General features: G+C 72.6%; 51 protein-coding genes, 1 tRNA gene and 3 pseudogenes (2 of these 55 running past the window's edge). 26 read left to right on the top strand and 29 right to left on the bottom strand.

Translation table 11 applies throughout. From position 1 onward, the window contains the following. Window positions 1-969, bottom strand: partial view of an LLM class F420-dependent oxidoreductase gene (locus D9753_RS28530; RefSeq protein ID WP_121789617.1) — the 5' portion only. Its footprint begins 87 nt before the window's first position; only the first 969 of its 1,056 coding nucleotides appear in the window; its start codon is at window positions 967-969; its stop codon lies beyond the left edge, outside the window. Window positions 970-1,238: 269 nt separating this feature from the next. On the opposite strand from D9753_RS28530, the gene D9753_RS28525 reads away from it, so the two are divergent. Further along, window positions 1,239-2,222: an aldo/keto reductase gene (locus tag D9753_RS28525; protein WP_121789616.1), complete on the top strand. Its 984-nt coding sequence runs from the start codon at window positions 1,239-1,241 to the stop codon at window positions 2,220-2,222. A gap of 515 nt (window positions 2,223-2,737) precedes the next feature. Next, window positions 2,738-4,816: a helix-hairpin-helix domain-containing protein gene (locus D9753_RS28520; RefSeq protein ID WP_394346761.1), complete on the top strand. Its 2,079-nt coding sequence runs from the start codon at window positions 2,738-2,740 to the stop codon at window positions 4,814-4,816. Between the two features lie 153 nt (window positions 4,817-4,969). Here D9753_RS28520 and D9753_RS28515 read toward each other — a convergent pair whose 3' ends face one another. Then, the gene (locus D9753_RS28515; protein WP_121789614.1) at window positions 4,970-5,677 is read right to left on the bottom strand and encodes a hypothetical protein; all 708 of its coding nucleotides are present in this window, start codon (window positions 5,675-5,677) and stop codon (window positions 4,970-4,972) included. A gap of 47 nt (window positions 5,678-5,724) precedes the next feature. On the opposite strand from D9753_RS28515, the gene D9753_RS28510 reads away from it, so the two are divergent. Further along, window positions 5,725-5,913 (top strand): DUF5703 family protein, encoded by a 189-nt coding sequence (locus D9753_RS28510; RefSeq protein WP_014671721.1) that lies wholly within the window; start codon window positions 5,725-5,727, stop codon window positions 5,911-5,913. Between the two features lie 113 nt (window positions 5,914-6,026). Here D9753_RS28510 and D9753_RS28505 read toward each other — a convergent pair whose 3' ends face one another. The 3 genes from D9753_RS28505 to D9753_RS28495 form a co-directional block, all read right to left on the bottom strand. Continuing rightward, on the bottom strand, window positions 6,027-6,785 hold the full coding sequence (locus D9753_RS28505; RefSeq protein ID WP_121789613.1) for a chaplin: 759 nt from the start codon (window positions 6,783-6,785) through the stop codon (window positions 6,027-6,029). A gap of 163 nt (window positions 6,786-6,948) precedes the next feature. Continuing rightward, window positions 6,949-7,182 carry a chaplin ChpH gene (gene chpH / locus D9753_RS28500; protein WP_121789612.1) on the bottom strand — a complete coding sequence of 78 codons (234 nt, stop codon included), beginning with the start codon at window positions 7,180-7,182 and terminating at the stop codon, window positions 6,949-6,951. A 227-nt stretch (window positions 7,183-7,409) separates the two neighbouring features. After that, on the bottom strand, window positions 7,410-8,735 hold the full coding sequence (locus D9753_RS28495; RefSeq protein WP_121789611.1) for a M20/M25/M40 family metallo-hydrolase: 1,326 nt from the start codon (window positions 8,733-8,735) through the stop codon (window positions 7,410-7,412). Window positions 8,736-8,960: 225 nt separating this feature from the next. Here D9753_RS28495 and D9753_RS28490 point away from each other — a divergent pair. Further along, window positions 8,961-9,048 (top strand) — tRNA-Leu (locus tag D9753_RS28490). Window positions 9,049-9,136: 88 nt separating this feature from the next. Here the strand turns inward: D9753_RS28490 and D9753_RS28480 are convergent. Further along, the gene (locus tag D9753_RS28480) at window positions 9,137-10,372 is read right to left on the bottom strand and encodes a tyrosine-type recombinase/integrase (RefSeq protein ID WP_163010813.1); all 1,236 of its coding nucleotides are present in this window, start codon (window positions 10,370-10,372) and stop codon (window positions 9,137-9,139) included. Window positions 10,373-10,826: 454 nt separating this feature from the next. Continuing rightward, the gene (locus D9753_RS28475; RefSeq protein ID WP_121789609.1) at window positions 10,827-11,987 is read right to left on the bottom strand and encodes a helix-turn-helix domain-containing protein; all 1,161 of its coding nucleotides are present in this window, start codon (window positions 11,985-11,987) and stop codon (window positions 10,827-10,829) included. A 150-nt stretch (window positions 11,988-12,137) separates the two neighbouring features. Between D9753_RS28475 and D9753_RS36720 the strand changes: the two genes are divergently transcribed. From D9753_RS36720 to D9753_RS28465, 3 genes are all read left to right on the top strand, one after another. Then, on the top strand, window positions 12,138-12,389 hold the full coding sequence (locus tag D9753_RS36720; protein WP_163010812.1) for a hypothetical protein: 252 nt from the start codon (window positions 12,138-12,140) through the stop codon (window positions 12,387-12,389). 290 nt (window positions 12,390-12,679) lie between these two features. Continuing rightward, the gene (locus D9753_RS28470) at window positions 12,680-13,135 is read left to right on the top strand and encodes an NUDIX domain-containing protein (protein ID WP_121789608.1); all 456 of its coding nucleotides are present in this window, start codon (window positions 12,680-12,682) and stop codon (window positions 13,133-13,135) included. Between the two features lie 41 nt (window positions 13,136-13,176). Further along, window positions 13,177-14,121: a hypothetical protein gene (locus D9753_RS28465; RefSeq protein ID WP_121789607.1), complete on the top strand. Its 945-nt coding sequence runs from the start codon at window positions 13,177-13,179 to the stop codon at window positions 14,119-14,121. A gap of 308 nt (window positions 14,122-14,429) precedes the next feature. On the opposite strand, the gene D9753_RS28460 is transcribed toward D9753_RS28465, so the two are convergent. Further along, the gene (locus D9753_RS28460) at window positions 14,430-14,744 is read right to left on the bottom strand and encodes a dsRBD fold-containing protein (RefSeq protein ID WP_121789606.1); all 315 of its coding nucleotides are present in this window, start codon (window positions 14,742-14,744) and stop codon (window positions 14,430-14,432) included. 111 nt (window positions 14,745-14,855) lie between these two features. On the opposite strand from D9753_RS28460, the gene D9753_RS28455 reads away from it, so the two are divergent. After that, complete coding sequence (locus tag D9753_RS28455; RefSeq protein WP_121791335.1) at window positions 14,856-15,233, top strand: YchJ family protein; 378 nt, start codon at window positions 14,856-14,858, stop codon at window positions 15,231-15,233. 77 nt (window positions 15,234-15,310) lie between these two features. On the opposite strand, the gene D9753_RS28450 is transcribed toward D9753_RS28455, so the two are convergent. After that, window positions 15,311-16,012, bottom strand: coding sequence for a FadR/GntR family transcriptional regulator (locus D9753_RS28450; RefSeq protein WP_121789605.1), 702 nt, complete (start codon window positions 16,010-16,012; stop codon window positions 15,311-15,313). Between the two features lie 140 nt (window positions 16,013-16,152). Between D9753_RS28450 and D9753_RS28445 the strand changes: the two genes are divergently transcribed. Continuing rightward, entirely contained in the window at window positions 16,153-16,671 is a 519-nt protein-coding gene (locus tag D9753_RS28445; protein WP_121789604.1) for a gluconokinase, read from the top strand. Window positions 16,672-16,721: 50 nt separating this feature from the next. After that, window positions 16,722-18,119: a GntP family permease gene (locus tag D9753_RS28440; protein WP_121789603.1), complete on the top strand. Its 1,398-nt coding sequence runs from the start codon at window positions 16,722-16,724 to the stop codon at window positions 18,117-18,119. A 43-nt stretch (window positions 18,120-18,162) separates the two neighbouring features. On the opposite strand, the gene D9753_RS28435 is transcribed toward D9753_RS28440, so the two are convergent. The 3 genes from D9753_RS28435 to D9753_RS28425 all read right to left on the bottom strand — a co-directional run bounded on the left by D9753_RS28435 (window position 18,163) and on the right by D9753_RS28425 (window position 20,676). Then, on the bottom strand, window positions 18,163-18,789 hold the full coding sequence (locus D9753_RS28435; RefSeq protein WP_121789602.1) for a cytochrome b/b6 domain-containing protein: 627 nt from the start codon (window positions 18,787-18,789) through the stop codon (window positions 18,163-18,165). Further along, complete coding sequence (locus D9753_RS28430; RefSeq protein ID WP_205614285.1) at window positions 18,773-19,510, bottom strand: molybdopterin-dependent oxidoreductase; 738 nt, start codon at window positions 19,508-19,510, stop codon at window positions 18,773-18,775. The genes D9753_RS28435 and D9753_RS28430 overlap by 17 nt, the downstream gene beginning before the upstream one ends. Before the next feature lie 152 nt (window positions 19,511-19,662). Then, on the bottom strand, window positions 19,663-20,676 hold the full coding sequence (locus D9753_RS28425; protein WP_121789601.1) for a hypothetical protein: 1,014 nt from the start codon (window positions 20,674-20,676) through the stop codon (window positions 19,663-19,665). A gap of 369 nt (window positions 20,677-21,045) precedes the next feature. Here D9753_RS28425 and D9753_RS28420 point away from each other — a divergent pair, with 369 nt between their 5' ends. From D9753_RS28420 to D9753_RS28380, 9 genes and pseudogenes are all read left to right on the top strand, one after another. Continuing rightward, window positions 21,046-21,942, top strand: a complete 897-nt coding sequence (locus D9753_RS28420) for a DMT family transporter (protein WP_121789600.1) — start codon at window positions 21,046-21,048, stop codon at window positions 21,940-21,942. A 26-nt stretch (window positions 21,943-21,968) separates the two neighbouring features. Further along, a complete protein-coding gene (locus D9753_RS28415) occupies window positions 21,969-22,484 on the top strand; it encodes an NUDIX domain-containing protein (RefSeq protein WP_121789599.1) in 516 nt (171 codons plus the stop codon). Between the two features lie 21 nt (window positions 22,485-22,505). Then, entirely contained in the window at window positions 22,506-22,898 is a 393-nt protein-coding gene (locus D9753_RS28410; RefSeq protein WP_121789598.1) for a YidH family protein, read from the top strand. Then, a pseudogene (locus D9753_RS28405) lies at window positions 22,895-23,224 on the top strand (DUF202 domain-containing protein); the annotation flags it as partial. The gene D9753_RS28410 and the pseudogene D9753_RS28405, both read left to right, overlap by 4 nt. Window positions 23,225-23,383: 159 nt before the next feature. Continuing rightward, a complete protein-coding gene (locus tag D9753_RS28400) occupies window positions 23,384-24,406 on the top strand; it encodes a phosphotransferase family protein (RefSeq protein WP_121789596.1) in 1,023 nt (340 codons plus the stop codon). A 5-nt stretch (window positions 24,407-24,411) separates the two neighbouring features. After that, window positions 24,412-25,626, top strand: a complete 1,215-nt coding sequence (locus D9753_RS28395) for an acyl-CoA dehydrogenase family protein (RefSeq protein WP_121789595.1) — start codon at window positions 24,412-24,414, stop codon at window positions 25,624-25,626. 358 nt (window positions 25,627-25,984) lie between these two features. Next, entirely contained in the window at window positions 25,985-27,655 is a 1,671-nt protein-coding gene (locus D9753_RS28390) for a PucR family transcriptional regulator (RefSeq protein ID WP_163010811.1), read from the top strand. Window positions 27,656-27,882: 227 nt separating this feature from the next. Further along, complete coding sequence (locus D9753_RS28385) at window positions 27,883-29,244, top strand: type III PLP-dependent enzyme domain-containing protein (protein WP_121789593.1); 1,362 nt, start codon at window positions 27,883-27,885, stop codon at window positions 29,242-29,244. Window positions 29,245-29,255: 11 nt separating this feature from the next. Further along, window positions 29,256-29,483 carry a hypothetical protein gene (locus D9753_RS28380; RefSeq protein WP_121789592.1) on the top strand — a complete coding sequence of 76 codons (228 nt, stop codon included), beginning with the start codon at window positions 29,256-29,258 and terminating at the stop codon, window positions 29,481-29,483. A 38-nt stretch (window positions 29,484-29,521) separates the two neighbouring features. Here D9753_RS28380 and D9753_RS28375 read toward each other — a convergent pair whose 3' ends face one another. From D9753_RS28375 to D9753_RS28365, 3 genes are read right to left on the bottom strand one after another with little or no spacing between them, the layout of a single operon-like run. Beyond that, complete coding sequence (locus D9753_RS28375) at window positions 29,522-30,115, bottom strand: TetR/AcrR family transcriptional regulator (RefSeq protein WP_121789591.1); 594 nt, start codon at window positions 30,113-30,115, stop codon at window positions 29,522-29,524. Window positions 30,116-30,142: 27 nt separating this feature from the next. After that, entirely contained in the window at window positions 30,143-31,804 is a 1,662-nt protein-coding gene (locus D9753_RS28370) for a class I adenylate-forming enzyme family protein (protein ID WP_121791333.1), read from the bottom strand. Further along, entirely contained in the window at window positions 31,801-32,574 is a 774-nt protein-coding gene (locus D9753_RS28365; RefSeq protein WP_121789590.1) for an SDR family oxidoreductase, read from the bottom strand. Before D9753_RS28365 ends, D9753_RS28370 begins: the two co-directional genes overlap by 4 nt. A 164-nt stretch (window positions 32,575-32,738) precedes the next feature. Here D9753_RS28365 and D9753_RS28360 point away from each other — a divergent pair, with 164 nt between their 5' ends. Next, window positions 32,739-34,061, top strand: coding sequence for an exo-beta-N-acetylmuramidase NamZ family protein (locus tag D9753_RS28360; protein ID WP_121789589.1), 1,323 nt, complete (start codon window positions 32,739-32,741; stop codon window positions 34,059-34,061). 82 nt (window positions 34,062-34,143) lie between these two features. Further along, a complete protein-coding gene (locus tag D9753_RS28355; RefSeq protein ID WP_205614284.1) occupies window positions 34,144-35,436 on the top strand; it encodes a serine-threonine protein kinase in 1,293 nt (430 codons plus the stop codon). An 18-nt stretch (window positions 35,437-35,454) separates the two neighbouring features. Here the strand turns inward: D9753_RS28355 and D9753_RS28350 are convergent, their stop codons facing one another. After that, window positions 35,455-38,244 (bottom strand): penicillin acylase family protein, encoded by a 2,790-nt coding sequence (locus tag D9753_RS28350; protein ID WP_121789587.1) that lies wholly within the window; start codon window positions 38,242-38,244, stop codon window positions 35,455-35,457. Window positions 38,245-38,452: 208 nt separating this feature from the next. Here D9753_RS28350 and D9753_RS28340 point away from each other — a divergent pair, with 208 nt between their 5' ends. Then, a complete protein-coding gene (locus D9753_RS28340) occupies window positions 38,453-39,055 on the top strand; it encodes a hypothetical protein (RefSeq protein WP_121789585.1) in 603 nt (200 codons plus the stop codon). A 435-nt stretch (window positions 39,056-39,490) separates the two neighbouring features. Here D9753_RS28340 and soxR read toward each other — a convergent pair whose 3' ends face one another. Continuing rightward, entirely contained in the window at window positions 39,491-39,949 is a 459-nt protein-coding gene (gene soxR / locus D9753_RS28335; protein WP_121789584.1) for a redox-sensitive transcriptional activator SoxR, read from the bottom strand. A 105-nt stretch (window positions 39,950-40,054) separates the two neighbouring features. On the opposite strand from soxR, the gene D9753_RS28330 reads away from it, so the two are divergent. Continuing rightward, window positions 40,055-40,516 carry a MaoC family dehydratase gene (locus tag D9753_RS28330; protein ID WP_121789583.1) on the top strand — a complete coding sequence of 154 codons (462 nt, stop codon included), beginning with the start codon at window positions 40,055-40,057 and terminating at the stop codon, window positions 40,514-40,516. Window positions 40,517-40,529: 13 nt separating this feature from the next. On the opposite strand, the gene D9753_RS28325 is transcribed toward D9753_RS28330, so the two are convergent. The 3 genes from D9753_RS28325 to D9753_RS28315 all read right to left on the bottom strand — a co-directional run bounded on the left by D9753_RS28325 (window position 40,530) and on the right by D9753_RS28315 (window position 42,754). After that, window positions 40,530-41,153 (bottom strand): TetR/AcrR family transcriptional regulator, encoded by a 624-nt coding sequence (locus tag D9753_RS28325; protein ID WP_121789582.1) that lies wholly within the window; start codon window positions 41,151-41,153, stop codon window positions 40,530-40,532. Between the two features lie 101 nt (window positions 41,154-41,254). Then, window positions 41,255-41,542 (bottom strand): YiaA/YiaB family inner membrane protein, encoded by a 288-nt coding sequence (locus D9753_RS28320; RefSeq protein ID WP_121789581.1) that lies wholly within the window; start codon window positions 41,540-41,542, stop codon window positions 41,255-41,257. A gap of 60 nt (window positions 41,543-41,602) precedes the next feature. Then, window positions 41,603-42,754: an acyl-CoA dehydrogenase family protein gene (locus D9753_RS28315; protein ID WP_121791332.1), complete on the bottom strand. Its 1,152-nt coding sequence runs from the start codon at window positions 42,752-42,754 to the stop codon at window positions 41,603-41,605. Window positions 42,755-42,844: 90 nt separating this feature from the next. Between D9753_RS28315 and D9753_RS28310 the strand changes: the two genes are divergently transcribed. Further along, complete coding sequence (locus D9753_RS28310; protein ID WP_121789580.1) at window positions 42,845-43,489, top strand: TetR/AcrR family transcriptional regulator; 645 nt, start codon at window positions 42,845-42,847, stop codon at window positions 43,487-43,489. 52 nt (window positions 43,490-43,541) lie between these two features. On the opposite strand, the gene D9753_RS28305 is transcribed toward D9753_RS28310, so the two are convergent. The 9 genes and pseudogenes from D9753_RS28305 to D9753_RS28265 all read right to left on the bottom strand — a co-directional run bounded on the left by D9753_RS28305 (window position 43,542) and on the right by D9753_RS28265 (window position 53,801). Continuing rightward, entirely contained in the window at window positions 43,542-44,624 is a 1,083-nt protein-coding gene (locus D9753_RS28305; protein ID WP_121789579.1) for a Zn-dependent alcohol dehydrogenase, read from the bottom strand. A gap of 15 nt (window positions 44,625-44,639) precedes the next feature. Further along, window positions 44,640-46,028: an aldehyde dehydrogenase family protein gene (locus D9753_RS28300; RefSeq protein WP_121789578.1), complete on the bottom strand. Its 1,389-nt coding sequence runs from the start codon at window positions 46,026-46,028 to the stop codon at window positions 44,640-44,642. A 214-nt stretch (window positions 46,029-46,242) separates the two neighbouring features. Further along, window positions 46,243-46,959, bottom strand: coding sequence for a class F sortase (locus D9753_RS28295; protein ID WP_121789577.1), 717 nt, complete (start codon window positions 46,957-46,959; stop codon window positions 46,243-46,245). Further along, entirely contained in the window at window positions 46,946-47,608 is a 663-nt protein-coding gene (locus D9753_RS28290) for a hypothetical protein (RefSeq protein WP_121789576.1), read from the bottom strand. The genes D9753_RS28295 and D9753_RS28290 overlap by 14 nt, the downstream gene beginning before the upstream one ends. 265 nt (window positions 47,609-47,873) lie before the next feature. Then, window positions 47,874-48,503, bottom strand: a pseudogene (locus D9753_RS28285) (MFS transporter); the annotation flags it as partial. Window positions 48,504-48,526: 23 nt separating this feature from the next. Next, a complete protein-coding gene (locus D9753_RS28280; protein WP_121789575.1) occupies window positions 48,527-49,990 on the bottom strand; it encodes a CitMHS family transporter in 1,464 nt (487 codons plus the stop codon). Between the two features lie 124 nt (window positions 49,991-50,114). Then, window positions 50,115-52,348 (bottom strand): annotated as a pseudogene (locus tag D9753_RS28275) (molybdopterin oxidoreductase family protein). A 159-nt stretch (window positions 52,349-52,507) separates the two neighbouring features. Further along, entirely contained in the window at window positions 52,508-53,185 is a 678-nt protein-coding gene (locus D9753_RS28270) for a TetR/AcrR family transcriptional regulator (RefSeq protein ID WP_121789574.1), read from the bottom strand. Window positions 53,186-53,249: 64 nt separating this feature from the next. Beyond that, window positions 53,250-53,801 (bottom strand): hypothetical protein, encoded by a 552-nt coding sequence (locus D9753_RS28265; RefSeq protein WP_240468307.1) that lies wholly within the window; start codon window positions 53,799-53,801, stop codon window positions 53,250-53,252. Window positions 53,802-53,993: 192 nt separating this feature from the next. Between D9753_RS28265 and hmgA the strand changes: the two genes are divergently transcribed. After that, window positions 53,994-55,304 (top strand): homogentisate 1,2-dioxygenase, encoded by a 1,311-nt coding sequence (gene hmgA / locus D9753_RS28260; RefSeq protein WP_121789573.1) that lies wholly within the window; start codon window positions 53,994-53,996, stop codon window positions 55,302-55,304. Window positions 55,305-55,349: 45 nt separating this feature from the next. Next, window positions 55,350-55,935 carry the 5' portion of a GntR family transcriptional regulator gene (locus D9753_RS28255; RefSeq protein ID WP_121789572.1) on the top strand. The gene runs 161 nt beyond the window's last position, so the window shows 586 of its 747 coding nt (coding positions 1-586); its start codon is at window positions 55,350-55,352; its stop codon lies beyond the right edge, outside the window.

Raw genomic sequence — 55,935 nt, 5'->3', positions numbered from 1 at the left:
GCTGAGGGTGGTGACCCCGGCGGCGGCGTAGGCCTTCATCCGGTCGGCGATGCGGTCGACGGAACCGAGCAGCGTGGTGTTGTCGACGAGGTCCTGCGGGACCGCGGCGGCGGCGCCCTGCTTGTCCCCGGACAGGTACTTCCGCTGGATCTCCGCCGCCTCCTTCTCGTATCCCATGCGCTGGGCGAGCTGGTTGTAGAAGTTCTGCTTCGCGCTGCCCATGCCGCCGACGTAGAGCGCGGTGTACGGGCGGAAGGTGTCGGCGAGCCGGGACACGTCCTTGTCGTCGCCGAGGGCGATCGGCAGGGTCGGGCACACGTCGAACCCGTCGAGGGTCAGGCCCGCCTTCTCCCGGCCCGCGCGCAGGTACTTGACGGTGGTCTCCTCCAGGTGCTCGGCGGAGGGGAAGATCAGCAGGGCGCCGTCGGCGATCTCGCCGGTCTGCTCCAGGTTCTTCGGGCCGATCGCGGCGATGTACAGCGGGATGTGCTCGCGCTGCGGGTGCACGGTCAGCTTGATCGGCTTGCCTGGGCCGCCGGGCAGCGGCAGCGTCCAGTGCTCGCCCTCGTACGTCAGCCGCTCGCGGGTCATCGCCCGGCGGACGATCTCCACGTACTCGCGGGTGCGGGCCAGCGGCTTGTCGAACTTGACGCCGTACCAGCCCTCGGAGACCTGGGGACCCGAGACGCCGAGGCCGAGCCGGAACCGGCCGCCCGACAGCGAGTCCAGCGTGGCCGCGGTCATCGCGGTCATCGCGGGCTGGCGGGCCGGGATCTGGAAGATGGCCGAGCCGACGTCGATGCGCTCGGTCTGCGCGGCGACCCAGCTGAGCACCGTCGCCGCGTCGGAGCCGTACGCCTCGGCGGCCCAGCACACGGAGTAGCCCAGCCGGTCGGCCTCCTGCGCGACGGCCAGATTGTCGCCGTCCATTCCGGCACCCCAGTAGCCGAGGTTGATCCCGAGCTGCATGCGCGATTCCCCTTACCGATGAGTAACGTCCCTGTGGCGCAGACCTTAGCGCGGGGCCCGGCGCCGGGGGCAGGGCGTGGCAGGGGACAGGCGGGTGGCCCGCCCGGTGCGCGCACCGGGCGGGGCGTCGGCGGCGGGGCGGCCGGGGCGTCCCGCCGTTGGGCGGCCGGGTCCCCCCACGCCGGGCGCGACCAGGCCGTTCGCGCGGGGCCGAGCACGTTATCCACAGGCAACCCACGGCAGCGGGTGCGGCCAGTAATCTCGCGGACATGGAGCAGAGGCATCTCGGCCGGACCGGCCTTCGCGTGTCCCGGATCGGACTCGGCACCCTCACCTGGGGCCGGGGCACCGACGAGCACGACGCCGCGGCCATGCTGAAGGCGTTCTGGGAGGCCGGCGGCACCCTCGTCGACACGGCGGACGTGTACGGCGACGGGGAGGCGGAGTACCTGCTCGGGCAGCTCATGGAGGGACTGGTCGCGCGCCGTGACCTGGTCATCTCCACCAAGGCGGGCAGCGTCCCCGACCCCGACCGCCGTCACGACGGCTCCCGCGGCCATCTGCTCGCCGCGCTCGACGCCTCCCTGTCCCGCCTGGGCACGGAGTACGTCGACCTGTGGCACGTCCACGCCTACGACCCCGACACCCCGCTGGAGGAGACCCTCCAGGCCCTTGACCTCGCGGTGAGCAGCGGCCGGGCCCGGTACGCCGGGGTGTCCAACTTCTGCGGCTGGCAGTTGGCCAAGGCGGCCACCTGGCAGCTCGCGGCGCCGGGCACGCGCACCCGGCTGGCCAGCACGCAGATGGAGTACTCACTGCTCCAGCGGGGCGTGGAGCGCGAGGTGCTGCCCGCCGCGCTCGACCTCGGCGTCGGCCTGCTGCCTTCCTCCCCGCTCGGCCGGGGCGTGCTGACCGGAAAGTACCGGCACACCACGCCGCAGGACTCGCGCGGTGCCTCCGAGCATCTGGCGCCGTTCGTCGAGCCGTACCTCGACGACACGGCGACCCGCATCGTGGACGCGGTGACGACGGCCGCGGACGGGCTCGCCGTCACCCCGCTCCAGGTGGCCCTCGCCTGGATCCGCGACCGGCCCGGCGTGGCCGCGCCTATCGTCGGCGCGCGCAACGCGCGGCAGCTCGCGGCGGCGTTGTCAGTGGAGACCCTTAGTCTTCCTGACGAGATCTGCCGGGCGCTGGACGATGTGTCGGCGCCCGTGCACCGCTATCCCGATCACGACTGGAGCACGCTGTGAGCACCGAGCCGGAGACCACGGAGAAAGCCGGGCCGGGGACACCGGACACGGGGGCCACCCGGACCGGGAGCACAGGGGACCCCGACAGCACGGGCCACCCGGACGGCCGGGACGGCACGGGGGGCGCCGGGGACGCGGGGGGCCGGGGCGACACCGGGAGCGTCGGAGACGCGGAGGACCAGGACAGCGCGGTGGGCGCCGAGGACGCGGAGGTCCCGGGTGGCGCCGAGGACGCCGAGGGCCGGAACAGCGCGGGCAGCGGGGAGAGCGCCGGGGGCGCGGAGGGACCGGGCGCCGTGGAGGGCCTCGTTGCGGCGGGTCGTGCGCAGGCCGGGGCCGCCGCTGGTTCCGAGGACCCAGCGGGGGGCACGGCGGAGTCCGGTGCTCCGGGCGGCGCGGAGACGGCGGGCAGCGCGGAAACGCCCGCGGAGGCCGGCTCACCGGGCGGCGCGGAAGCCGCGGGCAGGGCAACAGCCTCTGCCGGAGTCGGCGCAGAGGCCGGCACGGACACGCCCATGGCACCCGGAACCGAGAGCGGCGCGGAGGCCGCGACGGGGGCCGGTGTCGGCGGTGTCGAGGGTGCCGGTGTGGGTGGTGTGTCCGAGGCGGCGGCCGAGTTGGCTGCGCAGCGGATCGAGCGGGAGCGGATCGAGCGGCGCAGGGCCAAGAAGGGGGGCCCGGTCGCCGCCGGCGCCAAGCTCAGCGGCAAGGCGGCCGACCTGCTCGCGGCGGTGCGGGCCGTCGAGAGCGGTGAGAAGCCGGTGGCCGCGGTGTTCGCGGAGCCCGCACCGGCGCCGCGCCGCCCCGCACCGGAGCCCGTGCGCAGGCCCCAGCCCACCCCGGCCGTGGTCGCGCCCAGCGCCCCCGCCCCGGAGGCGGTGGAGGCCGTGCGCCGGGTGCTGACCGAGGGCGGCGCGCCCGACGGCCTGGCCCCGCAGGTCGCCGCGGCCATCGGCGAGAACGCCGGCACCACGCTGCGGGAGGACCCCTGGCAACTGCTCCGGGTCGGCGGCGTCCGGCCGGAGCAGGCCGACGGGTTCGCGCGGGCACTGCTCGGCGCCGACTGCGGCCCCGACGACCAGCGGCGCGGCCGCGCGGTGACCGCCTGGCTGCTGGAACAGGCGGCCCTGGCCGGGCACACCGCCCTGGAACTGCCCACGCTCACCGCGGCGCTGGCCCGCCAGGCGGTGCCGGACCCGGACGCGGCGGTGCAGAGCGCGCTCGCCGAGGGCGAGGCCCTGGTGTTCCAGGACGCCCTGGAGGAGACCGGCGTCCCCGAGCCCCAGGACACCGACGAGGAGCAGGAGCGGCCGGTCCGCGTCCTGGTCGGCCTGGAGCGCTACGCACTGGCCGAGGAGAGCCTCGCCGACGGCCTGGCCCGGCTGGTCAGCTCCCCGGCGCCGGAGCCCGGTCAGCCCTGGGGGACGGTCGCCTCCGAGGTCTCCGGCGGTGCGGCCGAGCTGGCCCGCGCGGTCGCCGGGCACGGCCTGGTGCTGCACACCGGTGGGGAGGCGGCCCGCGCCGAACCGGCCGCGCTGCTCGGTGCCGCCCGCGCCGCGGGTCTGCGGGCCTTCGCCGCCTGCCACACGCCCGACGGCCGCCGGCGTCTCGCCGCGCTGCTGGGCGGCGACCCCGCGGAGCGGGGAGTGGGCACGGTCGCCGGTCTGCTGTCCGGCGCCGAGGGGCCCGGCCGGGACGCGGAGGGCGCCCTGGAACTCGACCTGCTCATCGTGCTGGACGCGCCCCAGCTCGATGTGGAGGCCGCCGCGATGCTGGTGGAGTCGCTGCCCGACGGGGCCCGGCTGGTGCTGAGCGGCGACCCGGCGGTGCTGTGGTCGGCCGGTCCGGGCCGGGTCTTCGCGGACCTGCTCGCGGCCCGCGTCTGCCCGCAGACCGTGTCCCGGGTGCCGGACCCGGGTCCGGTCGGGGAGCTGGTCTCCGGCATCGCGGTCGGCGAGCTGAACCAGGTCGCCGCCCCGGGCAAGGAGGTCGTGATCGTGCCGGCACGGGACGCCGGCGAGGCCGTGCACCGGACCGTGCAGCTCGTCGCGGACTCGGTGCCGCGGGCGATCGGCGTGCCGGCCGACCAGACCGTGGTGATCACCCCGGGCCACGGAGGCGCCGCGGGCACCCGCGCCCTGAACTCCGCGCTGAAGGAACGGCTCAATCCCGGCCCCGGCCGGTTCGGCGGCTTCGACCCCGGTGACCGGGTCGCCCACTCCCCCGCGCCGGGCCGTACGGTGCCGGGCGTGGTGGTGAAGGCCGACGCCGACGGGCTGCACCTGTCGTGCGCGGGCGCTCCCGTCGTCGTGGCGCGGGAGCGGGTGGAGAGCGAAGTGCGGCACGGCTGGGCGCTGACCGCGCACCAGGCGGTGGGCGCGCGCTGGCCGGCGGCGGTCGTGGTGCTGCCCGGCGACGCGGCGCAGGCTCTCAGCAGACCGTGGGTGTACACGGCGTTCGGGCGGGCGGACCGGCACCTGTCCGTGGTGCACGGCGTGGACCAGGCACTGCCGAAGGCGGTCGCGGAGATCCCCGCCAGACCGCGCACGACCCGCCTGGGGGCCCTGCTGCGGACGCAGACCCCGACGCCCTGACCGCCCGCCCGCCGGGTCCGGGGCGCGGGCGCGCAGAGACGGCGGTGGGAACCGGTTGCGCCGACGAGGGCCAGCCCACGGCCCAGCCCTCCACGGCGGCGTGAACCGGCGGCGCCGTAGGGAGCCCAGCCCTCCACGGCGCCGCCGCCCCGCTCACTTCCCGGCGTCGAGCGGCTCCAGCTCGTCGCCGTCGTCGTGGTCCTCGGGGCCCTCCTCGACGAAGTCGATGTCGTCGTCCTCGATGTCGGGGGCCTCGTCGTCGAACACCGCGCTCACGTCGAAACGGCACACCACCTGCTGCGGGTCGAAGTGCTCGAACGGCGCCTCCAGCCACTCCCCGGCCTCGGGTGGTTCCTCCGCCGCGGTGACCCACAGCGTGGAGTCGCCCTCCTCCAGGCCGAACTCCTTGTGCCGGGAGGCGATCTCGTCCGGTTCGAACTCGCCGAAGAGGATGCCCAGCGCTCCGGGGACGGAGCGGGCGGCCTCGTCGTCGTTCACACCGTCGTCGTACTCCGCCGCCTCGATCCGCTGGGCCTGGGCGACCAGCCGCTGGGGTTCCGCCACGGTGTAGTCGCGGCGGATCAGCACGCTGATCGCGTTCGGTTCATCGGGTCCGGCGTACGGCGGCAGGGTGTCCTCCGCACCGGGGATCTCGAAGGGCGTGACCTCGTCGAAGCGGTCGTAGAGCAGCTCGTCGTACACCTCGGCGGCAGCGGCCAGCTGGTTGAACGCCTCGGAGACGGCCGGGTCGTCCTCCCCCGACCGGCGTTCGACCGCAGCCAGATGGCGGTCGAGCGCGGTCTTGACCGCCTCGGCGGCGGCGCGTACCTCGGCAGCGGTGGGCTGCGCAGCATCAGACATAGTGCAGACGCTATCCGTACCGGGCACCAGCCCGCACAATAGATGCGATGCCGGAATACGAATTTGTCGACGTGTACGTGCCTCGCGGGGTCTCCCGCAAGGAGGCGACACGTCTGCTGACGGACCATGCCGAGTACGGACACTGGGAGTTGGACCGACTGAGCCTGCTGCGCGACGGCAGCCGCAGGGTGCGGTTGCGCCGGCGGATCATCCGCCAGGTGCGTGCCACGTGGTGACGCGGGACGACTGAACGGAGCGGGCCCCGCCGGCATGGCAGGGCCCGCTCCGTTTTCCCGGGCGGTACCGCCCTGCCGTGGGGCCGTACCGCCTTCAGTACCGGGTGTGTCCGTTACGCCGCGGACCGCGCCTTGCGGTAGAGCAGGGCGCCCGCGATGAGCGCTCCCCCGGTGGCCGGCAGCGTGACGCCGAGCGGCACGCCGTTGCCGGTGTGGGCGAGCTGGGCGGTGGTCAGGGGCCGGCCGGAGCTGCCCGTCCACTGCGCCTGATGCCTCGGGGTCTCCCGGTGGGCGGAGTGACCGGAATCACCAGGGTGACCCGGCTGAACCGGGTGACCGGGACGGCCCGGGTGACCGGGATGGGCCGGCTTCGCGGGCGGGTTGCCGTGCCCGCCGCCCGGCGGCTGCGCGGAGTGCCCGCCGCCGGTGCCGCAGTCGTCGCCCGCCGTGGCGTTGCCGGCCCCGACGACGTCGACGCTGTCGCCGCACACGTTCACCGGGACGTCGACCGGCACCTGCACGGTGTTGCCGGAGCCGACGCCCGGCGAGCCGCCGCTCCCGCCGCCCGCGTGCGAGCCGCCGGAACGGCCGGAGCCGCCGGAGCCGCTGTGGTGGTCCGCCGACGTGCCGCCGTGCTGGGCGCAGGCGTTGCCCGCCGCCGGGTTGAGGAGCCCGACGACGTTCACCGTGTTGCCGCAGATGTTCACCGGCGCGTGCACCGGCGCCTGCACCGTGTTGCCGGACAGTACGCCGGGTGAGCCGGCGGCGGCGCCCGTGGCGGCCGAGTCGGCGTGTGCGTAGCCGCCCGCGGCGGCGATCACACCGGTCGCGGCGGCCATGGTCATCAGGCCTTTGCGCGTGCTCTGTCGCATGCTGGTTTCCCCCCTGCCTTCGATGCTGTGACGGACCGGCCGGGACCGGAACGGCCGGCCGGCCGGAGAGACCGGTCGGCCCCGGAGCGCATGGCGCGCGCTCCGGGGCCGACGGCTCAGGAAAGAGGCCCCCTCGGGGCGGATGTCCCTCGGGGAGCCGGCCTCACTTGTTGACGCAGGCGTTGCCGAAGGCGGGGTTCAGGAGCCCGATCACGTCGATCGTGTTGCCGCACACGTTCACCGGGACGTGCACGGGCACCTGGATGACGTTGCCGGAGACCACACCCGGGGAATTCACGGCGGCACCCTGGGCACCGGCGTCGGCGACAGCAAGGCCCGCGCCCGCGAGAACCAGCCCACCGGTGGCAGCCGCGGCGGCGACGATCTTCTTGATCATTGTTCCTCCTAGTTGACAGTGCGACCCCAAGGTGCGGGATCACATCAGCGGTAACGAGGAGGGACTGATGAAGCTACGAACCTATCGTCGCATTCACCCTCTCAGGCGATCTCGCACGACTGCCCGATTGCGACCTCGTACGGCCGCCCGGCCGCCTGCCCGGTCGCCCGGGTGGCTGCCCGGACGCCTGCCCGGTGGTCGCCGGGTGGCTGCCCGGGTGCGGCGCCTCACGACGCGTCGATGAACCGGTCGAGCACGCGCACGCCGAACTGCAGCCCGTCCACCGGCACCCGCTCGTCCACGCCGTGGAACATACCCGCGAAGTCCAGCTCCGGGGGAAGCTTCAGGGGTGCGAAGCCGAAGCCGCGGATGCCCAGGTCGTCGAAGGACTTGGCGTCGGTGCCGCCGGAGAGCATGTAGGGGATGGCCTTGGCCGTGCGGTCCTCGGCGAGCAGCGCGGACTGCATGGCCTCCACCAGGGCGCCGTCGAAACCGGTCTCGACCGCCTTGTCGGCGTGCACGTCCTCGCGGCGGACGTGCGGCCCGAGCAGCCGGTCGAGGTCGCTCAGGAACTCCTCCTCGTGGCCGGGCAGGAACCGGCCGTCGATGTGCGCGGTGGCCTCGCCCGGGATGACGTTGACCTTGTAGCCGGCGTTGAGCTGGGTGGGGTTGGCGGTGTTGCTCAGGGTCGCGCCGATCAGCTTGGCGATGCCGCCGAGCCTGGCGAGGGTGGACTCCATGTCCTCCGGGTCCAGCTCGGTGCCGAGCGCGTCGCCCAGCTCGTCGAGGAAGGCCCGGGTGGTCTTGGTGACGCGCACCGGGAACTTGTGCCGGCCGACGCGGGCGACGGCCTCGGACAGCTCGGTGATCGCGTTGTCGCGGTGGATCATCGACCCGTGCCCGGCGGTCCCGGCCACGGTCAGCTTCATCCAGTGCATGCCCTTCTCGGCCGTCTGGATCAGATAGAGCCGGCGCTGCTCGTTCACGGTGAAGGAGAAGCCGCCGACCTCGCTGATCGCCTCGGTGACGCCCTCGAACAGCTCGGGGTGGTGGTCGACCAGGTAGCGGGCGCCGTACGTGCCGCCCGCCTCCTCGTCGGCGAGGAAGGCGACCACGATGTCCCGCGGCGGCCGGCGCCCGCTGCGCAGCCGGTCCCGCACGACCGCCAGCGTCATGGCGTCCATGTCCTTCATGTCGACGCCCCCGCGCCCCCACACGCACCCGTCGGCGATCTCGCCGGAGAAGGGGTGGTGGGTCCAGTCGTCGGCGTTGGCCGGTACGACGTCGAGGTGGCCGTGGATCAGCAGCGCGGGCCGGGACGGGTCCTCGCCCTCGATGCGGGCCACCGTGGAGGCGCGGCCGGGGTGTGACTCGTAGATCTTCGGCTCCAGCCCGACCTCGGCGAGCTTCTCCGCGACCCACTCGGCGGCCTTTCGCTCGCCGGGCCCGGAGTGGTCGCCGTAGTTGCTGGTGTCGAACCGGATCAGCTCGCGGCAGAGGTCCACGACCTCGTCCTCACCGGTGACGCCCTTGGCCGTGTCCGTCTCGCTCACGCTGCTTCCTCCCGCTGTCACTGCTGGTGGTTCCTCTCATCCTCTCTCCGGGCGCGCCCCGGGCCCAAGACGGGGCCGGGCCCGTCACACGCCGTTCACGCGGCGGCCGCCCGGGGCTCCGCCGGGGAAGGGGGTGATCGGCCACCCCGGAAAGCCTGGTAATGTTTCCTTCGTCGCCGCGAGGAAAACCCCGTCGAATGGGAGATCTCGTACGACAGACACCTTGTCCGGGTGGCGGAATGGCAGACGCGCTAGCTTGAGGTGCTAGTGCCCTTTATCGGGCGTGGGGGTTCAAGTCCCCCCTCGGACACCAGCTGAGACCCCACTTCACGTGGGGTTTTCTGCTTTCCAGGACTGTGGCGTGACCAACCACGTGACCAACAGCCTGGAGAATCCCCAGGTCAGACCAGGGATGACAGGCCGAGTCGGCCCGCACCGGAGGCGGCCAGTCGGCGGGCCCCGTCCTTACGAGAGTGGCCGTACTTTGCCATGGTGTAGCCCGGCGAGTGGTGCCGGACGTTGGCGGAGACCTCTACCGGGTTCTCTCCGGCCTCCAGATCGTTCGTGACCTTGCTGTGCCTCCAGTCGTGGATACGGAAGTCATCGGGCAGGTGGAGACGGTTCCGCAGCGTGCGCCACCGTGCCGAGACCTTCTCGGGGTCCTGCGGGCCCCCTGCCTCGCCCCGGTAGAGCTTGAACCCATCCCGGGCGAACACAAGGTCATGATCGACCCAGGCAGAGTCGAGCCGTGCCCTTTCGTCGTCCTGGCGCTGCTTCTGCCACTTCAGGACGTTCATCACAGACTGATCCACATAGATGACGGCATTGTCGTCGCCATCCTTGGTCAGCTTCCGCAGCCGGTATGTGTTCCCCTCCTCCACCACGACCCATCCCAGTTCGATGGCCCCTTCATCCCAGCGGATGAGAGACCACTTCATCCCCAGGGCCTCACTGCGTCGGACACCGGTCGCCGCGTAGACCGTCCACAGCGGAGCATCCCGAAGACAGTGATGCGTCAGGCCGCCATCACAGACCCGGTTACCGCGCGGCTCCCAAACCGAGCCCAGGAAGCGGGCCGTCTGACCGTCGTCCACCGTGGGGTACTTCTGTTCCTGCGCCCGTATCTCCCGCGCCGTGGGCGGGTGCGCCGTCGCCGCAGGGTTGGCCGGGATCAGCTTCGGCACAGCAGCCCCAAGAGCGCCGGAGAGGATGTTGTGCACGTGCCGGACGCTCTTCGCTCCGAGCGGCTTGCCCTTGTTGGTCGCGCACGGAGCCGTCTCCAGCAGCCGGTACAGATCATCAAGCATGTCGTCAGTGACCTCGCACAGCTTCACGCCACCGATGTGCGGCTTTATGTGAAGACGGATCTTCGTTTCGTACCCGGCCACGGTCGTTCCCTCCTTTCGATGATTCGACAGCCACTTGTCCAGCCAGTCACCCAGCTTCATGTCCGAGCGGGCCGCGATCTTGCCCGCCTCGTAGTTGCTGTGCCACTCCCGCAGTGCCTTCTCTGCTGCGGTCTTGGTCGTGTACTCCCGACCGATCCAGTAACGGATCCTCTTGCCCTGCGCCTTGTCGAAGTGGAGTGGGGTGCGCACGCCCCAGGTGTTCGGTCTGCCCTTACGCGGGATCTCCACCGGAGTCCCCCCGAGCCCGTTACCGCGCTTTGTCACGTGGGTGGGTTGCCTTTCTAGTCGTTACCCATGAGGTGATCAGTGATCTTGTCGAGGTACTCGCCTGTCGCGATCCCCTTTGCCTTGGTGGTGAGCTGACCCCCGGCCTTGCCGGGCACCGTGGTCAGCAGGTCCCGTTTCCGGGCTTCCTTGAGGTGGCCTCGGATCGTTTCGGGACGCTTGTTGGTTAGTTCGGCCAGGTGCGCGGTGACGTTGGGTACGGCCCGTGAGACGGCCCTGACGTACGCCTCCGCCAGGAAGGCCAGGTAGGCATCCGAGACGCCCTCGGAGCCCAGCAGCCACCGCAGCGCCTCACCCTCTGCCTCCTGCGTGACCTGCTGCTCAGGGTCGGCCGGCCGGGCGGCGCGGAACTGGTCGCCCGCCTTCTTGAAGTCGATCTGCCGGTGTCGAATCGTTGTTATCCCTTTTTCTTCCCAATCGACTTGAGGCCCTGGTATGCCTCCCGCAGGTCTGCACTCTCCGGGAGTTGTCGAGCCTCGACAGCCTTAACGACTTCCAGTGCACGCCAATGATTTGAGGGGACGACTCTCCCGGACAGAATGGCTTTCTGTACCGAATCGCAGGCTTCGTCGAGCCGGTCTGCCTTGAGAAGAACCAAAGCAAGATCGATATTTGCGGAAGCTACACGTCGTGGCCACTGACTTACATCGTCACTCGGGCTCAGTTTCTTGATTACTTCCCTGGCGTACGGTTCGGCCGCTGAATCCCCGAGCCATGCGAGTGTCGTAGCCGTATACGATAGAGCCTTTCCAGGGTCATAGCGGTAATGGTGCTCTGGCGTATCGGGGGAACCGATTGCCGCAGAGAGAGCCTGTACCCGTTCAACGGCCGAGTAGGTCTCTTTCCCGTTTCCTAGCCGTGCGCTGGCTCGGCCCTCTTGTGCTGTGGCCTGAATGATTGCGGAGCCCTCAGCGGGAGCTATCTCCTGCGCGGCTCGGGAGAGGTCAACGGCTTGGACATAATCCCCATCGGTAAGGACCCGCCAAGCCTCGGTCTCATAGCACCATGCCTCAATCTCGCGGTGTCCGGCTTCCCTGGCAAGCGTTGCGGCTGTCTCTAGAAGAGCCGTAGCGGCATCGTCTTGCATAAGGTCGATATGGGCCGTTGCCCCGAGCAGAGACAGCCAACCCCCGACGACCAGCAACCGACGATGTTGTGAAAGGGTCTTCTGGCCATCGAGTAATTTTCCGACATAGGCAGAGTGTTTGCGTACCTGCCTCAGCAAGTCTTCCGGCTTGGCTTTGGGGTAGGCCATGGCCAGGCCATCAAAGGCGCGCTCTAGGCGCTCAAGGGTGGCATTCCCTACGTCGCTTGCCTGAGCGCGTCGAGCCAATTCCCAAGCGTCCATCTCATCGTCATGAGTGCCGCTGTCTTCTACTTCCAGGGCTAGACCGAGGTATTCGTTAATGGCTTGCGTCAACTCGGAAGAGGGGGCTTGCTTCCCGTTGAGTACCCGGCTCAGATAGGCAACGTCGTAATGGAGTTCCTTTGCTGCACCTCTCAGGCTCTTCCCCTGTGCCTTGAGTGCCGTCCGTACCTCAGACCCGAAGTCGATCATGGTGCAGCTCCCGTTGACTGTTGACCGCCATCGTAGTCAACGCTGGTCAACTGCCCCATGTATGCGCGGAATCGGTTGAGTGGACAGACGCAACGGAAGACCCCCGCGACGGGCGAACGTCCGGGGGCGTGGCCACCAACCATCAAGGGGTTGACGACAGTGCCCAAAGCTACAGCCAGACTGCCGGAAGGGTGGAAGCCGCTTGAGTCGGCACCTGCCAGTGACGGCGCGCGGCACTGGTACGCAACCGCACCGTTCTCTGCGGAAGCGCTCAGGGAGCAGTACGGCGAAGAAGCGGCCGGACTGGCTCAGACGGTCGACGGCCCTTCCTGGCAGCACCTTTGCACCGAGGCGTGGGGCCAGGATGAGCAGTACAAGCGGCTGACCGGCGGTGAGGCGTGACGACCCCCGCGAAGCGGGCCGGTGCTCGCCTGAGCGCCTTACCGGCCCCCGAGGTGGTCAGCCTGGTTGAGGGCTCCGAGCGGCCCGCAGGGGACGGCTGGTGGGAGGAGTACGGCGGCACCCTTGACCCTGCGTCCGGCGTGATTGCGTTCCCGCCCAACTCCCTGCCCCCATGCCCCTTCCCGTGTGAGCGTTGGGCCCGGCAAAAGGACGCGTGACCCGCACCCCACGGCATAGGTTGAGCCTGGCACCGCAAGCGCCGACGCGCTTGCCCTATTGAAAGGGTGCGTATGAAGCGAATCATTGCCCGAGTGTGGAAACTCATTCGCGGCCCTCTACAATGGCGCGTCCTATGGTTCGCGCACGCCAAATTTATGATTGGCGTGACGGGCGTCGTGCGGAACGAGGCGGGGGAAGTCCTGCTCCTCAAGCACCGAATGTGGCCCGCAGACCGGCCATGGGGGTTCCCGACCGGCTACGCAATCAAGAGCGAGGAATTCCCGAATACCATCGTTCGAGAGGTTCGGGAAGAAACCGGCCTTGAAGTCGTTCCGGGGCGACTGGTTCAGGTGACCAGTGGCTACAAGCTCCGCGTGGAAATCGCGTACGAAGCGCTTCACGTGGGTGGAACTCTCAAGCTCGACAGCTTCGAGATTCTGGAGGCGGAATGGTTCAGCCCGGACGCGCTCCCGGAGGGGATGCAGGAGTCTCACATTCAGCTCATCAAGGCGGGCACGGCGACTTAACGGAACTCGCCCCGAACGAATCCGTAACCGGGGCTAAGGCAATGGCGGCACTGGCGGCGATGCGTGCCGACGCGTCCCCGCTCACGGGAAAGCACGCCGCCCATGTGTTCCGGCCGTTGTCGGAAATGCTCAGCCGGTGGGCGGCAGACGGAATCGACACCACGCAATTCCATGCGGGCGTCGAGAACGCCAAGCGCAGGTACGCCGGGTACGGGCTAACGAAGATACTGCCGCTTGATCGCGTGTTGGTCGGTTGCGAATCCTCGCGGGTCGGTGCCTTCGGTGGCTTCCACCACCCGGACCAGGGGTACCGGCACCTTCAAATGGTGGCGATCATCACCATGTACGGGCCCATGGAACGCCGGAATCCAGAGCGGCCCGCGCTGGCCCTTCTCGATCTACTGCGCGCGTACGCGCATGACTGCCTTCACTACGGGTCGCGTCGGCGGTACGTGGAAGTGGCGGGGGTGCCCGTCCGCACTCAGTACGGAATCAACTACCGCCGCACAAGTGGACAGTCCTACTCGGCTGCCGACCAACGCGGAAGCCACCACACGCGGAACCTCGGAATCGTCATGGAGGGCGCGTGCGACAAAGAGGCGCGCTCCATCACCCGGCAGACGGCAGAACGGTTCGGCGTGACGGAGCCCTCAGACGTTCTCGGCGTGCTGGCGTTCCGGGACGTGACGGGAAATCTGACGGAGGAGGACGCCGGGCGCGTGGTGGCCGTGCCGGAAAGCGAAGAGCAGACGCGATACGCGGAGGCCCTCAGCGGCTACGAGAAGGGCGTCAATCGCCGGTACACGCACTTCCTTGAGGAGTTCGCCCCTGGGGAAGAGAGCGAGTGCGACGTGCGCCTTCTCGCGGCCATGATCAGCGGCGACGCGTCGGCGCTGGGAACGTGGCTGGACGAACGGCACGGCCCCGGCACCTTCATGGGCCTGTTCCGAACGCCGGGGTACTTCGACCCCGGCCTGACCGCCTGAGCGGTCCCTTGGCCGCCCCGTCCGTGCGTCTCTCCCCCGTGGCGCATGGGCGGGGCTTCTCTACTGCTCAGCCCTGGTTGGCCACGTGACCAACGCATGACCAACAGCGGCCAGGAACGGGCAGAAACAGCAGGTGAGGATGACCAACCCTCACGACCTCGAAGGGGTCTCGGAGGGTACGTTTTCCCAGGTCAGCTAACTAGTGAGCTGGTGCCCGAGTGGAGAGTTCAAGTCCCCCCTCGGACACCAGCAGGGCCCCCGCGATGCGGGGGCCTTTCGCGTTGTCCCGGCCCGGTGCGGGCCCCTCGTCACTCGCGGGTCAGCCAGAGCGGCGCCAGGGCGGCGTCCGTGTCGGCGGCTCCCGTCGCCCTCATGTCGCCGTCGGCGGCGCGCAGCAGCGTGCGCCCCATGGCGATGAGGGCGCGGCCGGCGGCGAGTTCGTCGCCGATGTCCGGCATCGCCGGGTCGTAGGGGTTGCGGCGGGCCTCCGCACGGCACTCCAGGACGCCGTCGCCGGTGTCCAGGACGATCCTGGCCGTGGTGTCCGGATCGCGCTCGGAGAGGTACAGGTTCAGCCGCCACTCCCGGACGGCGGGAGGACGGCTGCTCAGTGGGCGGGTCATGGTCCGTCTCTCCTCCCTGCGCGCCGCGGCCGGTGGGACGCCGCTGGGGCCCCTTCCACTGTGCACCCCCGCGCGGGCGGACGCGTCCCGGCCGCGGGCACAATGTGGGCCATGACCTCGCGCACGTGCCCCTGCGGGCTCCCCCGGTCCTACGACGCCTGCTGCGGCCGCTTCCACTCCGGCCCGGCCGCCGCGCCGACGGCCGAACTGCTGATGCGGTCGCGGTACAGCGCGTTCGTGCGGGGGGACGCGGGGTATCTGCTGCGCACCTGGCACCCCCGGACCCGGCCGGAACGGCTCGACCTCGATCCGGGGACGCGGTGGACGGGCCTGGAGGTCCTCGGCTCCACCGACGGGTCGGCGTTCCACACGACGGGCACGGTGACCTTCCGCGCCTCCTACCGGGGCGGCTCGCTGCTGGAGCGCAGCAGGTTCGAGCGGGTGGACGGGGCGTGGGTGTACGTGGACGGCGACTTTCCGGACGAGTAGCCGGCCGGGGGGCGACTGTGCCGTTCGCGGGCCCGGACGCGTCGCCGCGACCCGCAGTTCCCCGCCGGGGGCGCGTCTCAGGGCGCCAGGATGTCCAGTTCCTCGAGGGCGCCCACGGTGATCTGCCTGGTCAGCTCCTCGGCGCGGACAGCGTCGCCCGCACGGACCGCCTCCGCGACCTGTACGTGCAGGGTGACGGCCGCCGGGTCGGGGTCCTCGAACATGACCTCGTGATGGGTACGCCCAGCCAGCACCTCCGCGACGACGTCGCCGAGGCGGGCGAACATCTCGTTGCCGGACGCGGTGAGCACCACCCGGTGGAAGGCGACGTCGTGGACCAGGTACCGGTCCAGCCTGTGGCCGCGCGAGTTGGCCACCATGCCGAGGGCGCACTCGGTGAGTTCGGCGCACTGCGCTGCCGTGGCGTGCCGGGCGGCGAGGCCCGCGGCGACGGGTTCGACGGCGGAGCGCAGCACGGTCAGGGAGCGGAGCTGGTGCGGGCGGTCGGCGCCCGCGAGGCGCCAGCGGATGACCTGGGGGTCGTAGACGTTCCACTCGGCCTTCGGGCGGACCGTCACGCCGACCCGGCGGCGGGACGCGACCAGGTGCATGGACTCCAGGACGCGGACCGCCTCGCGCATCACGGAGCGTGACACCTCGAAGTGCTGTGCGAGTTCGTCGGTGCGCAGCACACTGCCCGGCGGGTACTCGCCCGCCGTGATCGCGGGGCCGAGAGTGTCCAGTACACGGCCGTGCAGGCCCCGGCCCGGTGTGCTCATGCACTCAGCGTACGACCTGGATCACAGAGACGAAAAGTCAGACTTATATGTCACACAGTCTTGAATTCGTCGTACCTAATGGGTTTCAGTGTGGCGACGCCGCAGTGGCGTCGGATGTCGAGGAAGACAGCGAGGCAGTGATGCGAAGCCCCCAGGTCGTCGTCGTGATGGGCGTCGCGGGGACGGGCAAGACCACGATCGGTCCTCTGCTCGCCGCGCGGCTGGGCGTCCCGTACGCCGAGGGTGACGACTTCCACCCGCAGGCCAACATCGACAGGATGTCGGCCGGGATCCCTCTCGAGGACGCCGACCGGTGGCCGTGGCTGGAAGCCATCGGGCACTGGGCGCACGGCCGGGCCGGGCTGGGCGGAGTCGTCAGCAGCTCCGCGCTGAAGCGGTCGTACCGCGACCGGCTCGGGGCCGTGGCCCCCGGGATCGTGTTCCTGCACCTCACCGGCGACCGGCGGCTGATCGAGGAGCGCATGTCCGGACGCCAGGGCCACTTCATGCCCACCGCGCTGCTGGACTCCCAGTTCGCGGCCCTCCAGCCGCTGGAACCGGACGAGCCCGGGGTCGCCGTGGACGTCGCCGGCAGCCCGCAGGAGATCACCGAGCGCGCCGTGCGGGCGCTGGACGCCCTTCCCGCCGCATCGGCCTAGTCCGTCCGCCCAGCCCCCGAACCCTTTTCCGTAACCGCAAGGGAACCCCCGTGACCAGACTCAGCGTCGAGATGCTGGCAGCGGACACGCCTCCGCCGATCACCTCCGCCGGACACGCCCAGCTTGGCATCGCCGTCCTGGTGGGCATCGCCGTGATCGTCCTGCTCATCACCAAGTTCAAGCTCCATGCGTTCCTGGCCCTGACCGTCGGGTCGCTGGTGCTCGGGGCGGTCGCCGGAGCGCCGCTCGACAAGGCCATCACCAGCTTCACCACCGGGCTCGGTGCCACCGTGGCCGGCGTCGGCGTCCTGATCGCGCTCGGGGCGATCCTGGGCAAACTGCTCGCCGACTCCGGCGGTGCCGACCAGATCGTCGACACGATCCTCGCCCGGGCGGGCGGGCGCGCGATGCCCTGGGCGATGGTGCTGATCGCCTCGGTGATCGGTCTGCCCCTGTTCTTCGAGGTCGGCATCGTGCTGCTGATCCCGGTCGTGCTGATGGTCGCCAGGCGCGGCAACTACTCCCTGATGCGCATCGGCATCCCGGCGCTGGCCGGTCTGTCCGTGATGCACGGCCTGATCCCGCCGCACCCCGGCCCGCTGGTCGCGATCGACGCGCTGCACGCCAACGTGGGCGTGACCCTGGCGTTCGGCATCCTCGTCGCCGTCCCGACCGTGATCATCGCCGGTCCGCTGTTCTCGAAGGTCGCGGCCCGCTGGGTGGACGTACCGGCTCCGGACCGGATGCTGCCGCAGCGCACGTCGGAAGAGCTGGAGCGCCGCCCCGGTTTCGGCGCGACCCTCGCGACCGTGCTGCTGCCGGTGGTGCTGATGCTGGCCAAGGCGCTGGTGGACATCGTCGTGGACGACACCACGGACAGGACCCAGCGAGTCTTCGACGTGGTCGGCTCGCCGCTGATCGCTCTCCTCGCCGCGGTGCTCGTCGGCTTCTTCACGCTGGGCCGGCCGGCCGGGTTCACCAGGGACCGTTTGCGGCAGACCGTCGAGAGCGGCCTCATGCCCATCGCCGGCATCCTGCTGATCGTCGGTGCGGGTGGCGGCTTCAAGCAGACCCTGATCGACTCCGGGGTGGGCCAGATGATCCTGGACGTCTCCAAGTACTGGTCGATACCCGCGCTGCTGCTGGCCTGGCTGATCGCCGTGGCGATCCGGCTGGCGACCGGCTCGGCGACGGTGGCGACGGTCTCGGCGGCCGGCCTGGTCGCGCCGCTGGCGGCCGACATGTCGACCACGCACACGGCCCTCCTGGTCCTCGCCATCGGCGCGGGCTCGCTCTTCTTCAGCCAGGTCAACGACGCCGGTTTCTGGCTGGTGAAGGAGTACTTCGGGCTGAGCGTCGGACAGACCGTCAAGACGTGGTCGGTGATGGAGACGATCATCTCGGTGGTCGGGGGCGGTCTGGTGCTGCTGCTGTCCCTCGTGGTCTAGCCGTCCTTGCCGGGCGGGGCGGTGAGCGGGCGGGCCGGGCCGGTCAGGGGCGCCACAGAGGGTGCTCCTGACGGGCCCACTCCTCGCTCACCGTCCCCGTGCGCAGTCCCTTGCGCGCTTCCGGGTCGCCCAGGGCCTTGCCGATGTGGCCGGCCAGGACGACGCCGATCGTCAGGGCCAGCCAGTCGTGCACGAAGGTGGCCGACGTGCGCCACATCAGCGGGGTGAGGTGGGTGAACCACATCATCAGCCCGGTGCCGAGCATGACGAGGGTGGCGCCGGCGATCCAGGCGGCGTAGATCTTCTGCCCGGCGTTGAACTTGCCGGCCGGGCGCGAGGCGGGCGCGGTGACGCGGCGCAGAGCGGCGCTCAGCCAGAGCCGGTCGTGCGGGCCGAAGCGGTTGAGGAACCGCAGATCGGTGCGGAAGGCGCGGGAGGCGAGACCCAGCAGGACCGGGGCCGGCAGGGCGAGGCCCGCGCACTCGTGGACGCGGACGACCAGTTCGCGGCGGCCGACCAGGATCGCCAGCGGCGGTACGTAGAGGACGGCGGCCGTCAGCACGCACAGGCCCATCAGCGCGGCCGTACCCCGGTGCACCCAGCGTTCGGCCGGGGCGAAGCGGTGCACGCGGGTGCCCGGCGGCGCCGGGGTGTCAGCCGGTGGGCGCATCGGTGCGTCCGTTCGAACGGCCCACCCAGGCGTCGACGTCGTAGCCGAGGTCCTCCCAGTAGCCGGGCCGGACGCGGTCGGTGACCGTGATGCCGGAGAGCCACTTGGCCGATTTGTAGAAGTACATGGGCGCCACGTAGAGGCGGACGGGGCCGCCGTGGTCGTGGCCGAGGTCGTGGTCCTGCATGCGCAGGGCGGCCAGGACGTCCGGGCGGCGGGCCTGGGCGAGGGTGAGGCTCTCGGTGTAGGTGCCGTCGAAGCAGGTGAAGCGGAGGGCCCTGGCGGAGGGGTGGACGCCGGCGGCGTCCAGCAGCCGGGAGAGGCGGACGCCTTCGAAGGGGGTGCCGGGGACCCGCCAGCCGGTGACGCACTGGACGTCCTTGACCAGCCGCGTCTGCGGCAGGGCGCGCAGTTCGGCGAGGGTGTAGCTGTGCGGCCGGTCGACCAGGCCGTCGACGGTGAGGCGGTAGGCCGTGGGGCTCGGGTGCGGGACGGAGGCGGCGACGGAGTAGTACCGGAATCCGCCGCCGTTGGGCAGCAGCCCGGTCAGGCCCGTGGGGTCCTTGCCGGCGATGTCGCCGAGGAAGCCTTCCGTACCGCGTTGCAGCACGGGCGCGCCGAGGACGCCGAGCGCGCCGAGGCCGAGGGTGCCGAGGAAGATGCGGCGGCCGACCGGCCGGCCGGCCCGCTCCTCGGATTGGTCAGGGTTCACGTCGCCCATTCGAGCACTCGCGGCCCCGCGGGGCCAGGGATCCGGGTCACCGGTCAGACTTTCGTCATCTTCTCCCGCGCACGGGCGGCGCGAGCCCCGTACGGCGACGGGCGGCGAGCCGGTACGGCGACAAGCCCTGTGGTCGGCTGGAACCCTGCTCCTCACCGGCCGAGCGCGTGACCGCGAGCCGCGCGGAAGGCCGTCCAGGGGTCGCGGTGGACGTAGGACCAGGGCGCCGGGGTGGCGTGCCGGCCGATGCGCCTGAAGAGGGCCGCCGCCTCGGCCGGGCGGCCGGCGCAGGACAGGGCGAGGGCGAGGTGGTTGAGGTCGAGGTGGCGGCGCGGGTGGTCGTCGTGCTCCCACTCCAGCCACCAGTCGAAGCAGGCGCGCAGGATGCGGCGGGCCCGCGGGCCGGACCAGTGTCCGGAGGCGGCCGGGTCGGCGGGGGCGAGGCCGGTGGCGGCCAGCACCCGGTACCGCTCGGCGTAGGCGACGACGGGCAGCACGGCGAGCGGGGAGTCGGCGGGGGCCTCGGCGGCGGCCAGCTCGGCGACGTCGTACACCTCGTGCACCTCGGCCCGGCCGCCCGCGGGCCGTTCGGCGAGGCGGGCGATCAGCAGGTGGTGGGCGTGGTGGTGCTCGGGGTGGCGGCGGCGCAGCTCGGTGAAGGTCCCGAGCAGCTCGCGTTCGGGTCCGAGGGCGCGGGCCAGCAGCAGCCGGCCGAGCCAGGGGGTCGGGTCGGCCGGCGCGAGCGCGGCGGCCGTGTCGCAGGCCTCGCGGGCCCGGTCTGCGTCGTCCCTGCCGCGCAGGACGCGGTGGACCAGGGCCAGGGCGAGCAGGGTGGCGGCGTCGGCGGACCGGGGCTCGGCGGCCAGCCAGTCACCGGCCCGGACGGCGGCGCCTGGATCTCGGGCGAGGACGGTGAGGCGGTGGCCGCGGCGGTCCCAGTCGTCGCCGGTGTGGATCAACAGGGAGCGGGCGGCCTGCCGGCGGCCCTGCGCCAGCGCGGTCCGGGCGGTGCGGAGCGCGGTGTCGCCGAGGGCCTCGTCGAAGGGCGTGCGGAGTGGGGCGTCGCCGAGGGGCCCGTCAAAGGCGCCGGCGGCGTCCCCGGCGGGGTCGCCGGACGCGTCCGTGGGGGCCCGGCGCAGGCCGGGCGCAGGCGGGAGAGGGGGCACCGCGGGACTTCCTGTTTCGGGCTGCCATCAACCGATCACGCACAGCAAACCCGCAGCCACGGCTTGCGTCAAGCGGAACCCCGGTGCTCCACGCTTCAACAGCCTTGCCCAGAACGGAACTTGGAGTAACCGGCGCAGGTGGCCGGGGTCCGCCGCCGCGCCCGGCTGGATTCCCTGTGGCGTATGCCACGGGCTGTGCGGAACCGGTGCCCGGCCCGATGTGGCGTGCACCATGGCGCCGGACGGCCCGACACCGGACCATGGCGAGTCAACTGCCCGGTTTCGGGTGCTTCCGGGGCATGCCGCCCCGGGAACGCTACAGTCGGCCACTACGCGCCCGTGGTCCGGCCGGATGATGAGGTACACAGCGTGTCGGTTCTGGTTCTCGTGCTCGCCGTGAGCGCGGCCTGCTGTCTGGGCTTCGGATTCGTACTCCAGCAGAACGCGGCGCAGCAGGCGCCGCTCAGCGACTTCCTGTCCTTCCGGCTACTGCTCGACCTGATGCGGATGCCCCGCTGGCTGGGCGGCCTCGGCCTGATGGTGGCCGGCATGGTGCTGGGCGCGGTCGCCCTCGGCAAGGGCGAGATCTCGCTGGTCGAGCCGCTGCTCGCGACCAACCTGCTGTTCGCCCTGGCCTTCTCCCGGCTCCGGACCGGACAGTCCCTCGGCCGTCAGGGGTGGGCCGGGCTGCTGCTGCTCGCGGGCGGTGTGAGCGCGTTCCTCGTGGCGGGCGAGCCGCGCGCCGGCACGGCGGTCGCCGATCCGCTGCGGCACTGGCTGATCATCGGGGCCGTGGTCGGCGTGGCGCTGATCCTGACGGCGTACGCCAAGCGCTCCCGGCTGAGCTGGGGCCCGGTGCTGCTGGCCACCGCCGCCGGCCTGCTGTACGGCATCCAGGACGCGCTGACCCGGGTGAGCGGCACGCGCTTCGGCGACGGCGGCCTCACCGAGCTGTTCACGGGCTGGCAGCCGTACGGCGTGCTGGCGTGCGGGATCACCGGGCTCGTCCTGGTGCAGAGCGCGTTCGAGACGGCCCCCCTGCGCATGTCGCTGCCCGCGCTGACCGCGGCCGAGCCGCTCGCCGGGATCCTGTGCGGGGTGGGCTTCCTCGGTGACCGGCTGCGCACCGACACCGGGGCGCTCGCCTGGGAGGCGGCCGGGCTCGCGGCCGTGGTCACGGGCATCGTGCTGCTGGGTATGCACCCGGCGATGCCGTGCGGCGCCACGCGGGCGGAGCCGCCGGCCCGGGACCTCCAGCGCCGCTGAGCGCGCCGTCCTGCTTGGATGGCGGCATGAACCCTGCTGACGAGATCCTCGACATCGTCGACGAGCACGACCGGGTCGTCGCCCGGTGCCCGCGCGGCGAGGCGTACGCCCGCGGACTGCGTCACCGCTGTGTGTTCATCCAGGCCCGGGACGCGGCCGGCCGGCTCTTCGTGCACCGGCGCACGGCCACCAAGCTGGTGTTCCCGTCCCTGTACGACATGTTCGTCGGCGGGGTCGTCGGCGCGGGCGAGTCCTACGACGCGGCGGCGCTGCGCGAGGCCGAGGAGGAGCTGGGCGTCAGCGGACTGCCGCGGCCGGCCCACCTGTTCACGTTCCTGTACGACGACGGCGCCGGCAAGAGCTGGTGGTCGGCGGTGTACGAGGCGCGCTGCGAGCTGCCGGTGCGGCCCCAGGCGGAGGAGGTCCAGTGGCACGCCTTCCTCACCGAGGAGGAGGTCGGTCGGCGGCTGACCGAGTGGGAGTGGGTGCCGGACGGGCTCGCGGCGTACGAGCGCCTGACGGCGTTCCGGGCGGGCCGGTGAGCCGCCGGTAGGGTCGGTCACGTGATCGAGTTCGTACGGAACGTCCGGCTGTGGTTCGCGCCGGAGCAGGTGCGGAACGAGGGCGGCACGCCCGACTACCGGTTCTCGCTGGCCAACGAGCGCACCTTCCTCGCCTGGCTGCGGACCGCGCTCGCGCTGATCGGCGGCGGATTCGCGGTGGACCAGTTCCTGCCGGACCTGCGCTGGGCGTGGCGGGCCGGGCTCGCGCTCGCGTTGCTGGGCGCCGGCGTGCTGTGCTCGCTGCGGGCGGTGAACCACTGGGTGCGCTGCGAGCGGGCGATGCGGCGCGGCGAGGACCTGCCCGCGTCCCGGTTCCCGGCGCTGCTGAGCCTGGTCGTCGCGGTGGTGGCCGTGGCGATGGTCGTGGTGGTGCTGGTCAGGTGGGAGGCGTGACGGCTGCCGCGGGGTCGGATCCGGCGGGCCGGGATCCGGGGCTTCAGCCCGAGCGCACCCGGCTGGCCTGGCGGCGTACGACGCTGTCGGCCGCCGTGGCCGCCGTGTTCGCCGTGAAGTCCGCGCTGCACGACGGCGCCCCGGCCGGCGCGGTCGTCGTGTGCGCGGTGTGCTGCGGGCTGTGGCTGGCCTTTCTGTGGGTCGCCCACCAGCGCATCCGCGCGCTGTCCGTCGGCACCCCGCCGCCCGCGCTCGCCCCCCGCCACGCGGCGGCGGCGGTGCTGTGCGCGGTGGCGACGGCGGTGTGCGCGGCCGTGCTGGTGCTCGGTCCCGCCCGCTGGGCTCCGGCGTTCGGATCAGCGCACGGAGCGCCGGCGGGTGGCTCCGGTCACGTTTCTCGTCAGGTTCGGCCCCCGCACTGGACGACATACCGACCGGTCGGCATCATGAGTCGGGACGTGTTCACCCGTTCGTAGGAGTGATGTATGAGCGCCGACCACCCGCCCGGACTCGACCTGGACCGGCTGCGCGTCCTGCTCGACCGCGAGCGCCCCGGTCTGGTCAGCGGCCCCCTGACCGGCCGGCTGATCGAGGGCGGACGGTCGAACCTCACCTACGCGCTCTCCGACGGCGCCTCGCGCTGGGTCGTACGCCGGCCCCCGCTCGGCCACGTGCTGGCCACCGCGCACGACATGCGGCGCGAGCACCGGGTGATCAGCGCCCTGCACCCCACCCGGGTGCCGGTGCCGCGACCGGTGCTGCTGTGCGAGGACGAGGACGTGCTGGGCGCGCCGTTCTACGTCATGGAGTTCGTCGAGGGCACCCCGTACCGCACCGCCCAGCAGCTCGCCCCGCTCGGCGCCGAACGCACCCGCGACGCGGTGCTGTCCCTCGTGGACACACTGGTCGAGCTGCACGCGGTGGACCCCGCCGAGGTCGGCCTCGCCGATTTCGGGCGCCCGGAGGGCTTCCTGGACCGGCAGCTACGCCGCTGGGGCAAGCAGCTCGACGCCTCCCGCAACCGCGACCTGCCCGGCATCGACGAGCTGCACGCCGCCCTCGGGCGGGCGCTGCCCGCCTCCCCCGCCCCGGCCGTCGTCCACGGCGACTACCGCCTGGACAACGTCCTGATCGGCGACGACGACCGGATCAGGGCGATCCTCGACTGGGAGATGTCCACACTCGGGGACCCGCTGACCGACCTGGGCCTGCTGGTGATGTACAGCCGGCCGCTCGGCATGCCGCAGTCCCCCGTCTCCACCACCGCCGAGGCGCCCGGACACCCGTCCCCGCGGGAGCTGATCGAGCGGTACGCCGCGCGCTCGGGGCGCGACGTCTCCGCCGTCTCCTGGTACACGGCGTTCGCCTGGTTCAAGCTCGCCGTGATCCTGGAGGGCATCCACTACCGGTACACGCTGGGCCAGACGGTCGGCCGCGGCTTCGACCGCATCGGCGAACTCGTCCCCGTCTTCATCGACCACGGACTGACCACTCTTCAGGAAGGCTGACCGGTATGGACTTCGCGTTCGACGCGCGCACCGAGGAGCTGCGCGCCAGGCTCCTCGCCTTCATGGACGAGTACGTCCACCCGGCCGAGGCCGTGGCCGAGGAGCAGCGGGCCGGGCTGGCGTCCCCCTGGGACACCCCGGCCGTGGTCGAGGAGCTGAAGGCCGAGGCCCGCAGGCAGGGCCTGTGGAACCTGTTCCTGCCGGACACCGAGTACGGTGCCGGGCTGACCAACCTCCAGTACGCGCCGCTCGCCGAGATCACCGGCCGCTCCCCGCACCTCGCGCCCACCGCGACGAACTGCGCCGCGCCCGACACCGGCAACATGGAGGTGCTGGCGCAGTTCGGCAGCGCGGAGCAGAAGAAGCAGTGGCTGGAGCCGCTGCTCGCCGGTGAGATCCGCTCGGCGTTCGCGATGACCGAGCCGGAGGTGGCCTCCTCCGACGCCACGAACATCACCACGCACATCGAGCGGGACGGCGACGAGTACGTCATCACCGGCCGCAAGTGGTACATCTCCGGGGCGATGAACCCGGACTGCGCCGTCTTCATCGTCATGGGCAAGACCGACCCGGACGGGGCGGACATCCGCCGCCAGCAGTCCATGGTCCTGGTCCCGCGCGACACGCCGGGCGTCACCGTGCGGCGCGCCATGCGGGTGTTCGGGTACGAGGACCACTCCCACGGCGGCCACGCCGAGGTCGTCTTCGACCACGCGCGCGTACCGGTGGCCAACCTGGTCGGCGAGGAGGGCGGTGGCTTCGCCATCGCCCAGGCCCGGCTCGGCCCCGGCCGGATCCACCACTGCATGCGGCTGATCGGGATGGCCGAGCGGGCGATCGAGCTGATGTGCCGGCGGGCCGTGTCCCGTACCGCGTTCGGCAAGACGCTGGCCCAGCAGGGGGTGGTGCAGAACTGGATCGCCGACGCCCGGGTCACCGTCGAGCAGCTACGGCTGCTGGTGCTGAAGACGGCCTGGCTGATGGACACCGTCGGCAACCGGGGCGCCCACACGGAGATCCAGGCCATCAAGATCGCCACCCCGCGCGCGGTGGTCGGCATCCTCGACCGCGCGATCCAACTGCACGGCGCGGGCGGGGTGAGCCAGGACCTTCCGCTGGCCGAGCTGTACGCGAGCGCCCGCACCCTGATGCTCGCCGACGGCCCGGACGAGGTGCACCAGCGGTCGCTGGCCCGCAGGGAACTGAAGAAGTACAGCTGACGCCCCGGCCGCTGCGGCCACCTTCCGGCCCGCCGCCGGACCCTGCCGCACCGGCCACGCGTCTGTCCGCCCGCACCGCACGCAGGGCCGGCCCCTCCACGGCCCCGCACCGGCGGGGCCTTTCCTTCACGCCGGTATCGGTCACCGGCCGGCCTTCCCTGCCCCACACCCCCTCCCCCCGGCCCCGCCCCGCGACAGCCGTAGGACTTCTCCGCCGCGTTCTCCCCCGCTGCCCCCACCGGCGGCGCTCCGTGTGTTTCCGTGCGCTGTTGAGTGCGGGCGCGGGCTGTGGTGTCGTACCTGTTCCGGACGCGGCCGGGGACGGCCGGGCGGTGGGGCGAGGGGGCGAGGGGGAAGCGTGGCCGATTCGCGGGAGCAGCCGGGGTGGGGCGTGGCGGAGAGCAAGGTGACCCTGGAGCGTTTGCTGTCGGTGGTGGGGCCGGGGGCCCTGGAGCTGGACACGGCCCCGGGCGGGCTGGCCGTCGCCGTCGGCGGTGTCGCCGTACTGGACGTGCTGGATCCCGCGATCCGGCCGCGGGAGCTGGTGCTGGCGGTCGGTGTCGGTGCCGGCTCGCCCCAGGCGGTGGACGTCCTGCGCCGGGCCGGCGACGCCGGGGCCGCCGGGGTGGTCTTCGGCCCGGACCGCCCCGAGGGTGCCGCCGGTGCCCTGCGGGCGGCGGCCCGGGAGGCCGGTACGGCGGTGTTCTTCCGCACCTGGTACCGGTGGGACGAGCTGGTCGTGGTGCTGCGGGCCGGGCTGGCCGCGGCCGGGGCCGCGCCGTTGTCCGCGGCCCCCGGGCCGGCCCTGGGGGACCTGGACGCGCTGGCCGACGCGGTGGCCGCGCTGGTCGGCGGTTCGGTGACCATCGAGGACACCGAGTCCCGGGTGCTGGCCTTCTCCTCGACCGAGGAGAACGTGGACGAGATGCGCCGGCTGACCATCCTCGGACGGCGCGTTCCCCCCTGGCGCGTGGCCGCCATGCGGGACGCCGGCTTCTTCCGTGCCCTGTGGACGGCGGACGACGTGCTGCACCGCAGGGCGCAGGGCGACAACCCCGAACGCCTGGTGTGCGCCGTCCGCGCGGGCAGCGAGGTGCTGGGGTCCGTCTGGGTGGCCGCGGTCGGCGGCCGGCCCCTGTCCCCGAACGCGTCGGAGGCCCTGCGCGCGGCGTCCCGGGAGGCCGCCGCCCATCTGCTGCACCACCGCACGCGCGGCGCGGACAGCCGGCTGGTGGAGGACGCGGCGCGGGCGCTGCTGGAGGAGCGCGGCTCGGCCGAGGTGCTGGCCGCGCGGGCGTCGCTGCCGGCGCAGGAGCCCTGCGCCGTGCTGGCGGTGGGCCTCGGTGCGGGCACGTCCGCACAGGCCGCGCCCGACGATCCGTCGCGGCTGTTCGGTCCGCTCGCCCTGCACTGCGCGGCGCTCGGCCACCGGATCGTGGTGGTGCCGGCCGGCGGCAGGGCCCTGGTGCTGGTGTCCGCGCTGGACCAGGACGCGGAGGGGGCCCGTGAGCAGGTGACGAGGCTGGGGACGTCGCTGGCCGACCGGTTGTCGGCCACGACGGGCGCGCCGCTGCGGGTCGGACTGGGTGAGGTGGTGCCGGCGCTGGCGCGGGCCGCCGAGTCGCGCCGGAGCGCCGAGCAGGCTCTGAAGGCGCTCGTCCGGACCGGGGGCGCGCGCAGCGTCGCCCGGGTGGCGGACGTGGCCGACACGATCGGCGTGCTCCGGGTGCTGGAGGCGCTGCGGGACCTGGAGCTGCCGCCGGGGACCTCGGTGGCGCGGCTGGCCGCGTCCGACGCCGGACCGGGCGGAGGCCACCTGGTGAGGTCGCTGCGGGCCTACCTCGACCACTTCGGTGACGTGTCCGCGGCGGCGCACGCCCTCTCGGTCCACCCCAACAGCCTGCGGTACCGGCTGGGCCGGATCACCGCCGTCTCGGACCTGGATCTCGGCAGTCCGGACGCCCGTCTGCTGGCGCAACTGCAACTGCGCCTCGGGGATCCGGACGGGGAGGCGGGGCCCGGGTCGTGAGGGCGTGCCCGCGGTCGTGTTTCGTGCGCCCGCACCAACCCGGGGCGCCGTCCTCGTCGCCGCGCACAACGGCGCGGCCGGCCGGGGCCGGCCACCCGGTCCGGCCGCCGGCGCGGGGGGTGGGCCTTTGAGGAACCGACGATGACGGCACGGGTACACGGCCCGCAACCTGGAACCACGCCCGGGGAATCGGCCCCGGCCGCCTCGTCCACACCGGAAGGTTCATCATGACCGCTGTGCCCCTCGACGCCGTACGTCGCGAACGGGTTCTCCAGGAGGCCGTGCGGCGGAGGCTGCTGGACCCGGAGCAGTCCCTGCTGGCCGCCTTCGTCGACCTCGACGGTGTCGCGGCCACCGTCCGGGCCCTGCACGACGCCTTCCCCGGCTCCCCCGAGGTCCGCGGCGTCCTGCACACGTTCGCCGCGAAGGCCAACTGCCTGGTGCCCGTCCTGGCGGAACTGGCGGGGCACGGCATGGGCTGCGAGGTCGCGACCGCGGGTGAGCTGGCCCGGGCGCTGGCGGCCGGGTTCCCGGCCGAGCGGATCGTCTTCGACTCCCCCGCCAAGACCCGGGCGGAGCTGGAGCGGGCGCTGGAGCTGGGCGTGGCCGTCAACGCGGACAGCTTCCAGGAGCTGGAGCGGATCGACGGGCTGCTCGGCGGCCGTGTTCCGGCGTCGCGGATCGGGGTGCGCCTGAACTGCCAGGTCGGCGGGGGTGCCATCGCCGCGATGAGCACCGCCACGAGCACCTCCAAATTCGGTGTCCCGCTGACGGATCCGGGCAACCGGGAGCGGCTGATGCGGGCGTTCGACACGTACCCGTGGCTGAGCTGGGTGCACACGCACACCGGGTCCCAGGGGTGCCCCCTGGACCTGATGGCCCGCGGGGTGGCGCAGGCGGTGGAGTTCGCCGACCAGGTGACGGCCGCGTTCGGGGAGGGCAGGATCGCGGGCATCGACATCGGCGGCGGGCTTCCCGTCAACTTCGCCGACGACGAGGTCACCCCCACCTTCGGGATGTACGTCGAGCAGCTCAGGGCGCACGCGCCGCGGCTCTTCGAGGGCGGGTACGCGGTCGTCACCGAGTTCGGCCGGTCCCTCCTGGCCAAGAACGGTTTCATGGCCGCGTACGTCGAGTACACCAAGAGTGCGGGGGGCCGGCCGATCGCGGTGACCCACGCCGGTGTCCAGGTCGCCACCCGGACCGTGTTCAGTCCGGACGCCTGGCCGCTGCGGATCGAGGCGCACGATCCGTCCGGCACGGCCAAGCGGGGGCGGCCCGTGCGCCAGGACATCGCGGGCCCCGCCTGCTTCGCCGGTGACCTGCTGGCCCGCGACCGCGCGCTGCCCGCGCTGGAGCCGGGCGACCTCGTGGTGGTGCCGGACACCGGTGCCTACTACTTCTCCACGCCGTTCAGGTACAACAGCCTGCCCGAACCCGCCGTGTACGGGGTCCGGACGGACGCGGACGGCGGCGTCGCGTTCACCGTCGTCCGTCCGGCGCAGGACCCGTGGCAGCTCTCGGAGCAGGACGGCGTGGACCCGCTGTCCCAGGACCCGGTGCCCGTCCGGGCCGGCGACGCGCGGTGAGGAGCACCGGGGTGCCCCCGGCCGGCCGGCCGTCGCCCGAGCGGGACCGGCCGCGGCCGGAGCGGGCCGGGCCGCTGCTGACGCAGCGCGCCGCCATGGTGTTCCTGCTGGCCGCGCTGGCCGGCATCGGGGCCACCGTCCTGGCGGCGCTGGCCGGCGACGTGTGGCCCGTGGCGGTGAGCGTGGGCAGCGGCACGGCCGCCACGGCCGTCCTGTTCTTCCGGGAGATCATCGACTAGGCGGCGGGGCCGTCCTGAGGCCTTCCGAACGAGTGGCCTCAGGGGCGCAGTGCGCGCAGCAGGAGGTCGGCGAGGTGGTCGGCGACCTCCTGGGGGGTGAGGGGGCCGCCCGGGCGGTACCACGTCGACAGGTGGTGGACGGAGCCGAAGTGGTAGTCCACCACCAGGTCGGCCGGGGTCGCGGTGGAGAAGACCCCCGCCTTCTGGCCCTCCTCGACGAGCGCGCGGAACCGCTCGTGGTAGCGCCGGCGCTCGGCGCGGACCTGCTTGTTCTTCTCCGGGCTCAGGTGGTGCATGGAGCGGAAGAAGATCATCGCGTCGTCGAGGTTGTCGATCGTGGTGACGACCACGTCGGCGGCCGCGTCCCTGAGCCGCGTCTCCACGGGCGCGTCCAGGCCCGCGAAGTGGTCCAGCCGCTCCTGCTGGAGGCGCAGCACGCGTGCGTACACCTCGTGCAGCAGGTCGTCCTTGGAGCCGAAGTAGTGGTACAGCGCGCCCTTGGTGACGCCGGCCGCCTCCACGATCTCCTGCACGGAGGTGCGGTCGTAACCGCGCTCGGCGAAGAGCCGGGTGGCGGCGGCCAGCAGCCGCTGCGGGACGGGCGTACCGTCTCCGTCCGTCGTCCTGGGCACTGCCGCCACCTGCCTTCCGGTCTGCTGCTAGTCGTCGGTGCGGGAACGCAGTTCCCGACGGAGGATCTTCCCACTCGCCGTCTTGGGCAGTTCGGGCAGGATCTCCACCTGCCGCGGATACTTGTAGGCGGCCAGTCTCTCCTTGCAGTACCCCGCGAGTTCGTCCGGGTCCGCCTCGGCTCCCGGACGCAGGCTGATATAGGCCTTGACGGTCTCGCCACGGTACCCGTCGGGGACGCCGACGACGGCCGCCTCGCGCACCGCCGGATGGGTGTACAGCACGTCCTCGACCTCGCGCGGCCACACCTTGAAGCCCGAGGCGTTGATCATGTCCTTCTTGCGGTCGACGACGTAGAGCCAGCCCTGTTCGTCCATGAACCCGATGTCGCCGGTGCGCAGCTCGCCGCCGGGGAAGGTCTCGGCGGTGGCCTCGGGGCGCCGCCAGTACCCGGGGACCACCTGGGGGCCGCGCACGACGATCTCGCCCTGTTCGCCGAAGGGCACCTCCTCGCCCTGCTCGTCCAGGATGCGCACCACCGTGTCCGCGCCGGGCAGGCCGACGGACAGCGTCCCGGAGACCGGGTCCACGGGTGCCTCCAGGCCGGGCGGGACGGAGGCACAGGGGGCGGTGCACTCGGTGAGGCCGTAGCCGACGCGGATGTACGGCCCGAAGCGCTCGCGGAACCGTTCCACCAGGGCCGGCGGCACCGGGGCGCCGCCGGAGGAGATGTTGGTGAAGGAGGCGAAGTGCTCGCGGGTGACGTCGGGGTGGGCGGCGAGCGCCATGTAGGCGGTGGAGGGGCCGACCGTGTAGTGCGGGCGGTGCTCGGCGAAGGCCTCCAGGACGACGCCGGGCTCGAAACGGTAGGTGAGGACCAGGGTGCCCGCACTGTTCAGGCAGGCGCCGAACTGGCAGACCATGCCGGTGATGTGGAACAGCGGTGCGAGGGCGTGGTAGACGGGCGGCTGGGGCAGGTCGAGCCCGGTGGCCTGCCGCTCGGCGTTGTGCATGATGTTGGCGTGCGTGTTGGTGGCGCCCTTGGGTGCGCCGCTGGTGCCCGAGGTGTAGCTGATCAACGCGATGTCGTCCGGGTGCGGCGCGCGGTCCGCGGGGGCGGGGCCGCCCTGCCGGGCCACGGTGACCAGGTCGTCGGCGTCCGCGGCCGGGGGCAGCCGCTCGAAGGACAGGACGCGCGGGTCGTCGCGCGTCTGGAAGTCCCGCTCGCACGCGGTGAGGACGATCCGCACCGGCGAGCCGGCGGCCGTCCGGCGCAGGTACGACTCCCAGGCCCGGTCGGAGCAGATCAGCGCGGTCACCTCACCGTCCCGCAGGACGTGCCCCACCTCGCCCGCCTTGTACATGGGGTTGACGGGGACGACGGTCGCGCCCGCCTTCCAGGCGCCGAGGACCGCGAGCACGAAGTGCGGGGAGTTCTGGAGGAGGACGGCCACCCGGTCGCCGCGGGCCAGGCCGCGGGCGGCGAGGTGGGCGGCGACACCGTCGCTCAGCTCGTCGGCCTCGCGGTAGCTCAGGCGGGCGTCGAAGTAGGCGAGGAAGGCGCGGTCCGGGGCCGCGGCCACGGCCTCGCGCAGCGCGTGCACGAGCGAGTCGGCGGGGGTGACCGGGGCGCGCTGGGCCTCGTCGAGCAGCGCGAGCCAGGGGCGGGCGGCGTAGCGGGAGAGGGTCACCGGCCGGCCTCCCACTTCTGCTGGATGTGGTTCATGGTCGCGAGCCAGCGGTCGGGGTCCTCGGCCCGCGCCTGGTAGAAGCCGGCGACCTCGGGGTGCGGCAGGATCAGGAAGCGGTCCTCCTCGATGCCCCGGAACAGCGCCTCGGCCACGTCCTGCGGTTCGATCGCGGTGGGCCGGAGCACCAGGTCGCCCGCGCTGCCGGTGGCGGACAGCATGTCGGTGCGGACGCCCTGCGGGCAGATGGCGTGCACCTTGATCCCCCGGTGGCGGTACGTCAGCGACAGCCACTCGGCGAAGGCGTGGGCGCCGTGCTTGGTCACACTGTAGGAGGGCGCGCCGATCATCGTCAGCAGGCCGGCGGCGGAGACGGTGGACACGAACCGGCCGCCGCCCCGCTCCAGCCAGTCCGGCAGCAGGGCGTGGGCCGCGCGGACGTGGGCCATCAGGTTGACGTCCCAGGACGTCGCCCAGGAGTACTCGTCCAGGGTGCCGCCGAGGTCGCCGTCCTCGAAGGCGACCCCGGCGTTGGCGCAGTAGACGTCGACCGTGCCGCCGAGCGCGTCCCGGGCCGGGCCGACGACCGTGGAGGCGTCGCCGGGCACGGCGATCCCGCCGATCTCCTCGGCCACGGCCTCGGCCTTACCGGCGTCCAGGTCGTTGACCACGACCCGGGCGCCCTCGGCGGCGAACCGCCGGGCCAGCGCGGCCCCGATCCCACCGCCCGCTCCGGTGACGATCACTCCGGCATCCTGCACGGCTTCCACCATCGGTCTCCTTCGACACGACCTTCGCGCGGCGCGCGGCTCCTGCGGACAGACTAACCAGTCGGTATGTGTCAGGGAAAGGGTGGCTGCGCCACTCTCGAACCACGCGGGGAACCGCGAGCGACCACGGACCCGCCGGTACCTTCCATCCCCACGGAGGCCAGCCCATGCACCTGTCCCGACGGAACCTGCTCGGATCGGCCGCGGTGGCGGCCGTTCCCGCCGCACCCCGGCACGACGACCCCGCGACCGTCCGGCCCCGCCCCGGCGGACCCGCGGCCGTCTCCGGCAGGTCCGGGCCCGGCGAACGCGCGACCGCCCCCGGCGGGTCCCGGCGCGGCGAGCCCGTGCGCACCGGCTTCGAGAGACTCGCGGCCGACGGGTACGCCCTGCTGGAGGGCCGGCGCGTCGGCGTCGTCACCAACCCCACCGGCATCACCCGGGACGCCGATCACATCGTCGACGTCCTGCACGCCGACCCCCGTGTCGCGCTGACCGCGGTCTTCGGCCCGGAACACGGCTTCAGGGGCACCGCGCAGGCGGGCGGTTCCGAGGGGCGCCACGACGACCCCGCGACCGGCCTCCCGGTCTACGACACCTACCTCAGGAGCGGCCGGGCGCTCGCCGACGTCTTCACCGCCTCCGGCGTCGACACGGTCGTCTTCGACATCCAGGACGTCGGCGCGCGGTTCTACACGTACGTCTGGACCCTGTACGACTGCATGGAGGCGGCCCAGCTCGCCGGCCTGCGCCTCGTCGTCCTGGACCGCCCGAACCCGGTGACCGGCCGCGAGGCCCTGGGGCCGGTCCTGCACCGGGAGTTCGCCACCTTCGTCGGCCGGCAGCCGGTCGCGCAGGCCCACGGGATGACCGTCGCGGAGCTGGCCCGCCTGTTCAACGGGGAGTTCCTCGCCACGCCCGTCGGCCTGGAGACCGTCCGCATGTCGGGCTGGCGGCGCGAGGCGTTCTACGACGACTGCGGCCTGCCCTGGGTGCCGCCGAGCCCGAACATGCCGACCCCGGACACGGCGTTGGTGTACTCCGGCACCTGCATGTTCGAGGGCACCAACCTCTCCGAGGGCCGCGGCACGACCCGGCCGTTCGAACTCCTCGGCGCCGAGGGCGTCGACGGGCGCTGGGCCGCCGCCGTGAACGGGCTCGGGCTGCCGGGCGTGCGGTTCCGGGAGGCGTACTTCACGCCCACGTTCTCCAAGTTCCAGGGCAGGACGGTCGGCGGGGTGCAGATCCATGTGACCGACCGGGCCGCCTACGACCCCGTACGCACCGGGATCGCGCTGCTCGTGACCGCCCGGCAGGTCTGGGACGGCTTCGCCTGGCGGTCCGACGACTGGATCGACAAACTGACCGGTTCCGCCCGGGTGCGCACGATGATCGACGCGGGCGCCGGCACCGACGAGGTGACGGGCGCCTGGCAGGACGAACTGGCCGCGTTCCGGCGGACCCGGCGGAAATATCTCCTCTACAAGTGAGCCGCGCCGTATGGCCAACCCCTCGTCCCCGCAGGACGATACGGGCGCAGCACACCGTGCTCGGGGGACGAGGGAGCCTGGCATGACGGATCCTGGGACGAACGTGACTCCCTACTGGGAGCTGACCTTCGACGCGGACGGGGACGGCGACGCCTTGGAACGCGACCGGCTGCTGGCGCAGGTCACCGAGCACGGCGTACGTGACCTGGTCGTCTTCTCGCACGGCTGGAACAACGACCGTTCGGGCGCGACCGCGCTGTACCGCCGCTTCCTCGCCCCGTTCCCACGGCTCGCGCCGAAGGCCCGGCTCGGGTACGCCGGCGTGATCTGGCCGTCGATGCGGTTCAGCGACGAGCCGGTCCCGGACTTCCCGGGATCCGTGGCGGCCGTGGCGGCGGCACCGCGCCGGGGACTGGACGAGGGCACCCGGCGCGCGCTGTCGGAGACGTTCCCGGGCCGGGCGGCGGTGGTGGACCGGCTGGCCGGGATGCTCGACGAACGGCCGGGCGGCGCCGGGGGGCTGACGGAGTTCGGCCGGCTGGCGCGGTCGCTGGCGGACGGGGAGCCGGCGTGCGCCGCCGACACGGACGAGGCCGGTGAACCGGCCGTGTCCGGCGGCGATCCGGTGGCCGCGTGCGAGCAGTTCGCCGAGGCGCTGGACGCGCTGGACGCGGCGGGAGGCACCGCGCGGTTCAGCCTGCCGAACCCGTGGGACGGCGCGAAGGAACTGCTGCGGCAGCTCACGTACCACCAGATGAAGGGGCGGGCCGGGACGGTCGGCGAGCGGGGGCTGGGGCCGCTGCTCGGGCGGCTGGCCGCGGTGGCGCCCGGGGTGCGGGTGCATCTGGTCGGGCACAGCTTCGGCGGCCGGCTGGTGGCGTTCGCGCTGCGCGGGCTGCCCGAGGGGGTGGACACGGTCAAGTCCGTGACCCTGCTCCAAGGTGCCTTCTCGCACTACGCGTTCACGGCCCGGTTGCCGCACGCCCCGGACCGGGCGGGGGCGCTCAGGGACCGGCAGCGGCGCGTCGACGGTCCCCTGGTCTGCTGCTACTCGCACTTCGACGCGGCTCTCGGCACGTTCTACCCGCTGGCCTCCCGGCTGGCCGGGGACGACCGTTCCTGCGTGGGCAGCGAGATCGCGGCCGTACTGGGCCCGCGGTGGGGCGCCCTCGGCCACGACGGGGTGCAGGGGGTGCCGGGCACCGCCCGGCTGGACCTGGCGGCGGCCCTGAGCGGTGCGCTGCCCGCGTCGGGGTGCGTGAACGTCGACGCGGCGTCCGTGGTGCGGCGCGGGGGCGCGCCGACCGGGGCGCACAGCGACATCGTGCACCCCGAACTGGCCCGGCTGGTGATGGCGGCGGGCCGCATCGGCTGACCCGCCGCCCGTGTCATCTCAGCGGTGCGAGGTGTACTCCACGACCTGCTGGAACGTCGGCCGGTTCTGCCAACTGATCCTGCCGTGCTTGATACCGCCCAGGGTGCGCTGGGTGATCGAGTCGGCGCACCACTGGTCCCCGGCCGAGCACTGGTCGTCGCCCGGGTAGACCTGCGCGGCGGTCAGGCCGGCCGCCTGCTTCAACGTGCCGAGCAGGGTGTCCCGGCACGCGCCGAGGCTGCCGCCGCCGCAGTACGTGTGCGCCAGGCCGCCCCGCACGGACTCGCCGAGCACCGCGCGGATGTCCTTGTCGACATAGCTCCACCATCCGTACTGGAAGGAGCTTCCGGCGTGCGAGCCGGTCGGACCGTGACCGGCGGACGGCGCCTCGTCGACCGGCAGGCTGCCGGTGATCGCGGTGTACAGGTCGGGGCCGAGTCCCGGCTCGAACTCCGCCTTCACCAGCAGCGGCCACCAGGCGTCCAGGACGCGGATCGCGTCGGCGTCGGCGTACGTCTTCGAACCGGCCGACGTCTCGGTGCGCTTGGCGCCCGCGGCCACCCAGGCCTTGAGCTTGCCCACCGCCGCGGCGGCCGTGGGGTCGGTCACCGGCGCGGAGTCGACCACCTTCAGCAGCTCGGGCAGCACGTCCTCGGCGCGCAGGTCGGCGAGGCCCGCGTCGGCCATGGCCTGCACCAGTTTCGTACGGGTCACCCCGCCGGCCGCGACGAGCTTCTTGACGCGGTCGTCCAGCAGGTCGCCGCGGTGCACGGAGCCGTCACCCCAGGACGCGGTCGTGTACTCCTCGGCCTGCTTGTTGTTCCAGGAGATGTAGTAGTCCTGGTCCATGGAGTTGGGGTGCGCGGAGGCCGGGGTGTAGTCGGCCGTGTTGGTGGCCGGGTCCCAGTTCCGCCACTCGTACGCCGGCCGGCCCCAGACGGGGAACTCCGCGTCGACGCCGTCCGCCCGGACCGGGTTGTCACCGCTGTTGTAGTAGGCGGTGTGCCGTGAGTCGGCGTAGAACCAGTTGAAGGTGAAGTTGATGTGCTGCGCGGCGCTCTGGAAGTCCTGGGGCCCCTTGACGTAGTCGGGGTCGTTGAGCATCTGGAAACCGATGATCGAGTCGGCCTCGTGCAGGTAGGAGGAGCGCAGGGTGGTGTAGGCGACCTTCTTGCCGCCGACGGCCGCCCGGTACGCCACCGGACCGTACTTCGTGCGCCACGCGCGCATGGTGTACGACCCCGCGGCCGTGCCGTCGGCCACCGTCGGCGACCAGGCGTTCTTCTGCTCGACCTTGTCCATGGCGGTGCAGGTGCCGTGGTACAGGTAGTGGTAGTCGTCCTGGCACAGCTCGACGGCGTAGGTGTCGATGATGTCCTGGCCGGACGTGGTGGCGCTCCAGGAGTAGTCCTGGCCGCGGCCGAGTTCCACGTACATGCTCAGCCCCGCGAAGGACGCGCCGCGGGCGCTGATGCCCGGCCCCTGGATCTCCTGGAGCATGAGCAACTGCGGGGCGAAGTAGCCGGTCTGCGGGCCGAAGACGGCGATCGGGTGGCCGCCGGCGGTGTGCTCGCCGCTCACCACGAGGGCGTTGGACATGCCCCGCCGGGCCGAGCCGAGCGTCGCCCCGGCGGCCGTGGCGGACATCTTCCGGGCGCTCGCCGTGGCCGCGCTGCCCGTGCGGTCGTACACGAGCGGTTCCTGGGTCACCGAGCCGGTGTCGGGCAGGGCCTGGCCCTGGGCGTCGGCGGGCTTGGCGGCGTACGGGAAGCTGCGGCCGTCGTGGACGGTGAGGGCGGCCTCGGGGTCGTTGCGCTCGCGGAAGGACTCCCAGACCCGGGTGCCCTGCTCGACGCCGTATCTGGCCTGGGCGGCGAGCAGGGACCGGGCGTTGTTCACCTCGCCGCCCCCGCCGGAGCCGAACAGCGAGCCGATGACGGAGGCGAGGGCCACCATGTCGGTGACCTTGAAGTGGTCGATCGTGCCGGCGTTGGTGATCGAGTCCTTGTGACCGGTAAGGACGTACTCGCCGGGGAAGTAACGGCCGCTGTCGGAGGCGTCTATGTAGGCGTTGATCCCGGCGAGGTAGGCGTTGACGTCGTCGAGGGCCTGCCGGCCGCGGGCGCCGTTCTTCGCCACCGCGTTGTCGATCTGCGCCTGGAGGTCGGCCTCGGTGTAGGGCGCGTCGCGGTAGAACTGCTGCTCCAGGCCCTGGTTGGCGGCGGCGCCACCCGCGAAAGAGGTCAGCCGGCCGCGGCCCACGTGCCGGAAGACGTCCATCAGCCACAGCCGGTCCTCGCCCGCCGCGTAACCGGCGCCGAACTCGGTGCCGTACCGGGTGGTGCCGGTGATGTGCGGCACGCCGGACTTCTTGTCGCGCACGATCGTCACGTCGCCGCGGCCGGCCGGCTTCTCGGTGGAGGCGACCTGGCCGGACGGGACGCCGAACGAGGCGTCGTTGAAGAAGGTGTTGATCGTGGCGTCGGTCAGTCCCTTGTAGCCGGTGGCCAGGCCGGCGTAGGGGCCGAGCTGGTCCTCGGCGTGCGACGGCTGGGTGCCGAAGGCCTGGTTGAGCAGGATCTGGGCGAGGGTCGCGTTGCCGTTCTCGCCGGGCGGCACGATGTCCGAACACTGGCCGCCGCAGTAGTCGTTCGGGGCGGTCGCGTCGACCGCCGCCGCCGCTGTGCGAGTGAAGGGAGCGAGGAGACCGGCGACGAGGACGCATACGGACGCGGTCTTCAGGAACCCGGGAAGACGTCGGGACGTTCTCAGTCTGTCAGGGGCAGTACGTGGACTTCGCCGTGGCATGGCGGCTCCTAGCGACAGGTGGTGGCCGAACGTTACCGGCGGTATCCCCACGTTCAAAGGTGAACATGCGTCACTTTCGGGAGTCCGCAAGGAGAACCGGAGAAGAGATGGAGCCGAATCGCCTGTCGATACGTCTATTCGGCGACGTCCGTGCGACGACGCCGAAGTGACCGAAGTGCAGGTGCAGGTGTGACGGAGGTGCAGGACGATGGCAGGTTTCCGGAGTCTGGCGAGACAAGTACGCGATCCGCGCTGTGACCTGGCGCTGCGGCGGTACTCACTGCGCAAGTGCCTCGAGAAGTTCGCCCCTTACGGGCATCGAGCGACCTGGGACCATCTGTGCTCCCGGGCGGGCTTCGGCCCGGAGGACCGCTCCCCCGATCCGGCGCGGCTCGTGGCCGCGCTGGAGGAGCTGGAGGACGCCCGTGACGTCTGGCTCGCCTACGAGACCGACTTCACGGAGCGGCGCAGGAAGGAGAAGCACGACGGGTTGCGCCGGCCGGGCAGTGTCGACGACTGGCACCGGCTGACCTGGGGCGGCTTCGGGGTCGCCTGGTGCGACGACCCGCGGGTCCACCCCGGCGAGTCGCTGGCGGTGGTGCTGCGCCGGCTGATCGCCGCGCTGGAGCGGGCACCGGGCTCGTCGTGCCCGGTGTGCGACGGGGAACGCCTGGTCTGGAGGTACGGCCTGGACCACGAGCCGTCCTCCGGCCCGGTCTGCGCGGACTGCGGCATCCTCGTGCCGCGGCCCGTACTCACGTCGCGGGCCCTGGAGTACGCCAGGCGGGAGCGCCTGCTCATGTCGGCCTGAGCGGTGGCGGGATCACCGGGCGCGGCCCGAGCGGCGGGCCGGCACCCGGTGCGGGGGTGCGCAGGGGATGCCGCACCTCTTCTCTTCCGCGAGACGGCGCGACCGCTGTCGGCGGCGTCCGGCACCATCGTGACCGAGCCGGGCACGGCACACGGCCGCCCGGTGCTGCTGCACGGCGAGTAGGGCGGCACCTGGCCGGTGCTCCGGCTGACCGGCGGCTGGGGCCTGGCCGCCCGCTTCGGCCTGGAGGACCCCCTGTTCCTGCCGGACGGCCGACAGGCGGACTCCGACGCCCGGTTGGTCGCGGCGGCGCTGTCCCGGCAGGGGCGCGCCCGGCGCTCGCCTTCGGCCGGGGCGCGGGTGCACCCGGCGCTTGCCCTGGGCAGGGCGCGGAGTTCGGGGCGTACGGCGAGGTCGCGCTCGGGCGGGGCGTGGTCAGCGGCCCTCGGGAAGCAGCCGGGAGCCCGTCAGGCGGTCGCCGAAGACGTCGTCCGGGTTGGACAGGACGCAGTTCTCCAGGGACAGGCACCCACACCCGATGCAGTCGGCCAGATGGTCCCGCAGGCGGTTCAGCTGCTGGATCCGCTCCTCCAGTTCCGAGCGCCACCCCTCCGACAGGCGTGCCCAGTCCTCCCTGGTCGGCGTCCGCTCCTGCGGCAGCCCGGACAGGACCTCACGGATCGTGGCCAGGGGGATGCCGACCCGCTGGGCCGCGCGGACGAACGCGACCCGGCGCAGGGTGTCGCGGCTGTACCGGCGCTGGTTGCCCGGGGTGCGCCTGCTGGAGATCAGGCCCTTGGCCTCGTAGAAGTGCAGTGCGGACACCGCGGCGCCGCTGCGCGCGGACAACTGGCCGACGGTCAGCTCGTGGATCTTCTCCGGAATCTGGGGCACTCCGCAGAGATTACCCACCCGGCCGGCCGGGCCGTCCGTTGACATCGCCCTTCCACCCGACCATGCTAAGCAGTTGCTTAGAGACGCGAGCGAGAGGCCGGGAACATGGCAGAACCGAGGACCTTCACCTCCCCCGACGAGCTGAAGGCGGCCGTGGGCGAGCAACTGGGCCACACCGACTGGCTGGAGGTCGACCAGAAGCGGATCGACCTGTTCGCCGAGGCGACCGGCGACCACCAGTGGATCCACGTGGATCCGGAGAAGGCCGCGGGCGGGCCGTTCGGGACCACGATCGCCCACGGCTACCTCACCCTGTCGCTGCTGCCGCTGTTCGGGCCGCAGCTCATCAGGGTCGAGGGCGTGAAGATGGGCGTGAACTACGGGACGAACAAGGTCCGCTTCCCCGCCCCGGTGCCCGTCGGCTCCCGGCTGCGCGCCACCGGGACGATCACCGGCGTGGAGGACGTCACCGGCGGGGTGCAGGTGACGGTCGCCTTCACGGTGGAGCGCGAGGGCGGCGACAAGCCGGTGTGCGTCGCGGAGTCGGTGTCCCGGTACTACCTCTGAGCCCGGAGGGGGGCTACCTCGCCCCCACCATGCGCAGCACGAGGTCGGCGTAGAGCGCGCCGACCTCCTCGGGGGTGCGCGGGCCGTTCACGGTGAACCACCGGGCCACGTCGATGCACAGCGACAGCACGGCGAGGGTGGTGCCCTTCACGTCCAGCACGTCGAACTCGCCCGAGGCCACGCCGTCCTCGATGATCCCGCGCACCTCGGCGTCCACCTGGCGGCGCAGCGCGACGATCTCGGCGCGGGCGTCGGGGCCGAGGGCGTCGAGTTCGTACTGCACGACCCGCGCGGTGGTCCGCCGGCCCGCGTGCCAGCGGACGAAGGAGCTGACCGCGTCCGCCAGCCGCTCGGACGCGCCGCCCTCGCGGCCGGCCGCCGTGCGCAGGATGTCGAGGGCCTTGTCGTGGCCGATCCGGCTGATCCGGTGGAGCAGCTCTTCCTTGGTCTTGTAGTGGATGTAGAGCGCGGCCGGGCTCATGCCGGCGCGGCTCGCGATGTCACGGGTCGTCGTCGCGTGGTAGCCCCGCTCGGCGAAGGCCTCCACGGCGGCGACGAGCAGCCGCCGGGCCGCGTCCGGGGTGACCTCTTCCCACGGCTCCACTTCGCCGCCGGTCGTCTCCTCCGCCGTACTCATCGCTGGTTCGCCCCTCTCGTGACAGGAGCACCACCATACCGCCGACGGTGAGCGGGCGCTTAGCATGGCCGCCCGGCCGGGTCACCGGGGCCGTCGAGGTGTCACGGCCTGTCGAAGGGGTCGTGTTCGGCGAGCAGCTTCTCCAGGCGGGCCTGGTCGACGCGGCTGACGATGTACCCGGCCTCCTGGCGGTCCCGGACGACCTTGGCGAGGGTGAAGGCGGAGGTGACGAGGTAGAGAACGGCGATCGCGAGGAAGCCGCGGACCCAGGCGCCGGCGTCCAGCCGGTAGACGCCGATGGCGGTGGCCGCCAGGGCGACGGCGAACGAGGCGACGGCCTGACCGTGGAAGGCGGCCGTGCTGTGCTGCTTGACCGGTGTGTCACTCATGGGACACAGCATCGGCGGACGCGGCCCGCGCCACATCCGCCGGGATACTCAGGGACGTACTCAGAACGCCGAGACGCCGGTCAGGGCACGCCCGATGAGCAGCTTCTGGATCTGGCTGGTGCCCTCGTAGAGGGTCATCACGCGGGCGTCGCGCAGCAGTTTGCCGGCCGGGTACTCGTCTGTGTAGCCGTAGCCGCCGAACACCTGGAGGGCGTTGTTCGCGGCGCGGACGGCCGCCTCGGAGGCGAACAGCTTGGCCTTGGAGGACTCGACGGCGAACGGTTCGCCGCGGTCGATCAGGTCGGCGACCCGCCAGGTCAGCAGCCGGGCCGCGTCCACGTCGACGGCGATGTCGCTGATCAGCTCCTGCACGAGCTGGTGGCGGGCGATCGGCTTGCCGAACTGCTCGCGCTCACCGGCGTACCGCACGGCCGCGTCCAGTGCGGCCTGGGCGATGCCGACGCAGCCCGCGGCCACCGACATCCGGCCCTTGGCGAGGGCGGACATGGCGACGGAGAAGCCCCTGCCCTCCTCGCCGAGCAGGGCGGAGGCGGGGACGCGCACGTCCTGAAGGACGAGTTCGGCGGTGGCCTGGCCGCGCAGGCCGAGCTTGCCGTGGATGGCGCGGCGGGTCAGGCCGGGGGTGTCGGCGGGCACGAGGAAGGCGGAGACGCCCTTGTGGCCGGGGGCGTCGGTGGAGCGGGCGAAGAGCAGGACGACGTCGGCCCAGGTGCCGTTGGTGATGAACATCTTGGTGCCGTTGATGACGTAGTCACCGCCGTCGCGGACGGCCCGGGTGGTGAGGCTGCCCGCGTCGGATCCGGTGCCCGGCTCGGTCAGGCCGAAGCAGCCGACGTACGCGCCGGAGGTGAGGCCGGGCAGCCAGCGCCGCTTGTGCTCCTCGCTCCCCCAGGCGGCGATCGTCTTGGCGACGAGCCCGAGGGAGACGGACACGATCCCGCGGACCGAGGAGTCACCGCGGCCCAGCTCCTCCGTGACCAGGCAGTACGCCAGGTGGTCGCCGCCCGAGCCGCCGTACTCCTCGTCGACGGTCAGGCCGAGGAAGCCCAGCTCGCCGAGCTTCTTCACGATGCCCCGGTCGACCTCCTCGGCCCGGTCCCAGGCGACGACGTGCGGGGCGATCTCGCGCTCCACGAAGTCCCGGGCGAGCTGCCGTACGGCCGTCTGCTCCTCGCCGAGTCCCAGGTTCACCACGAGATCACCCCACACCAGATGGTTCTTGAAATCCGTACATTTAAATTAGCACTGCTAGTTTCTGATCGCAGCCCTACTATGTGCGCCATGGCCCGACCGCGCAAGCCCCTCCTCAGCACCGACCGGATCGTCGAGACGGCCCGAGACCTCGTGGACCGGGAGGGCCTGGCGGCCGTCTCCACGCGCCGGCTCGCCGCCGAGCTGGGGGTGAGCGGGCCCTCGCTGTACAACCACTTCCGCACCAAGGACGAGATCCTGGAGGCGGTCGCGGACTCGGTGAGCGGGCTGGTGGATCTGTCGATGTTCGAGGACGGCCGGGAGTGGCGGACCGCGCTGCACGACTGGGCCGTCTCCTACCGGTCCGCCCTGCGCGACCACCCGAACATCGTCCCGGTCCTCGCCCGGGGCCCCGGCCGCCGCCCCGCCGCGCTGCGCCTGGCCGACGCGGTCTACGGCGCGATGGTCGACGCGGGCTGGCCGCCCGCGCAGGCGACCTCCATCGGCGCGCTGATGCGGTACTTCATCATGGGCTCGGCGCTCGGTTCGTTCGCCGGCGGCTTCGTGGACGACGCCAGCGCCTACGACCCCGCCGACTACCCCCACCTCGGCCAGGCCCACCTCCTGGCCGATCAGCAGGAGAAGATCGACGAGCGGGCGTTCGAGACGGGGCTCACCGCGCTGCTGGACGGGCTCGCGCAGCAGTACCGGCAGCAGGTGCGGGAGGGCGCGTAGGAGGTGGCCCCCGCCCCGGGTGGCCACGTCCCTCAGGGGCCCTCAGGGTCCCTCAGAACACCACCAGCGCCCGGCCCCCCTTGCCCGCCAGCATGTTGTCGAAGGCCGCCGGGATGCCCTCCAGGGTGATCCGCTCGGTCACCAGCCGGGAGAGGTCCAGGCGGCCCTCGCGTACGTGCGCGGCGAGGACGGGGAGGTCGCGGGCCGGATCGCTGTTGCCGTAGACGCAGCCGGACAGGGTGCGGCCCCAGCGGAAGAGTTCCAGAGCGTTGAAGGTGACCTGCTCGTCCTTGCCGCCGATGCCGACGACCGTCGTACGGCCGCCCCGGCGGGTGGACTCCCAGGCCGCCCGGATGGAGACCGCGCGGCCCGCGCACTCCACGGAGACGTCGACGCCCTGCTTGCCGGTGAGTGCGTGGATCTCGCGCGCGGTGGTGCCGGAGGCGAGGACGTAGTCCGTGGCGCCGGCCGCGCGGGCCAGCTCCTCCTTGCCGGGGGAAACGTCGACCGCGACGATGCGGGAGGCACCCGCGATGCGGGCCGACTGGAGGGTGGCGAGGCCGACCCCGCCGACGCCGAACACGGCGACCGTCTCACCGGGCCGGACCTTCGCCGAGTGGTGGACGGCGCCGTACCCGGTGAGCACGGCGCACCCGAGGAGGGCGGCGTCCACCAACGGCACCCCCTCGGGCAGCGGCAGCACGCAGGACGCGGCGACCACCGTCTCCTCGGCGAACGCCGCGACGTTGAGGCCGGGGTGGAGGTCGGTGCCGTCGGCGGTGCGGGCGTGGACGTCCGCGGCGCCGTTCAGGGCGTTGGCGCACAGCCATACCTCGCCGAGCGTGCAGGCGTGGCAGGTGCCGCAGGACGGCGCCCAGTTGAGGACCACGGACGCGCCGGGCGCGACGTGGGTGACGCCCTCGCCGACGGCGACGACCGTGCCGGCGCCCTCGTGGCCGAGGACGGCCGGGACCGGCACCCGCACGGTGCCGTTCGCCAGCGACAGGTCGGAGTGGCAGACGCCGGCGGCGGCGACGCGGACGCGGACCTGTCCGGGGCCCGGGTCGGGCAGCTCGATACCGGTGATCTCCAGCGGTGCGCCGATGGCGGGCAGGACGGCGGCTCGTACGGCCATGGGTCTCGGACTCCCTTAGAACTGGAGGGATTTGGTCTGGAGGTACTCCGCGAGTCCGTGCGTGCCGAGTTCCCGCCCGACTCCGGACTGCTTGTAGCCCCCGAAGGGCGCGAGCGGGTTGAACCGGCCGCCGTTGATGTCGACCTGGCCGGTGTCCATGCGGCGGGCGAAGGCCACCGCCTCGGCCTCGTCGGCGGCCCAGACGGCACCCGCGAGGCCGTACACCGTGCCGTTGGCGATGCGCAGGGCGTCGTCCTCGTCATCGTAGCCCAGGACCGACAGGACCGGGCCGAAGATCTCCTCCTGGGCGATGGCCATCTCCGGCGTGACGTCGGCGAAGACGGTCGGGCTGACGAAGTAGCCCTTCTCCCGCGGCGCTTCGGGGCCGCCGGCGACCAGGCGGGCACCCTCGGCGATGCCCTTCTCGATGTAGCCGCGCACCCGCGCCCGCTGGCCGGCGCTGACCACCGGGCCGATGCGGTCGCCGTACTTGGCGGCGGCGGCAGCGGCCAGCTCGACGGCCTCCGCGTACCGGTCGCGGTGGACCAGCATCCGGGTCCAGGCGCTGCACGTCTGGCCGGAGTTGGACATCACGTTGGCCACGCCGACGTTGACGGCCTTGGCGAGGTCGGCGCTCGGCAGGATGACGTTGGCGGACTTGCCGCCCAGTTCGAGGGCGACCTTCTTCACGGCCGCGCCGGCCACCGCGCCGATCCGCCGGCCGACCGCCGTGGAGCCGGTGAAGGAGACCAGGTCGACGCCCGGGTGCTCGGCGAGCGCCTGTCCGGCGACCGGTCCGAAGCCGGTGACCAGGTTGAACACGCCCGCGGGCACGCCCGCCTCGTCGACCGCCTCGGCGAACAACTGGGCGGTGAGCGGGGTGTCCTCGGCAGGCTTGAGGACGACCGTGCAGCCCGCGGCGAGCGCGGGGGCGACCTTGGCGACGATCTGGTGGAGAGGGTAGTTCCAGGGGGTGATCGCGCCGACCACGCCGACCGGTTCGTGCAGGACGGTGGAGTTGCCGACGCGCTCCTCGAAGGGATGGGAGGCGGCCAGCTCGGCGTAGGAGGCGGCGACCGCGATCGGCACACCGGCGTGCACGGCCTGGGAGAACTGCGGGGGTGAGCCCAGTTCGGCGGTGACCGTCGCGGCGATCTCGTCCTTGCGGGCCACGAGGGCGTCCCGGAGGGCGGCCAGGCGTGCGGCCCGCTCGGCCGGGGGCGTGGCCGCCCAGGCGGGCAGGGCGGCGCGCGCGGCCCGGACGGCGGTGTCGACGTCCAGGGCCCCGCCCGCCGGGACCCGGCCGATGACCTGCTCGTCGGCGGGGTTCACGACCTCGATCACGTCCCCGCTGTCCGCGGGGCGCCAGGCGCCGTCGATGTACAGGGCGTCGTGTGCCTTCATGCTGCTTCCTCCCGGCGGGTCCGCGTCGTCCGGCACACAAACTAGCGGTGATAGTTTTCCAGCGCCAGACATTCCCGGTCCGCAGACGTCAGGGGCCGTCACCGCGAGGGCCGTCACCGCGAGGGCCGTCACGGCCGAGGACGCCGGCGCGAAGGACGTCACCGGAATGGACCGGCCGGTAGGGTCGGAGAACCCGTAGCGGCCGGTCCGCCGGTCACTTCGTCGCGGTCAGGTGGGCGAAGACCACCACGTTGCTGGTGTAGCCGGTGCGCCGGCTGAAGAGGCCGCCGCAGGTGAGGATCCGCAGCTCCGGACGCCCGGAGGGCCCGTAGACCTCCGTGTCGGGGAAGCCGTTCTTGTCGAAGACCCGCACGCGGTCCACGGTGTAGACGGCGGTGCGGCCGTCCGCCCGCCGCACCTCGACGGGCTTGCCGGGCCGGACCAGGGCGAGCCCCGAGAACACGGCGGGTCCAATCCTGGTGTCGCGGTGGCCGACGGCGACCGCGGTGCCGGACTCACCCGGCGTGGGGCCGCCCTGGTACCAGCCGACCAGCTTGGGCCGGTCGACGGGCGGCGTCTCCAGCCGCCGGTTCGCGTCCAGCCGGAGCGGGGTGACCGGGGCGTCGATCCCCAGGGAGGGCACCCGGAAGGATGTCGGCCGGGAGCGGGGCAGCGGACGCGGCGGGGGCCCCGCGGTGACGGAGGGCTCGGGGTCGTCCGGCCCGGGGCCCCGTCCGTCGGCCCGGGTGGAGCCCGCGCCGGCGGCCGCCACGGCGTCCGGGCCGCCCGGCCGGCCGGGCAGGCCCGGGCCGCCGTCCCGCCCGCACCGGTTGCCGACCGTCACCAGGACGACCACGAGCGCGGCCGTCCTGGCCAGGCGGTAGGCGCGGGTGCGGTACCAGGGCCTGCGTCGGCGCCTACGCGGCACCATGGGGCCGCCGGCGGACCACCCGGACGTACACGACACCGCTGACGGCGATCAGGCCCACGACGGCCGCGGCGGCCACCGGGGAGTACGCGGCGGCCGTGTCGATGAGTCCGCCGCCGCCCGCGTGCACACCGCCCTTGGGGCCGCCCTGGTCGCTCTTGCCCCACGCACCGTCATTGTGCTGGTCGTCGGCGATCTGACCGTTCGGGCCCCCGTGCCCCTCCTCCTGGTGCTCGTCCTTGCACCGCACCCGGAAGACCTTCTCCTTGGGGGCGCCCGCCACCACCCAGGTGAGCCTGTACTGACCGTCGGCCAGACCGAGCGGGTCGGTATGACCGGCGCCCCCGGCGAGCGGGATGGTGCCGGCGACGGTGGCCGAGGTCGGCAGCGGGGGCTGCGGTGTGATGGTGTAGGCGATGGTGGGCAGCACGTCGAAGTTGACGGCGTCGAGGTAGAACCTGCACACCACCGGATCGTCCTTCGAGACCCCGAAGGGCACGCCCACGCGGTGGATCCTGATGTCGCCGTTCTCCCCCTGGGCCACCGCCGCCGGCGCCGCCACCCACGACGCGCCGGATGCCGCGAGAGCGGAGAGAATGACGGTGGCGCCCGCGCGCGAGCCGAGGCTTCGTGGGAGTTTCAGGGTGGGCATGGATGTTCCTCCGAGTCAGACGATTTTCATACAAATCGCTCTTTCGCCTGGACTCTGCGCCATCCACACCGCGCGAGCCGGGACCGACGCCCGACGCGCCGTCAGAAGTCGCTCGTGCGGCGCAGTCCCGGACGCTCCGACCGGACCTCGTTCACCCGTCCGGGCGACCCCTCCCGCACTCCGCACGCTCCCTCCGGCCGGCCCGGCGAGCGCAGTGCCACGCCCGACGACAGCAGCAGCAACGCCCCCAGCATCAGCACGCCCCGGCGCGCAGGATGCCGGTGACCGGCACGCGTGCGCCCCGCCCCGGGCCGGAGGTGACGGCCGTACGGTCCTCCACGCGCCACAGCGACGTGAACGCGACGGCCGCGCCCGCGCCCGCCGTGACGAGGGCGAGCGCACTGCCGCGCGCCATGTCGGGGCCGCCGACGAGGGCGCCCGCGGCCACGGGCCCGACGAGCTGGCCGAGGGAGGCGCCGACGGTGAAGTGGCCGAAGTCGCGGTCCTGTTCGTACGGCGCGGACCGGCGGGCCACCAGCGACTGGGCGCCGATCACGAAGCAGAGGTGGCCGAGGCCCATCACCCCGCTCCACACGGCCATCGCCCACAGCGAGCCGGCGAGTCCGCTGAGCGCGCAGCCGCCGGCGATGAGGGCCACGCCCGACGGGAGCAGGGGCGCGCAGCGGCCGTGGTCGGTGCGGCGGCCGAGCGGTACGGCCGCGAACAGCGGCAGCAGGGCGTAGACGCCCGCGATGACACCGACCGCCCGCTCGTCGGCGCCCAATGCCAGGGCCCGGTAGGAGACGGCGGGCCGGGCCATCGACACCGCCCCCTGCGCACAGCCGAAGGCGAGGACGAGGCGCGGCAGCCAGCCGCGGTTCCCACCGGACCCCATGGACACGACCTCCCCCGCCGCGGTCAGACGATGCCGAACACGATGCCGGCGCCGAGCACCACCAGGGAGGTGAGCGCGGCCCACTTGACCACGAACCGGGTGTGGTCGCCGAACTCGACCTTGGCCATGCCGACCAGGACGTACACGGCGGGGACGAGCGGGCTGGACATGTGCAGGGGCTGCCCGATGATCGAGGCGCGGGCGATCTCCAGCGAGGAGACGCCGTGCGCGTGGCCGGCCTCGGCGAGCACCGGCAGGACGCCGAAGTAGAAACCGTCGTTGGACATGAAGTACGTGAGCGGGATGCTCAGCACGCCGGTGACGGCGGCCATGTGCGGGCCCATGCCGGCGGGGATGTTGTCGACCAGCCATCCGGCCATGTGGTCGACCATGCCGGTGCCCTGGAGGACGCCTGTGAAGACGGCGGCGGCGAACACCATGCCGGAGACGTTGAGGACGTTCTCGGCGTGGGCGGCGACGCGGGCCTTCTGGTCCGGCATGTGCGGGAAGTTGACGGTCAGGGCGAGGGCCGCGCCGAGCAGGAACAGCACTGGGATCGGCAGCCATTCCATGATCATGGCGGTGAGCAGGACGACCGTGAGCAGCGCGTTGAACCAGTACAGCCGGGGGCGCAGGGTGGGGCGTTCCGGGTCCAGCCCCTGAAGGCCGTCGTCCTCGGGCTCGTCGGGAGCGGCGTCCGTACCCGGGCCCGGACCTCCGGTGCTCTCCGCGCCGGTGCCGGCAGCCGGACCCCCGGCGCCCTTCGCGCCGATGTCGGAGGCCGGACCCCCGCGGGTCTTCGCGCCGTTGGCGTTGCCCGCGCCGGCCAGGACCGTCTCGGTCCCCTCCACGAGGACCTCGTCCAGGGTGAGCACGCCGAGCCGCCTGCGCTCGCGGCGGCCGAGGACGAAGGCCAGGGCGAACACGAACGCCAGCCCCACGGCCAGCGCCGGGATCATCGGCACGAAGATGTCGCTCGCGTCGACCTTGAGCGCGGTGGCGGCCCGGGCGGTGGGGCCGCCCCAGGGCAGCGTGTTCATCACGCCGTTGGCCATGGCGGCGACGCCCGTCATCACGACCAGGGACATCTTCAGTCGCTTGTACAGCGGGTACATCGCCGACACGGTGATCATGAACGTGGTGGAGCCGTCGCCGTCCAGGGAGACGATCGCGGCGAGGACCGCGGTACCGACGACGATGCGCAGCGGGTCGGCCTTGCAGAACCTCAGAATGCCCCGTACGACCGGGTCGAAGAGGCCGACGTCGATCATCACACCGAAGTAGACGATCGCGAACATGAGCATCGCCGCGGTGGGGGCGAGGCTGGTGACGCCGTCGATGACGTAGTCGCCGAGCTTGGCGCCCTTGCCCACGCACACGCAGAACAGCGCGGGTACGAGCACGAGCGCCGCGATCGGCGACATCTTCTTCAGCATGATCAGGACCAGGAAGGTCGCGATCATGGCGAAGCCGAGGATGGTCAGCATGAATGGATACCTAACGTTCGCCCTTGAACATCCCACCTGGGGGCCGGCGGTGCGTTGACGTTAGGTCCGTTCACTCGGCGTTAACAAGTGGTTGACGTGCGAGCAATAAGCGCAGAAGTCCAGGTCACAGCAGTGCGACGACCTCGACGGGGATGCCGTTGAGCACCGCGTTGCCCGACAGCGGGTCGAGCAGGCTGCCGTCGAGCAACTGGTTGACGTTGACGCCGGGCACGGTGGAGGCGTGACCGAGCCGGGTGCCGGGGCGGTCGTGGCCCCAGCCGTGCGGCAGGCTCACCACCCCGGGCCGGACGCCGTCGGTGACCTCGGCGGGGGCCACCACCTCTCCCCCGGCGCCCTTGACGCGCACGCCTGCGCCGTCCCGGACGCCGAGCCGGGCGGCGTCCTCGGGGTGGATGTGCAGGGTGCAGCGGTTGCTGCCGCCGGTCAGGGCGGGCACGTTGTGCATCCAACTGTTGTTGGAGCGCAGGTGGCGGCGGCCGACGAGGACGAGTCCCGCGGGGCGTTCGCGCAGGGCCCTGCGCAGCCGGGGCAGGTCGCCGGCGATCGGCTCGGGCAGCAGCTCGATCCTGCCGCTGCGGGTCCTGAGCGGCTGGGGCAGGCGGGGGCGCAGCGGACCGAGGTCGATGCCGTGCGGGTGGGCGAGCAGCCGGGCCAGGCTCAGCCCGTCGGGCCGGGCGCCGAAGCCGTCGCCGTACGGGCCGAGGCGCAGCATCATGTCGAGCCGCCGTTCGGGGCCGTTGTCGCCGGTGAGCTGATCTGCGAGGGCGCGCGGGTCCCGGCCGTGCACCGGCGCGTACTCGTCCTCGACCGCCTTGGCGAGGGTCTGGTCGATGACCATCGCGTCGACGGCGGCCGGGTCCGTGCCGTGCATGCCGGAGACCGCAAGGACCAGGCGGGCCAGGATCTCGCTCTCGGCCATGCGGCCCGGGCTCCAGCGGGACGGCCGGGCGGGTGTAGCGGACCTGGTTGCGGACGGCGAGGGTGTTGAAGGCGAAGTCGTGGTGCGGGCTCTGGGCGGGCGGGGGCGGGGGCAGGACGACGTGGGCGTGGCGCGAGGTCTCGTTGAGGTACGGGTCGACGCTGACCATGAAGTCCAGGGAGGCCAGGGCCTTGTCGAGCCGGTCGCCGTCGGGCGCGGAGAGCACCGGATTGGCGGCGACGGCGATCAGCGCGCGGACCGGTTCGCCGGTGCCGGTCGTCGTGTCGATCTCCTCCGCGAGCGCCGACAGGGGCAGTTCGCCCTTGGCCTCCGGGTGCCGCCCGACCCGGGAGTGCCAGCGGCCCGAGGGCGAACCCGCGGCCGGGGCCCGCCGGGCGCGGCGTCCGGTCGGTGGCGGCCTGCGGGAAGAGGGCGCCGCCGGGGCGGTCCAGGTTGCCGGTGAGGATGTTGAGGACGTCGACCAGCCAGCTCGCCAGGGTGCCGTGCGGGACGGTGCAGCTACCGATGCGGGCGTAGACGGCGGCGGCCGGGGCGGCGGCCAGTTCGCGGGCCAGGGTGCGGACGACTCCGGCGTCCAGGTCGCAGGCGGGGGCCACGGCCTCGGGGGTGAAGTCGGCCAGCGCGTCCCGGAGTTCGTCCAGGCCCTGGACGTGCGGGGCCAGCTCCGCGAGGTCGGCCAGCTCCTCCGCGAACAGGGTGTGGGCCATCGCGGCGAGCAGCAGCGCGTCGGTGCCGGGGCGTATCGCCAGGTGCCGGTCGGCGAGTCGGGCGGTGCGGGTGCGGCGCGGGTCCACGACGGTGAGCCGGCCGCCGCGGGCCTTGAGCGCCTTGAGCCGGCCGGGGAAGTCGGGGGCGGTGCACAGACTGCCGTTGGACTCCAGGGGGTTGGCGCCGATCAGGAGCAGGTGCCCGGTGTGGTCGAGGTCGGGCACCGGGATGGCGTTGGGGTCGCCGAACAACAGCCCGCTGGAGACGTGCTTGGGCATCTGGTCGACCGTCGAGGCGGTGAACAGGCTGCGGGTGCGCAGCGTGGCGAGCAGCACCGGCGGGTAGAGGGCGCCGGCCATGGTGTGCACGTTGGGGTTGCCGAGGACCACGCCGACGGCGTCCGGGCCGTGGCGCTCCACGATCGGGCGCAGCCCGGCGGCGACCGCGTCGAAGGCCTCCTCCCAGGTGGCCTCGCGCAGGACGCCGTCCTTCCGGACGAGCGGGGTGCGCAGCCGGTCGGGGTCGCCGTCGACGGCGCCGAAGGAGGCTCCCTTGGGGCAGATGAACCCCTTGCTGAAGACGTCGTCCCGGTCGCCGCGGGCGCCGGTGACACGGGTGCCCTCGACGGTGAGGGTCAGCCCGCAGGTGGCCTCGCACAGGGGGCAGATTCGCAGGGCGGTGCGGGACACGGGTCCTCCGGAGGGTCGGCGGGGTCTCGCCCGGCCCGGACGGGGACGGGCGGGCTCGATCTGGAGCTGACGGGCACAGGCAGGCGCGGGTGGAGCGGACGGGCTCGCTCGGAGCATACCGAGCGGTATGCCCGCTGGGGAGTCCCGGTGGCCGGCCGTTCAGTCGAGCGCGCGCCCCAGATAGGCCCGCAGCAGCTCCCGGGTCTCGGCGATGATCGCGTCGTCGCCCTGCGGATCGATCCGGAAGGCGAGCTGGACGAGGGTGTCGGCGCTTTCCACGGCGACCAGGAAGACCCGGCGCAGCTCCTCGTCCGGGGTGCGGGAGAGATAGGCGGAGAGCAGGTCGGTCAGCCGGTCGGCGACCCGGGTGTTGGGCTCGCTGTGGCGGCTGCCGACCGGTATCTGGTTGCCGAAGTCGACCAGGGAGAAGCCGGGCGCGGTGCGCTTCATGGCCAGGTACTCGTCCAGGACGGCGTCCATGGCGGCCCGCCAGTCTCCCCCGCGCCGCTCTCCCCCGGCCGCGGTTCCCCGCGAGCGGGCGCCGGCGCCGCCGCTCCCCTCGCTCCCCTTCTTCAGCCGCTCGGTGACGCGCTCGACGTAACGCTCCAGGTTGCGCTGGGCGAGGGCGTCGGCCATCTGCCGCTTGTTGCCGAAGAAGCGGTAGACCGAGCCGATGGGGACCCCGGCGCGCTGGGCGACGGCGCGGGTGCTCAGGGCGTCGTAGCCGACCTCGTCGAGGAGTTCGGCGCAGGCGTCCAGGATTCTGGTCAGCCGTTCGGCGCTGCGCCGCTGGACGGGCGCGCGGCGGAGCGATGTCGCGTGGGGCACGGGCTTCATGATGCCTTTCCGCCGGGGTCCGGTGAAGCTCGTCCCACAGTACGGAGAAAGGTGGCCGATGCACTCATCCGCCGGCGCCGGGGGCGGCGTCACCGGCCGGGGGCGGCGGCGCGTCCGCCTCCGCCGTCCCCACCCCGTCCGTCTTCGCCGCGTCCGCCTCCGACATGTCCGCCTCCACCGTCGCCGTCGCGTCCGCTCTCGCCCCGTCCGCCTCCGCCCCGTCCGTCTCCACCGCGCTCGCCACCCCGTCCGCCTCCGCGCCCGACACCGTGACGTCGGCGGTGCTCTCGACCGGCTTGCCCCGCACGGCCCACACCGTGCCGTCGTCCGCGTACAGCCGGGCGGTGACGTGTTGGGTGCCGCGCGGGACGAGGGCGGCGGCCAGCGGGTGCGCGGCCGGGCGGCCCGGCCGCCGTCGACGAAGAGGGAGACGACCCCGCGCCCGGTGACCGCGACCGGCCGGGCGCCGGGTGCGGAAGCGGCGGAAGGCCAGCCGCACGTCCCGGCCGCCGCCGGCGGCCGGTGTCACCTCGATGCCGATCCCTGGGGCGTCCTCCCTGGCCACCTCGCGCGGGTTCCGGCCGGTCCCGTCGATGCCGTCCGGCACCGTTCCCACGGGTGAGGACGGGACCGTGCCCCCGTGCGCCCCGCCCGTCGCGCAGGCCGCCGCTCCGAGCGGCAGCAGGACGTACACCGCGAGCGCGGCGAGAGGTCCACGCGTCCACCGGGAGGAGCCGGGACCCCTTGCGCAGTCCCCCACTTGATTCCTACGGTGATGCATAGGAATCAGCGGCGCAAGGGAGCGATGATGAGCGGGGACGCGCGGAAGACCGCCGAGGGGCTGTCGTACCTCACCGGGTTCGGCAACGAACACGCCTCGGAGGCGGTGCCGGGCGCCCTGCCCGAGGGCCACAACTCACCGCAGCGCGCGCCGCTCGGGCTGTACGCGGAACAACTGAGCGGTACGGCGTTCACCGAGCCGCGGGCGTACAACCGCCGTTCCTGGCTGTACCGCATCCGCCCGTCGGCCGCACACCCGGCGTTCGCCCGCACCGGCAACGGCGGGCTCCGCACGGCCCCCTTCACCCAGACCGTGCCCGACCCCAACCGGCTGCGCTGGAACCCGCTGCCCGAGCCGCCGGCGGGCACCGACTTCCTCGCCGGCCTGTGGACGCTGGGCGGCAACGGCGACGCGAGCCAGCGCACCGGCATGGCCGTGCACCTCTACCACGCCAACGCCTCGATGGAGCGGGTCTTCTCCGACGCGGACGGGGAACTGCTGATCGTGCCAGAGCGGGGCGGGCTGCTGCTGCACACCGAGTTCGGCCGGCTCCAGGTCGAGCCCGCCGAGGTGGCACTGATCCCGCGTGGGGTCCGCTTCCGTGTGGAGCTGCTGGACGAGTCGGCGCGCGGTTATGTGTGCGAGAACTATGGGGCGTCGTTCCGGTTGCCCGACCTCGGCCCGATCGGCGCGAACGGACTCGCCGCGCCCCGGGACTTCCGGGCGCCGGTGGCGGCCTACGAGGACGTGGAGGGGCCGGTGGAAGTGGTGAACAAGTTCTGCGGCAACCTGTGGGCCGCCACCTACGACCACAGCCCCCTGGACGTGGTCGCCTGGCACGGCAACTATGTGCCGTACGTCTATGACCTGCGCCGCTTCAATGTGATCGGCACCATCTCCTACGACCACCCCGACCCCTCCGTCTTCACGGTCCTCACCTCGCCCTCGGACACCCCGGGCCTGGCCGGTGTCGACTTCGTCGTGTTCGCGCCGCGCTGGCTGGTGGGCGAGGACACCTTCCGGCCGCCGTACTTCCACCGGAACGTGATGAGCGAGTACATGGGCCTGGTCGAGGGCGCGTACGACGCGAAGGCGGAGGGTTTCGTGCCCGGTGGCGGCTCGCTGCACAACATGATGTCGGCGCACGGCCCGGACCGGGAGACGTTCGACCGGGCGAGCGCGGCCGAGCTGAAGCCGCAGAAGGTCGACGACGGGCTGGCGTTCATGTTCGAGACCCGCTGGCCGGTGACCCTGACGCCGCTCGCGGCCCGGGCGGACCACCTCCAGCAGCACTACGACGACGTGTGGCAGGGGCTCGAGCGCCACTTCCGGGTGTGACGGCCGCATTGCGCCGACCGTTCGTCGACAGGTACGGATAGCCGCGTGACCTCCTTCGCTCCGGATTCGATCGTCCTGAACCGCAAGCTGCCGCTGTGGTACCAGGTGTCGCAGTCGCTGCGCGCCTCGATACTGGGCCGCTCCCCCCAGGACCCGCTGCGCCTGCCGACCGAGGAGCGGCTGGCGCAGCACTACGGGGTGAGCGTGCTGACCATGCGGCAGGCGCTGAAGGAGCTGGAGGACGAGGGGCTGATCAGCCGGCACCGCCGGCGCGGCACGTTCATCGAGCCCGGGGTGCGCCGCGGCGCTCCCGTGCGGCTGCTGGGCTCGGTGGACGCCATCGTGGCCCAGCAGTCCGGGATGACGGCCGAGCTGCTGGACCACGGCGCGGTGCCCGTGCCCGCCGGGCTCGCCGAGTACTTCCCGGACCTCGCGGAGGTGACGGCGTACCACCGCCTGCGCAGCGACGAGAAGACCGGCGAACCGACCAACCACGCCGTCAACCACATCCGCCCCGACCTGGCCGCGCTCATCGACCCGGACGACCTGGTCCGCTGGCCGATGACCAAGGTGCTGCGGGACGTGGTGCGAGCGGACATCAGCCGTATCACGGACACCGTGGAGGCCCGCC

Origin of the sequence: Streptomyces dangxiongensis (assembly GCF_003675325.1) — a bacterium.
GTDB classification, from domain to species: Bacteria; Actinomycetota; Actinomycetes; order Streptomycetales; family Streptomycetaceae; genus Streptomyces; species Streptomyces dangxiongensis.
The sequence above is the reverse complement of the archived record's forward strand: the minus strand, read 5'-3'. Positions and strand labels throughout refer to the sequence as shown.

What these genes read in the sequence shown, in the direction of transcription:
- D9753_RS28525 (WP_121789616.1), top strand. Translation starts at nt 1,239, where the DNA reads ATGGAGCAGAGGCATCTCGGCCGGACCGGCCTTCGCGTGTCCCGGATC.
- D9753_RS28520 (WP_394346761.1), top strand. Translation starts at nt 2,738, where the DNA reads ATGGCACCCGGAACCGAGAGCGGCGCGGAGGCCGCGACGGGGGCCGGT.
- D9753_RS28515 (WP_121789614.1), bottom strand. Translation starts at nt 5,677, where the DNA reads ATGTCTGATGCTGCGCAGCCCACCGCTGCCGAGGTACGCGCCGCCGCC.
- D9753_RS28510 (WP_014671721.1), top strand. Translation starts at nt 5,725, where the DNA reads ATGCCGGAATACGAATTTGTCGACGTGTACGTGCCTCGCGGGGTCTCC.
- D9753_RS28505 (WP_121789613.1), bottom strand. Translation starts at nt 6,785, where the DNA reads ATGCGACAGAGCACGCGCAAAGGCCTGATGACCATGGCCGCCGCGACC.
- chpH (WP_121789612.1), bottom strand. Translation starts at nt 7,182, where the DNA reads ATGATCAAGAAGATCGTCGCCGCCGCGGCTGCCACCGGTGGGCTGGTT.
- D9753_RS28475 (WP_121789609.1), bottom strand. Translation starts at nt 11,987, where the DNA reads ATGATCGACTTCGGGTCTGAGGTACGGACGGCACTCAAGGCACAGGGG.
- D9753_RS28470 (WP_121789608.1), top strand. Translation starts at nt 12,680, where the DNA reads ATGAAGCGAATCATTGCCCGAGTGTGGAAACTCATTCGCGGCCCTCTA.
- D9753_RS28465 (WP_121789607.1), top strand. Translation starts at nt 13,177, where the DNA reads ATGGCGGCACTGGCGGCGATGCGTGCCGACGCGTCCCCGCTCACGGGA.
- D9753_RS28460 (WP_121789606.1), bottom strand. Translation starts at nt 14,744, where the DNA reads ATGACCCGCCCACTGAGCAGCCGTCCTCCCGCCGTCCGGGAGTGGCGG.
- D9753_RS28455 (WP_121791335.1), top strand. Translation starts at nt 14,856, where the DNA reads ATGACCTCGCGCACGTGCCCCTGCGGGCTCCCCCGGTCCTACGACGCC.
- D9753_RS28450 (WP_121789605.1), bottom strand. Translation starts at nt 16,012, where the DNA reads ATGAGCACACCGGGCCGGGGCCTGCACGGCCGTGTACTGGACACTCTC.
- D9753_RS28445 (WP_121789604.1), top strand. Translation starts at nt 16,153, where the DNA reads ATGCGAAGCCCCCAGGTCGTCGTCGTGATGGGCGTCGCGGGGACGGGC.
- D9753_RS28435 (WP_121789602.1), bottom strand. Translation starts at nt 18,789, where the DNA reads ATGCGCCCACCGGCTGACACCCCGGCGCCGCCGGGCACCCGCGTGCAC.
- D9753_RS28430 (WP_205614285.1), bottom strand. Translation starts at nt 19,510, where the DNA reads ATGGGCGACGTGAACCCTGACCAATCCGAGGAGCGGGCCGGCCGGCCG.
- D9753_RS28415 (WP_121789599.1), top strand. Translation starts at nt 21,969, where the DNA reads ATGAACCCTGCTGACGAGATCCTCGACATCGTCGACGAGCACGACCGG.
- D9753_RS28400 (WP_121789596.1), top strand. Translation starts at nt 23,384, where the DNA reads ATGAGCGCCGACCACCCGCCCGGACTCGACCTGGACCGGCTGCGCGTC.
- D9753_RS28395 (WP_121789595.1), top strand. Translation starts at nt 24,412, where the DNA reads ATGGACTTCGCGTTCGACGCGCGCACCGAGGAGCTGCGCGCCAGGCTC.
- D9753_RS28385 (WP_121789593.1), top strand. Translation starts at nt 27,883, where the DNA reads ATGACCGCTGTGCCCCTCGACGCCGTACGTCGCGAACGGGTTCTCCAG.
- D9753_RS28365 (WP_121789590.1), bottom strand. Translation starts at nt 32,574, where the DNA reads ATGGTGGAAGCCGTGCAGGATGCCGGAGTGATCGTCACCGGAGCGGGC.
- D9753_RS28360 (WP_121789589.1), top strand. Translation starts at nt 32,739, where the DNA reads ATGCACCTGTCCCGACGGAACCTGCTCGGATCGGCCGCGGTGGCGGCC.
- D9753_RS28355 (WP_205614284.1), top strand. Translation starts at nt 34,144, where the DNA reads ATGACGGATCCTGGGACGAACGTGACTCCCTACTGGGAGCTGACCTTC.
- D9753_RS28350 (WP_121789587.1), bottom strand. Translation starts at nt 38,244, where the DNA reads ATGCCACGGCGAAGTCCACGTACTGCCCCTGACAGACTGAGAACGTCC.
- D9753_RS28340 (WP_121789585.1), top strand. Translation starts at nt 38,453, where the DNA reads ATGGCAGGTTTCCGGAGTCTGGCGAGACAAGTACGCGATCCGCGCTGT.
- D9753_RS28330 (WP_121789583.1), top strand. Translation starts at nt 40,055, where the DNA reads ATGGCAGAACCGAGGACCTTCACCTCCCCCGACGAGCTGAAGGCGGCC.
- D9753_RS28325 (WP_121789582.1), bottom strand. Translation starts at nt 41,153, where the DNA reads ATGAGTACGGCGGAGGAGACGACCGGCGGCGAAGTGGAGCCGTGGGAA.
- D9753_RS28320 (WP_121789581.1), bottom strand. Translation starts at nt 41,542, where the DNA reads ATGAGTGACACACCGGTCAAGCAGCACAGCACGGCCGCCTTCCACGGT.
- D9753_RS28310 (WP_121789580.1), top strand. Translation starts at nt 42,845, where the DNA reads ATGGCCCGACCGCGCAAGCCCCTCCTCAGCACCGACCGGATCGTCGAG.
- D9753_RS28305 (WP_121789579.1), bottom strand. Translation starts at nt 44,624, where the DNA reads ATGGCCGTACGAGCCGCCGTCCTGCCCGCCATCGGCGCACCGCTGGAG.
- D9753_RS28300 (WP_121789578.1), bottom strand. Translation starts at nt 46,028, where the DNA reads ATGAAGGCACACGACGCCCTGTACATCGACGGCGCCTGGCGCCCCGCG.
- D9753_RS28295 (WP_121789577.1), bottom strand. Translation starts at nt 46,959, where the DNA reads ATGGTGCCGCGTAGGCGCCGACGCAGGCCCTGGTACCGCACCCGCGCC.
- D9753_RS28290 (WP_121789576.1), bottom strand. Translation starts at nt 47,608, where the DNA reads ATGCCCACCCTGAAACTCCCACGAAGCCTCGGCTCGCGCGCGGGCGCC.
- D9753_RS28280 (WP_121789575.1), bottom strand. Translation starts at nt 49,990, where the DNA reads ATGCTGACCATCCTCGGCTTCGCCATGATCGCGACCTTCCTGGTCCTG.
- D9753_RS28270 (WP_121789574.1), bottom strand. Translation starts at nt 53,185, where the DNA reads ATGAAGCCCGTGCCCCACGCGACATCGCTCCGCCGCGCGCCCGTCCAG.
- hmgA (WP_121789573.1), top strand. Translation starts at nt 53,994, where the DNA reads ATGAGCGGGGACGCGCGGAAGACCGCCGAGGGGCTGTCGTACCTCACC.